Below are 57,671 nucleotides of genomic sequence, written 5' to 3'. Positions count from 1 at the left end.
TTAACTTTGGAGTAAATGAGGTCAAAGATTTACAAAAAAGTTTAACAGCGATCGGTCGTTTGAATCCGCCATTAGTAGCTGATGGAGACTTTGGCCCCAACAGTACAAAAGGACTAGCCGAAACTTATAAAATCAGAGACATCAATTTCCGAGCCGAGTTAGCTAAACAGCTTTCTAATACAACAAAAACCAAGCTTGGTATTGATTTTGAGTTGGCTTTAGATAACATAACTGAATACGCCAAAAAATTAAGACAACGATTGAGTGGAAAAGCGTGGGTTAATTTTTTCCCAGACAGCGACTTAATTGATGATTTAGCTTCTCCCTTCCGTCAAAAAGTACAAGCTTTTGAGCAAGCCTTAAAAAATGCCGGAGCTAATATTAGTATATCTTCAGTATTTCGCCCTTCAGAACGAGCTTATTTAATGCACTATGCTTTCCGTATTAGCAATAATGAAATTGCTGCCAAAGATGTTCCACCGATGCCTAATGTAGATATTAATTGGCTACATTACACCAATGCTGGTTCTGTCCAAGCTGCTAAAGAAATGGTGTCTGCTTATAATATTGCTTTTCGCCCTGTTCTTACCTCTCGTCATACCCAAAGATTAGCAATTGATTGGGAAATTACTTGGTCAGGAACCTTAAATATTAAAAACGCTAATGGAACTACAGTTAGTATTAATCAGCCACGAACGAGTTATGAAAATTCTACTTTATGGCAAGTTGGGCGTTCTTACGGTGTGATTAAATTATCTAGCGATCGCCCCCACTGGTCTAATGATGGACATTAATGGCTAGCAGAACTGCATATATAGAGAATGCAGTTCCAAAATTCAAAGTGAAATTCTTGAAAAAGAATTCAGGAGTGTGAAGCAAGGAAAACTCCGTCAAGGCTTCAGAATAACTCTTTGTGGGGGATTTCTATTTGCGCCTTCCAATCTCTGCATATTTTTTGAGTACGGTAAACCGTATTTGCTCGTTAGTTCACAAAGATTAATTAAATTGTTAAGTTTAGTTACATAAATAAGTAAAAAAAATGCTGCAAACATTGCTAAATGGGAGAAATTATGAGAAACAGTAGTATACTTGAAGATCGAGACAAGCTAAACAACTTTGCCTTACCTTAGCGAGTCTTCTCCCAAAGAGAGATGCAAGGGCTAACGAGCATCATGAGCCTTATAGCCCGTCGTAGACATTGCTCAGATTGGGCGAATATATCAGCATTCTTGACCAGTCTTTAATCAAGTTTCTCAAAACGTTAAGGGAAATAAGGAACAGGAGGAAGCAAAGGAGCAAAGACCAGAGGGGAAGTTGTAGTAAGTCTTTCCCCTCCGCCCCTTTGCCTCTTGTCCCTATGCCCAATTTTCAAGTTAGTTTTCATTATTTAAGGATTGGTAACATTTATGGGAATTAAAGAACAGCCCAAGTCACCTCGGTTTCGGATCGTTGCTAATATTTTACTGGCAGTATCAGGGCTATTCCTGCTATTAAATTTATTTTTGCCTGGTTTATTTGCTTCTGGCCCTGCTGGTGTTCCGTATAGTCTATTTATTCATCAAGTACAGGAAGGGGAAGTCAGCCGTGTTTCCGTTGGTCAGAACCAGATTATTTACCAACTAAAAACAGAAAATTCCGAACCGGGCCAGGTGTTTGCAACTACACCAATCTTTGATTTAGAGTTACCCAAACTGCTAGAAGCAAAGGGAGTTGAGTTCGCTGCTACACCGCCACCCAAAAATACTTGGTTTACAACCCTGTTAAGTTGGGTGATTCCACCACTGATTTTTATTGGGATTTGGCAGTTCTTTCTTGCACGTAGTGCTGGTGGCGGTGGCCCCCAAGGTGCGCTTTCCATTGGTAAGAGCAAAGCTAAGGTTTACGTTGAAGGCGAATCTGCTAAAATCACCTTTGCAGATGTGGCTGGGGTAGAAGAAGCAAAAACCGAGTTAGTAGAAATTGTAGATTTCCTCAAAACTCCGGCACGGTTTACGCAAATTGGCGCTAGGATTCCCAAAGGTGTGTTGTTGGTTGGGCCTCCAGGTACTGGTAAAACACTTTTAGCGAAAGCCGTAGCAGGAGAAGCAGGAGTTCCATTTTTCAGCATCTCTGGTTCCGAGTTTGTAGAATTGTTTGTCGGTGTAGGTTCTTCCAGAGTCCGGGATTTGTTTGAACAGGCTAAAAAACAAGCTCCCTGTATTGTATTCATTGATGAATTGGATGCAATTGGTAAGTCTCGTAGCAGTAACGGCTTCTACGGTGGTAACGACGAGCGAGAACAAACCCTCAACCAATTACTAACTGAGATGGATGGGTTTGCAGCTGGGGATGCAACGGTGATTGTACTAGCAGCGACTAACCGTCCGGAAACCCTAGACCCGGCATTGCTGCGTCCAGGTCGCTTTGACCGCCAAGTGTTGGTAGACCGTCCCGATTTATCTGGTCGTGAGGCAATTCTCAAGATTCACGCTCAAAAGGTAAAATTAGGAGATGATGTAGATTTAAAAGCGATCGCTACTCGTACCCCCGGTTTTGCTGGCGCAGATTTGGCAAACTTGGTAAACGAAGCGGCATTATTGGCAGCGCGCAATCTGCGTGAAAGGGTTGCTCAAGAAGACTTTGCCGAAGCAATTGAGCGGGTAGTCGCCGGTTTAGAGAAGAAGAGTCGCGTGATGAACGAGACTGAGAAAAAGATTGTTGCATACCATGAAGTTGGTCACGCAATGGTCGGGGCGCTGACAACCGGAAACGGTCGTGTAGAAAAGATTTCGATTATTCCTCGTGGGATGGCAGCTTTGGGCTACACTCTGCAATTACCAACTGAAGACCGCTTTTTGATGAACGAAGATGAACTGCGGGGTCAGATTGCGACTCTATTAGGTGGACGTTCCGCCGAAGAGGTTGTATTTAACAGTATTACCACAGGTGCTTCCAATGATTTGCAACGAGCAACTGACTTGGCAGAACGGATGGTAACAACTTATGGTATGAGCAAAGTCTTAGGGCCATTAGCTTATCAACAAGGACAACAAGCAGCATTTTTGGGTAATGGTGCGCCGAATCCTCGCAGATTGGTGAGCGAAGACACAGCAAAAGCGATTGATATCGAAGTCAAGGAAATCGTGGAAACAGCCCACGAACAAGCCCTAGAAATTCTCAGGCAGAATCGAGACTTGCTAGAAGCGATCGCTACTCAACTCTTAGAAACAGAGGTCATTGAGGGCGAAAAACTGCACGATTTGTTGAGTCAAGTTAAACCTGTAACTCATTCGTAATTAAGAAAGTCAGATTTCATCCACAGAGGTACGCAGAGAATAACTTTGCGTACCTACCCTGCGGGAAGGCGAAACGCCTATGCGTTAAACCTCTGCGTTCCTTTGCGTTTCAGAGGGGAATTTGAATGTCTAGCTCCCCTCTCACGGATGCTACGGTGTACACACAAGTCCTAAAAACCTAGCTTGATAAGACTTTCCTGTTTTTCCTCGTTCCCAGTCGGAGACTGGGAATGCATTCATTGAGTCAGAGACTCAATATCTGACTGGAGGCAGAGCCTCTAAATCAGGCATTCCCATGCTCTTCATGGGAACGAGATCAACGAGAAAACAATGGAAAATCAAGCTTTTTTCGACTTGTGTGTACACCGTAGAATATTGGGAGAAGGGGAGCGAATTTCAAAGTCCCTCTCCCAAGCTTGGGAGAGGGATTTAGGGTGAGGGCTTTTGATTCATGCAAAAAGTCTATTACTTCAAAAACAGATTTAGTATCAACTTGGTTCAATCAAATCAGCGATCGCTTTTACCAATACATCTGGATCTACTGGTTTAGAGATATGCATTTGAAATCCTGCGGCTAATGCTTGCTGCTGATTCATTTCCCCTGCATAAGCTGTCAGAGCGATCGCTGGTACGTTTCCTCCTTGTTCAGGGGATCGCGATCGCACTTCACGCATCAGCATATAACCGTCTGTTTTTGGCATTCCAATATCGCTAATTAAAACATCGGGTATCGACTCAGACAGTGCTTGTAGTGCTTCTTGTGCTGATGATACGGCGGTTACTTCTACACCGTAGTCTTGCAATATAAAGGTAACTAAATCGCGGATATCTGGTTCATCATCAACTACCAAAACTTGAGTGTCCGCAAGCAGCGGGGATTCAGGCTCAGAATATGAAAACTCATTCTCTTCACCCCGAACCTGTTCGCTTCTAAGCAAAAGCGGTAACTCGACAGTGAAGCTTGCACCCAATCCTTCTCCAAGACTCTCGGCTTGAACATTTCCCCCATGCATTTCTACAACCTTACGCACGATCGCTAGTCCTAAACCTAGTCCACCAAATGTCCGTGTAGTTGTGCCATCAGCTTGGCGAAAGTAATCAAACACATAAGGCAAAAAGTCTAGGCTAATTCCCTTACCTGTATCACTGACCTGAATTTGAGCCTGATTACCAACTTCCATGAGTCGAATTTCTACCCGTCCGCCTGTTGGTGTAAATTTTACCGCATTAGAAAGCAAGTTCCATACAACTTGTTGCAGCCGATTAGGGTCGCCCATCACTTGTCCCAAATTGGCATCAAATACCGTCTGAATTTGAATTGACTTGGCTTGTGCTGCTAATTTTACTGTTTCTATTGCTGCTTCAACTACCATTACCAAACTGACAGGACAGATATTCAAGTTTAATTTTCCTTGGAGAATGCGCGACACATCCAACAAATCTTCAATTAGCTGGGTTTGTAACTTGGCGTTGCGTTCAATGGTTTCTAAGGCATGATGAGTAGTTTTTTCATCAAACTTGCGAGTCCGCAGCATTTTCGACCATCCCAGAATGGAGTTGAGTGGGGTTCGCAATTCATGAGAGAGAACCGCCAGAAATTCATCTTTAATTTTGTTGGCGATTTCTGCTTGTTGTCGTGCTGTCCTTTCGCAGCCGAGTAGGCGATCGCATTCTTTTTCAGCCAATTTGCGCTCGGTTATGTCCAGTACAAAAGCAACACCGTTGTCTTGGGAGTCATTTAGCAAAGCTATCCCCAAAACAATTGGTACTCGCTTGCCGTTGCGGTGAATATATTCTTTCTCGTAAATTCTGGAAATTCCAGCGGTTTGCACCTCCAAAAGGGCGCGATCGTCTAAATCCTGGTACTCAACAGGAGTAAGTTCTCTCCAATTAATTCTGCCTAAAGTAGCAAATTCATCACAAGTGTAGCCAGCTAGTTGAAGAAAGGCATCATTGGCATCAATGATGAAACCATTTACAGTCCAAAAAGCGACTCCAATCAGGTTAGATTCAAACAAACGCCGAAATCGTGCTTCACTTTCACGTAATGATTTCTCTGCCCGTTTGTGTTCGGTAATATCGCGAGAAACAGTAATTACGCCTTCAATACTTTGGTCAACATTCCGTAATGGTGTGAGAATATATTCATAATAATGTACGCCATCACGAGTAACATATTTACACTCATCTTTTAGCGGCTGCCCAGTTTTCATCACAGCTTGTCGTTGATTATCTACCTGCGTTATTAAGTCTGTGGGTAAATCCAGTTCTGGCAAAGTTTTGCCGATAATATCTTGGGGATTTAAACCTAGTACAGTCGCTGCATCATGACTAACATACTGATAGCAACCTTGGCGATTAAAGATATAAATATGATCGACTGAAGCGGTGAGGATGGCATTTAAAATATTTGCCTGTTCTTGGACTTGTGTTGTGAGTTCGCGAGTACTTTCTTTTGCCTGCTTACACACAGTAGTTTCCATACAAACGCCGATCATTCGCACCGCTTGCCCTTGACTATTATAGATAAATTTCCCCTTGGCAGAAATCCAATGTGTACTTTGGTCTAAGCGAACTATGCGAAATTCATCATTGTAGTCAGTCTTGTGTGTGAAAGCGTGGGCGATCCCTTGCATTACAGATTGGCTATCTTCAGGATGAACGCACTTTTTAAACGTCTCATAAGGACTATCAGAACTACTTGGAAGTACACCAAAAAGTAGTTCATAATTTCCTGACCAGATGACTTTATTGGTAATAATATTCCAATCCCACAAGCCCATCTGGGATACATCTAGAGCTAGCCTCAGCCGTTCTTCACTCTCTCTCAGGACTACTTCTAACTGCTGTCGCTCTGCAATTTCTTGTTGGAGTTGCTCTATAATTTTTGCTACATCTGTTGGCATGAGATGTACACATGTTTCCTTAACTTTAATATGGGGACTTTCTAGTTTTAGCGACAGTTTTATTTTTAGCTCTGTTAATTGTTCCTCAAGAACTGTTTGCCTTTGTTGATAAAATATCTCTGATTGCTCTAACTCAGCTACACGCTGCCGCAAAACAGCTAATTCATCATTAAGTTGAAAGTTAATTTTCTCAACATTTTGCATATCGTACACCGCTAATATTTAACAATATCGACTTTCAGAGTAGGTATTCCCTAGTACCGCAAGGCGGAATTACAAATTAAAAATTAAAAATTATTATAAATAAATACATCGTAAGCGTTACATTAATGTGAATGGGTGGTTTATTTACACCGTATTCTACTATTTTAATCTATGAACTTTTTTGCTATCAAATGTAATCTATCAAAAGGTATATAAAAAATTAAAAATCATTGAGCTAATCAATCTGCCTATTGACTATATGCTTTACTAAACAAAAGCAGATTAATTATTTCAGCCAAAAGGTATATATGAGTTTTAAGGACTGTAAGGTAATCACTGACAAAAATCTCAAAATCGATCTTTCTTTTTGACACAAGTCAGTTAATAGTGCCCACCCTACAAAATAGCTAGATAGCTAAATAAAATTTATCTTTTCAATCGTATAAAAGCTGCACCAATTAATAATCCCACAAATTGCCCTAAGAAGACAACACCCGATTGATTTACGCCAACAGGAGGAATATTTAAACTCCCAATACCATAAAAAAATTGTTGCACAAACCACCAAAATATATAGAAAAAGGCTGGCAATTGGATAGGGATATACAAGATTATAAGCGGCAAAACGGTGTCAATTTTAGCTTTAGGAAACTTCATAATATATGCTCCTAAAATAGCTGCGATCGCACCATTTGCCCCAATCAATGGAACTGTCAAACTCGGTTCAACCAGAATTTGTATTACCCCTGCGATCGCACCAGCAGCCAGATAAAATCCTAGATAGCGTCCGTGTCCTAGAAGATTTTCTACAGTTTTCCCAAAAACCCATAAAAATAGTAAATTTCCTAATATTTGACTAAAACTGCCGTGCAGAAATATGCCAAAAAATAGGGTAAATACCCGCCAGATGACAACTATCCAAGCAGCAGAGTTGAAAAAGAGAGCATTATTAACTGCTCCACTAATCTGCGCTGGGATCACACCCCAAGTATTGACAAAATGGCCTAATTGACCGCTAAACTCTAGTTTAAGTTCCCATAAAAATACAGCCAGGTTAATGCCAATCAACCAGTAATTAATAATTGGTTTGTTTCGACACCGAATATTATCACTAATAGGAATCATATAGATTTGTCAGTAGTCATTAGTCATTGGTCATTAGTTTTCTTCCCCTGCCTCCTCTGCCTCCTCTGTCTCCCTTACCCCTCACTCCTGCTTAACGTGTGGCAAGATTGAAATCAGATCGCATCGCACTTAACTAGGCAAACAAGATGCTAGGAAACACACTTGTAGGAAGATACCAAATTATTAGTAACTTGGGAGGTGGGGGTTTTGGTGAAACTTTTGTGGCTTGTGATACACAATTACCCGGTTCACCTCTATGTGTTGTTAAGAAACTCAAACCCCAGGCAAGCGATCCAGTAACTTTGGAAACAGCTAGGCGTTTATTTGATACGGAAGCACAAGTTCTGTATAAATTAGGAACTCACGATCGCATTCCCCAACTTTTAGCTTATTTTGAGGAAAATGCTGAATTCTATCTTGTACAGGAATTGATCGAAGGTCATGACCTGAGTCAAGAATTAACATCAGGTAAAACCCTAAGTCAAGAAGAAGTCATTTCACTTTTACAAGAACTTTTAGCAATCTTAGAATTTGTCCATCAACAGAATGTAATTCATCGTGATGTCAATCCCCACAATATCCTCAGACGCCAACCAGATGGCAAATTAATTTTAATTGATTTTGGTGCAGTGAAACAAATTACAACTCAAGTTATTACTCCCCAAGGTCAAACTTTAGCAACAGTAGCTATCGGTACGCCTGGATATATTCCTGGCGAACAAGCTCATGGTACGCCAAAATTAAGCAGTGATATCTATGCTACGGGAATAATTGCTATTCAAGCTTTGACTGGATTATCACCAGAGGAAATAGTAAAAGATGCTGATACTAATGAAATTATCTGGCACGATAAAGCTACAGTAACACCAGAATTTGCTCAATTCTTAGATAAAATGGTGTGCTACGACTTTCGGCAACGCTATCCTTCGGCAACGGTGGCATTACAAGCGCTGAAAGAGTTAAGACAACCACCTGTTCAGACAATCGCGCTAACTCCTCCTTCTCCACCAAAAAATATCAACAAACCTGAACCAAAAAAAGGTATTTTAGGTAAAATTTTACTAACAATATTTTTCTTTACTGTTGGCACAGTAGCATCAATATTTATTTGGAATTACATTAATTCAAATAATGCTATAGAATTATCTAAACAAGGAAATACATTTTTTGATTTACAACGCTATCAAGACGCGCTAGAAGTATATGAAAAAGCCGTTAATCTCAGACCAGATTATGCTCAAGCTTGGAATGGTCAAGGCAAAACACTAAATAAATTAAGAAAATATAAAGACGCATTAGTGGCGTATGACAAAGCAATTCAAATTCAGCCAGATTATTTAGATGCTTGGATTGGACGTGGTACTGTATTGGGAAATTTACAGCGATATCAAGAAGCGATCGCCTCTTTTGATAAAGCCTTAGAATTAAAGAATGACAACTCAGAAGTCTGGAATGCTAGGGGTGAAGCTTTCAGCAATTTAAACCAATATGACCAGGCAATTAAGTCTTATGAAAAGGCAATTGAACTCAAACCAGACAATTACGAAGCTTGGTATAAAAAAGGATTAGCTTTGCAGAATTCTAGGCAATATGAAGAAGCGATCGCAGCCTATCAAAAAGTCGTTGATTTAAAACCAGATTACGAGCAAGCCTGGTATAATTTGGGCAATGCATTAGTCAATTTAAAACGCTATCAAGATGCATTTGCAGCTTATGATAAATCGGTACAATATCAGCCAGATTATTACCAAGCTTGGTTATCTAGAGGTAATATACTGCTGAATTTACAGCGTTATCCAGAAGCGATTGAATCTTTTAATCAAGTAATTAAATACAACCCCAGAAGCTATCAAGCATGGTATAATTTGGGATGGTCGCTGCATCAAAACCAACGCTATGAAGAAGCAATAAAAGCTTATAGTAAAGCGGCGACAATTAAGCAAAATAACTATCAACTCTGGTATAATTTAGGAAATTCACAATACATATTGCAGAAATACGAAGATGCGATCGCGTCTTATAATAAGGCAGTTCGTTCTAAACCAGACCATTCCGAAAGCTGGTATAGTAGAGGCAATGCTCTATTAAATTTAAAACGGTTTCAAGATGCGATCGCTTCTTATGATAGAGCAATAAAATACAAGCCTAATTACCAACAAGCAATAGACGGCCGCAATCAAGCCAAAATTCAACTGCAAGGCGAAAAAGCACAACCTGTACCTGTAATTGTACCAACTCTTCCATTTCCTAATTCCACCAATCCACCGCAGACGACACCCTAAACTGAACCTGGGTTTTCATCAAGGGAGATATCTTATAGGAGTTAAAAAGAATGGAGAGACGTAGCAGTGCTACATCTCTCCAAGGATGATGGATAACGCATATTTAATTTCACCAGATGTTTAATCAATCCTGCGACTAGGTAACTTAGTCCCGCATCTCTGACAAAACCCAGCATTTACATCATGGAAAGCTAAACCACAACCCGAACAAACTATTTCTACCTGATTAGCAGTTTTCACTACTTGCTTAATTAAATCCCCCACTTGCCAAGGAATCAATGCAATTCCGGTAAAAATCATCAATACTGTTAGCAAGCGTCCTAATTCCGAAATTGGAATAACATCGCCAAATCCTACAGTTGTCATTGTGACAACAGAGAAGTAGAATGCATCCAAAAATGTACCGTAATTTTCAGGATTAACCGGATGCTCGACTTGATAAATTAAGCCAGAATAAATAAAAACAATTGCAAATAATGTAAATAATATTCGCGCAAAAATCATCCCATCTTCATTGCTGATACTAGTGAATAAAAACTTTTTATCTATAAATCTAATTAATCGTAAAATCCGAAACCATCGTAATAGACGGATAAAGCTAATATCCACCATACCTAGAAAAAATGGCAGAATCGCCATTAAGTCAATAATCGAATAAAAGCTAAAAATATACTTAATTTTATTTTCCGCACTCCACAGGCGAAGCAAATATTCCACAGCAAAGATGATAACGATCGCAGTATCAGCTACATTTAACTGAAACCGCATATAATCAGGAATATTATATGTCTCTGCCACAAAAATTCCTGATGATATTAGCACCAAAGAGGCAAGGGTTAAATTAATTGCTTTACCTATTGGTGTTTCTAGGTCTTCTAAGTAAAATTCTGTTTCTTGTCTGCTCAGTAACATATTCGACCATTAAAACATCTTAATTCCCAGTTATAACATTAGAAATACGATATTATTAACCATTATCCTTATGTTAACCTCAGCTTATATGAACTCAGAATCTTTTATGCGTTTAGCATTGGCAGAAGCAAAAAAAGGCGATGCACCCTATGGTGCAGTGATTGTTAAAGATAACGAAGTCGTTGCCGTAGCTCATAATACTGTAAAGAGAGACAACGATCCATCAGCCCATGCAGAAATCAATGCTATTCGTAGTTTAACAGCTAAACTGAAAAACCCCTCTTTAGAAGGTTATAGCATATATACAACTGGCGAACCTTGTCCGATGTGTGCAACTACTTGTGTTTGGAGTGGTTTATCAGAGATTGTATATGGTGCTTCAATTCAAGATTTAATTACTGTAAATCAATCACAAATTAGTATATCTTGCGAAGAGGTAATCGCTAAATCATTTCGGAAAATAAAAGTCACAAAAGACGTTTTAAAAAATGAATGTTTGGAATTATTTAAATAAACTATAAAAAACTTATTTTTAGGTATAATCTTTTCAAAGTAACTCGAAGAATCTTGTTCTTTATCTTTAGTCTACGGACACTTTACTCCATTTGAAAAATATTCTTAAGCAAGTGTCATACTCTGTATTTTTGCGGTTTAAAACTAGTTTGCCTAGTCAATATTTTTTGACTTTTGTCAAGGCGTAACTCCTAAAATATTTGTATATATTCCATAGTTTTCTGGGTCATAGCAGCAAAAAATTATTCTTTGTGGATGACCATTCTTTTGTAGCTGTTCATCGCATATTTTCACTGCCACCTCAGCCGCTAAAGCTTTAGGATATTTATAAATGCCAGTACTAATACAAGGAAATGCCAAACTATTAAACTCTTTATCTGCGGCAATTTGCATACATTTATAATAACACTGAGCCAGAAGTTCGGATTCTCCGTGATTACCTCCTCGCCATACTGGGCCTACCGTATGAATAATGAAGCTTGCAGGTAAGCGATATCCTTTGGTTAGTTTAGCATCGCCAATCTCACATCCCCCAAGCGATCTACACTCATCAATTAAACCCGACCCAGATGCCTTGTGTATCGCTCCATCTACGCCACTACCCCCAAGCAAACTAGTATTTGCAGCATTGACAATGGCATCAACTTTTAACTTTGTGATATCACCCAAAATCACTTCCATAAAACAATTAAGCCCAATTAAGACTAATCTATACACTACAAGTTTAGTATATAGTTGTCTACTATACAGTTTTAGCTTTAAGCTTAATGATCGCTCATCACATTAAGCAGAGCGGTCGCCTGCTTTTTTGTAATTTATTCAATTATTTATTGTCTACTTTATTAATATGTAAATTATGATTTTTTCATTTATACAAGTAGTTGAGCAAAGAATTACGAATTATTTAACTTGGCTCATTCAAATACGATAAATATGTATTTGCCCAAATCGCCGCTTGAGTGCGATCGCGCAAATTTAATCTGTTTAAAATATTTGTAACATGATTTTTCACCGTTCCCTCAGAAATGTAGAGTCCGTGAGCAATTTCTCGGTTACTAGCGCCTGTAGCAATTAATCGCAAAACCTCTTTTTCTCTAGGAGTAAGTTCAGCTAAACTAGATGGTACAGGCGATGAATGAGTTGGTGCAACAGGAGAAAATTGAGTCAACAGCTTTTTAACTATACCTGGGCCTAATTGCGTATATCCTTTATGAACGGCGCGAATAGCAACAGCTAATTCTTCTGATGGTGTATCTTTCAATAAATAACCCATAGCCCCATTCTTTAAAGCTGCTGATACATATTCATCATCATCAAAAGTCGTTAATACTAAAATTTTAGTTTTGGCAAAACGTTTCTGAATCTCCTTCGTGGCTGCAACTCCATCCATAATCGGCATTCTGATATCTAGCAATATTACATCTGGCTGAAATTCTGCAACAAAATTAATTGCTTGTTCACCGTTTTCTGCTTCTCCAACTATTTCTAAATCTGGTTCTAGTTCCAATAACGCTCTTAATCCTTGACGAATTAAACTTTGGTCATCTACCAGCAATACTTTAATCATTATATTAACCATGTTAATGGAATATTAACTGTAATTTTGCAACCCGAGCCAAGAGCGCTATTAATATTAAACTGACCTCCAAGTGCTAAAGTGCGATCGCGCATACTATGAAGTCCAAAACCAGTAGTATTTTGCCCTACGTCAAAACCTTTACCATTATCCTGAATTATCAATTGTAAATTGCCTTTAGTCGTAGTAAGTTCCAATTTTACCTCTGTGGCATAGGCATATTTAGATATATTAGTTAAAGATTCTTGAGTAATCCGGTAAATAGCAGTATTTATTTCAGGTGGCAGAGAATATTCCAGATTGATTTGATAAGTTGGTAATATCCCATTAAAACGATAAAAGTTTTCTGAAAGACTAGCGATCGCATCTTCTAAAGATTGTTCTTGTAGGGGATTAGAACGCATAGTAGAAACAGATTGACGAACATCTTTTAGCGCCTTTGAACCTAATTCTTTTGCAGTTGCGAGAAATGTTTCAGCCTTACCTGGATTAGATTGCCATAGTTTTAAAGCAGTTTCTAATTGCAAATTTAAAGCAGTCAGAGAGTGTCCTAATGAATCATGAATTTCACGAGCAATGCGGTTACGTTCTTCTAAGGTAGCTTGATTTTCGATTTGCATCGCATATTGACGGAGTTTGTCGTTAGCAAGAGCTAGCTTTTCTCGGCTTTGCCGTTCAGACAAAACTGCATTCATCATCAACAACACAAAAACCAAACTTAAGCCAAATACTAGCGACGAATTCAAAATCAAAAATCGATATCGCTCTTGTGCCTGCGGCGATGCTTGAAAATTGAATAACTGATATTTTAGTTGTGTAGTAACTAAAAACAAAGCAAATGACAAACTTGTAACGAATAAGCGCCCATTTAACTGAAAAATCAGACAACTACGAGTTACTAAAATTATATAGAGAAAAGGAAAAAGCCGAGAAAATCTTTCCCCAAAAAGTCCAACAATTAAAATCAATAAAAATTCAATAACTGTATATATTATCTTATTTGTCTGGTTCTTTCTGGGTAATTTTAAGCCCATTGCCGCAAAAATAATCAGACTATAAATTGATAGCTCTGGCAATATGCTACAAACTGACAAGTCTGGAAATGCACCACAAATTGATAGCTCTAGAGGCTTGGGACGAAATCGCCGTAACGGAGGTGGTATAACAGCTGTCAATGCGGTGATTGCTAGTAATGTCCACTCTAGATAAAGCAAAGATGGAAAAGGATGTTTTTTAATTTCAATTGGACGACTCATTAGCCGCATTGCTCCAGTTATAAGTTATAAGTTAGGAATTAGAAGTTAATAATTCCGAAGATGTAAGCAGATGCTTGAAACGCTTCATTTTTTTGCTAAGTGAAAAATCAAAAGTAAATTCCCAGAGCAAAAGCGTTAGATAATAAACTAAATAATGACTTATAAAATCATCATAATCAAAATTTTCACAACTTCTAACTCCTAACTTCTAACTCTTAACTATCTATTGTCAATCATGACTAAAGTCATGGGTATAACCATGACTTTCTCCTCATGTAACTGCTGAAGATAAGTTCTTATGATGGTGGCATCCAACCAGGAAAAACCCACCAGACCATGAAACTCAAAGCATTATCGCTAGTTGCTGGAGCGATCGCCTTAACTTTAACTGCAACCTCCTTTGCTGTTCACGCTCAAACAGCCTCTCCTTCACCCCTGTTACTTGCACAAACTCCACAAAAAGAAAAAGGCCCTTGGAAAGAGTTGGGTCTAACAGATGCCCAAAAAGCCCAAATTCAGACGATTCGCCGCGATAGCCGCACCAAATTTGAAGCAGTTTTGACCCCAGAACAAAAAGCAAAATTAGAGGCAGCGAAACAAGCACGTCGGGCTGAGTGGCAAGCGCGTAAGGCTCAGGGGCAAACAGGTCAAGGTCAACGGCAACCTGGTCAACGTCGAGGAAAAGGTGGTTTTGCTGACTTAAATCTGACTGAAGCACAAAAAACCCAAATGCGACAAATCCGTGAGTCTGAGAAACAACAGATTCAAGCAGTCTTAACCCCGGAACAGCGTCAAAAATTAGAGCAATTCCGTCAAAATGCTCCTTCACGCCGTCAACAAAGCAATCCTCAATAATAATTAATCATCTTTCAAAAAATAATAACTAACTTGATGCTGGGACTAGGACTGTTGCGAGTTATCCATAAAAACCTAAATTCTCGACAACAATTTACCTGGGACAGACTTTGGCAAGCATACCAACGCGGTTGTCACTCTCGCTTTGACCCAGATACTTGGCAACCAGAGTTACTTTGGCACTTACCCTTGACTGATGTCCAGGTATTGTTTTCCATAGTCAAAAATTAACAGACTTCTTGCAGAAGATGCGGAAAGGGGAAAAACTTTATCCCCTTTCCCTTTCCCTATTTTGAGTGCTGAGTTTTGAGTGCTGAGTTTTGAGTGATGAGTGCTGAGTTTTGAGTGGAGAATCTCATTTCTTTACTCAGCACGGGCTAAACCCTAGCTATCCACTAACGAAAGTATTTTGCCCGATGCCCAATTTAGTAGACTTTCAAGCTAGTTTTGAGTTATGAGTTAATTCAAAACTCCTAGCTTGATTAAGATGTCCAAAGAATTCGCAATTGGTAGTAAAGTCCGTGTTGTGGCGCTACCAGCCTACGTCAAAACTGCTGAACCTATGCCCATGTTACGCCCTCCCAATGTAATTCATATTGGTGAAGAAGGTATAGTCATTGACCGCAGACCCGGTGGATATTGGGGGATTCGCTTTGCTAGGGGGGTCTTTCTCCTAGATAGTCAATATATCGAAAGTACAGATACCCCTGCTGAATCTCACTTAGAATAAGATTTCTCGCAACCAAGAATTGTAAACTTGTGTAAAGTTGTGATTCTGGTTTACACCATGATTTCCCGCCGCACTTTTTTAAGCATATTATTTGCCAGCTGTATTTCTATCATCAGCTGGCTGAATTTTACCCCTGCTGCTGATGCTATGGGTGGTAAACTTCCGGCAATTAATCAACCCGCGCCTGAGTTTACTTTACCAACCAATACAGGTGATGGCAAAATTTCCCTCTCTGACTTGCGCGGTAAATGGCTAGTCCTATACTTTTATCCTAAAGACTTCACCTCTGGTTGTACTATAGAGGCTCGTCGTTTTCAGCAAGACTTACCCCAATACCTTGAAAAAAACGCTCAGATTATTGGCGTTAGTGCTGATGACATTGATTCTCACGCCAAGTTTTGTGATTCAGAGGGACTAAAATTCCCCCTGTTGGCTGACACTGATGGTTCAGTAAGTAAAGCTTATGGTTCGTGGCTTGGCTATTTATCTATGCGCCACAGTTTTATCATCGACCCTCAAGGCGTCTTGCGCGAGACTTTTGTCAAAGTCAACCCAACTATTCACAGTTCAGAAGTGCTGGCACGACTAGAAAAATTACAGTCCACAGCTTCTTAAACTTGAATTAATCAACAAGGGGCTTAAGCCCCTTATTTTAACTCACAATAAACCCATATTTTTTGAGTACAGTTTTGGCTTCACTGCCAGATAGAAACTGGACAAATTCTTTGGCAGCATAAGTATTTTTACTGCTTTTAATTATTGCTACCGGATAGACAATCGGCGAGTGAAATTTATCATCAGCAGCAACTGCGACTTTTACTTTATTGGAAATTTTGGCATCAGTGGCATAAACTAAACCTGCTTCGGCGTTACCACTTTCTACTGCTGCTAAAACTTGACGCACATTGTTAGCAAAAACCAATTTCGACTTGAGGCGATCGTAAAGTTTCAATTTCTTCAAGACTTGCTCGCCATATTGACCGGCGGGTACGCTTCTGGGTTCACCGATCGCAATTTTTTTAATCTTATTATCTGTTAAATTGTGGAAGCTATTGATGCCGACAACATCCTGAGCCACTATCAAGACTAGACGGTTATTTGCTAGGTTAGTACGGCTACCTGGTAGCAATAGTCCTTTTTGTTCCAAAGCATCGACTTGCTTTTTGCCAGCAGAAATAAAGATATCCGCTGGCGCACCTTGCTCAATCTGTTGCTGCAATGCACCAGAAGCTCCAAAGTTATAATTAATATTGATATTTGATTTACTTTGTTGGTACAAAGGCTTAATTTCTTCTAGTGCCTCTTTTAAGCTGGCGGCTGCGGACACAAGTATGCTGGTGTTCGATGCTATTACAGGAGAAGGAACTAACGGTAAACCAATTGCTAGCAGCAAGCCAGCGATCGCTATACCCAAAAAGCCAAAAATTTGTCTTCTTTTCATAGAAAAGGGGTTTGAAGGGTTTTTTACATAAAATTGACGCTAGGTAAAATAGTATCAAAATACCAACTTATAACCAACTATATCGGTAAAACTATGCTAGAAAAACTTTAGTAGGTAAACTGAGCTACGAACAGCGCAGCCCTTGTTTACCACTCTGTAGTTTATGAAAGTGCTGATACTGCTTCTAACTTCTCAGCTTTGTTCTTCAATACGGTCGGTAGTTCGCTGTTGAACGCCTCACCTTCAACTACTTGCGATCGGAAACCATCAGGCCCAACTGGAACATCGCCCGTGATGGTAGTGCGATACAGGACGCGCTCGACTTCCAGATGATCCAAGTCTTGAGGAGCCAAATGGGAAGTGGCACGGTTGTCCCAGAACGCAATGTCACCGTTATTCCAGCGGAAGCGGGTGGTGTAGGCGGGCTTGGTAATCTGGTTGAAGAACAACTCAAGCAGCAGGTCGCTCTCTTGTCGTGATACGTCGATTATGTGCGAGGTGAAGCCAGGGTTGACGTACAATGCGCGTTCACCAGTCTCAGGATGAACCCTTACCACTGGATGGATTGAAACCAGGGGATTAGCTGCGATGCGCTGGGCAATCTTGCTATTGCTGGGCAAATTCAAACGCGCATTGAAGCGATGTTCGGCCTTTAATGTGTCTGCCAACGCCCGTAAGGGTGCTGACAGGCCCTCGTAGGCTGCAACTAAATTTGTCCATTGTGTGTCACCACCGAAGCTAGGGACATTAACCGCACGCAAAATTGATGCCGCAGGTGGGTTGACAACTGCTGTGACATCGGTGTGCCAACGGCTCTCGTAGCTGGAACGACGCAGACCATTGCGCCGCTCGTAACGGCTACGGTCAATGGGCAGGATTTCTGAGAAGCCTTCAATCGGCTCATCTTCGTGGGGATGTGCGTAAGTGACTTCGCCGAAACGAGCCGTGAATGCAATCTGTGCCGCATGATCGATGTTTTGACCGCGAAAGAATACGACTTTCCACTTCAATAGCGCTTGACGAATTTCTTTGACTGCATCATCGTGCAAAGGACGCGACAAGTCTACGCCGCTGATTTCGGCACCGATGAAACCTGCTACCTGTTTGACTTCAATGTGTTTGTTGCTCATGTCAATTCTCCATAGTTTGATCGATAAGACGGTAGGGTGTTTGCACTCGTCCGTTTACTTGAGATATGTTGCTTGCGTTTAATTGCTACATACCAAAATATCATACTATAAGTCGATAGATTTACAGTAGTATACGAACACTGTATTTTAGGCTGCTGGAACAATGGTCGATTTAGCCCAGGCAAAGGCAAATGAAGAGTACTGAGTTGAAAGACCACCTACAAGGGGCGGGGCAAATATTCAAATATATAAGTACTGAGTAATTTAGAGGTACTCAGCACTGAGTTTTGTAAAAACTCGGAACACAGATATTAAGAAGCTTCCCACCTCCAGTGACAAGCAAGTTACGTAATTAAATGGGTACAGAGCAAGCAATAAATTTTCGCTGCGAATGCTTTTTTTGGAACTTATGCCGACTTACTTAGCATCTTTGTACTGTTTGCTACTCATAAATATATTTATAGTACTTTAATATAAACTTTATGAGAACTTTTTATTTTTAACACAAGTATTTTATTTATTGATGAACTTATACTGTAGGATTACTAAGAAACAATTGTGTTTCCTACAACTATAGTGTTGCAAAATCTGCAAAATAATATTTAATATTTGTTTGTTCTTTAGACAGAGAAAATTTTTAAGTAAAATATAGAAAATTTCATTTTAGTGAAGAAGGAAATAATATCTTATATTTAATTTGTAAGTTGGATAAATTCTAATTTTAGCCAACTTTTTTGTTCAGAAATACTAAACTGATTTTTTTTATTATCAACAAGTTAATAAAAAATGATAATTTGCCTTTTAACCAAGATTGATTAAGGCTTTGAGGAAAATGAAAACTACATGAAAAAGCAATTCTCACAGAAATGGACTATTTCTAAATATTGGTTACGTTCTTTAATCACCATCCTGCTAGTAATAGGTGTATTTTTTCGCTTTGTCAACATTGACAAAAAACTTTATTGGGGTGATGAAGTTTTTTCATCATTACGCATATCTGGCTATACCCAGTCAGAGATGAGGAAGCAATTAAGTAACGGCCGTTTGCTCGGCATAGAAGATTTACATAAATACCAGTATCCTAATCCTGAAAAAAATGCAATTGCTACAATTAAAGGGGTTATTGTAGAAGACTCGCAGATTTTGCCACTATACATTTTAATTACCCAGTTTTGGGTAAAGTGCTTTGGTGATTCTGTAGCAGCGATTAGAAGTTTTTCAGCATTTATTAGTCTGCTCGCCTTTCCTTGTCTTTATTGGCTATGTCAAGAATTATTTGAGTCTTCATTAGTAGGGTGGATAGCTATTGGGTTGATAGCCGTTTCACCTATTCATATCGTGTACGCACAAGAAGCGCGAGCGTACAGTTTATCGATAGTCGCCATCTTAATATCGAGCGTAGCACTGCTGCGAGCCATGCGCCTGAAAACAAATGTTAGTTGGTGTATTTATGCAGCAACATTATCAATAGGGTTTTATACTCATCTATTTTTTACCTTGGTTGCTTTTGCACAAGGAATTTATGTACTTGCGATCGAACGCTTCCGATTGAGTAAAACATCAATTTATTACCTGCTATCATCGCTTGTGGGTTTTATAAGTTTTGTACCTTGGATTTGGATTATTATTACCAACCCTCAGCCAGAAGCAGTAACTTGGACGAATATTAAACAAACAGTATTTATGTCATTTGCAAGGTGGGCTGGTATCTTTAGTCGTGCGTTTATTGATTTAGGTATTAGTCCTAACGAACCCGGAAAATTTAAGTTTGTCTTGATTCCTTTTATTTTAATTCTTTTAGCTTTAATCAGTTACTCAATTTATGTTGTGTGTCGAAGAACCTCTAAAAAAGTTTGGTTATTTGTCTTAACCTTGATTGGATCTGTAGGGCTTCCCCTACTGATAACAGATTTCGTTTTTTTCAAGCGATATGCTACTAGTCGATATACACTTCCTTCCGTTTTAGGGATACAGTTAGCTGTTGCTTACCTATTTACTACTAAAATTACGTCGATTTCTATTAAAGCTTGGCAAAAAAAGTTTTGGTCAATTGTAGCGTTTATGGTAATTATGGGCGAAGTTGTATCTTGTCTAGTTCACTCTCAATCGCAGATTTGGTGGAACCAATTCCCTGAAAAATACCAAGAATATCCTAAAATGGCTCACATTATTAATCAAGGTAAGCAACCGCTTTTAATTAGTGATGAGGATAACATCATTCCACCACTACAAGTACTTAGTAACTTAATCGATCCAAAAGTGCAATTTCAAATTGTAGGAAAAAATCAGTTACCAGAAATTACTAATGGCTTTAGTGACATATTTTTATTCTTGTTCGAGCCGTCTGATTTCTTAAAAGCTGGAATTGAAAAAGTTTATAATTCAAAGTTACAGCAGGTAAGCACTTTTCTGTGGAAAATAACAAAAGCTAATTAAACCAAGGATAGGGGCATATCTAGCAGTTGGGAGACTGCAAGGTGAAAACTAAAAGCAGACGGTTGGCATTTGAATACTGCTCATAGGTTAAAAATTAATATCAATTAGCCTTATAAGTGGCACAGTTAGAGCAAAAATATACTTTAATTAAACAAATAATTTAAGTATATACTTGTACTGCTGCCGCTTATGTCATCACCCCTTGAGCGCCCGCTAAACCTTGAAATCAGACTGCCATCTTCCCATCCTCAGTTATTAGAAGGACTGGATATATGGCTGCGTTTAGGTCTGATATCTGATGCCCAGGTTAGGCAGTTATGTCGAGAGTTTCTGGTGTGTGCGGTGGTGTTGCAACCCCAAGCTGAAGCTAAAACAAAGGTAATATTTGCAACTTCCGACCCATTGGAGCAGTTACCCATAGCCGCTTTACAATCTAGTAGTCGTAAACAACCACAACAAAAACCAGCTAAACCCAACTTCATCGGCACAATGTTGCAGTCCTTGGGGGCAGAACTGAGTGTGCGTTGGTTACTTTTTCTAGGGGTTTTCTTGGTAGTTGTATCTTCTGGGGTACTGGCTGCTAGTCAATGGGCGAGGTTTCCCGCTGCTGGACAGTACGGGGTTTTATTTGCTTATACTTTGAGTTTTTGGGGATTAAGCTTTTGGGCGACTAGGCAAAATAACCTCAGATTGACGGCTCAGACATTGCTGATTGCCACTCTTTTGTTAGTGCCAGTAAATTTTTGGGCAATGGATAGCTTCAAATTGTGGCAAAATCCTGTGGATTGGATTGTAGTTGCGATCGCCTGTCCTACCCTGACTGCTATAACTGTTTTACTCTCCAAAAATCGGACTATTTTTGCCAATTTATATCCTGGCAAATTACCTCTGATAAATATTCTAGGGCTGAGTTATCTGCATTGGGGTTGGCAGTTAAGAGGATTTCCTTTAATTGCTGTTTATCTGGCAACCATTGGCACAACTATCATTACCGTTTATCACAATCTTTTCCAACAACCTCCTACTGTCAACGACGATCGTCAGAAGGTAAGTATTAGCTTACCTGCTGCTGTAATTATTTATTCTTTAATAGTATTGTTAGTACGGGCAATTTTTGTTACTAAGGTAGATGTCACACTGTTGGGGTTAGCTATTGGCATTTGCGGCTGGTTGATGACTTGGCTAGCACAGCAGGGAAGGAGGAGGGCAGGGGGCAGAGGAGCAGAGGAGCAGGGGAGCAGAGGGGCAGGGGAAGTAACATTAATATCTCCTCCATCTCCCTTGTCTCCCCCATCTCCCGCATCCCTGTTACTCTGGGAAAGACTTGGGGGCGTTTTACTCTTTTTGGGTTGGGTGGTATCGGTTGTAAATTATCCTTGGCAAGCAATAGCTGTCAGTGGTTTGGGTTTGTGGTTTGTGGGGAGTCGCTTGTGGCGGTACAGTTTAAAGCGAGACTTTGCAGGGGTTTTTGTCATCGGCTTAGAGACGATTTGGCTAGGTTGGCGATTAGTACCTGATAACTTACAAAAATTAGCGATCGCAACTAGTACCCAACTCACCAATTCTCAAAATGAACCTTGGGTGCTACTGGGTATAGCTTTATTTCCCTACGTAATTTTGATGGTGGCGCTTACAGATAATTTGTATCGCCGCCAAAAGCGAGAATTAGCTAAATTTGGCGAACTGCTCACTCTGTTATTTGGAGCTTTTTTAACAACGATCGCTCTAGTAAATCCTGCATTGCGATCGCTAAATCTGCTATTTTCTACCGCCACTCTTGCATTCGTTACTCAACGCCGCTCCCCCTCATCCCTTCCCCTGGTATACCTAACTCACATTATGGGGGTGCTGACGTTTTGCTTTACCATTAATTGGTTATTCCCAAGCCTGACTCAACAAGGCTGGGCAACTATTTTATTGACTCTGATGGTTGCAGAATGGCGATTCAGCTTGCAGGAAGGACTGTGGCAACGTAGTGCATGGGATATCGGTTTAGGATTAGCCGCAGCTAGTTTTTTCCTCTTGTGGATAAATTCAGAATCATCTTGGTACGGCATCACTGATAACCGATCTGATTGGGGAGTTGTATGGCTAGTTACGCCTTTAGCTCTCACAGGTGTTGCCAATGCCGCAATTATAGAGCGGCGGCTTACTAGCCGTTACTTGAGTGTCTTGGCTGTAATAGTTGCCCAGTTACTGACTTTACAACTACCAGGAATCAGATTAATCGGTTTGGCTATAGGTGCTGGATTAATGTTTGTAAATACGCACTATTTGCGAAACCAAGTATCTGCGGTAATTACAGAAGGGTTTGTTTTAAGTTTCATTGGGGCGCTGCTGTGGACGGGTGTAACTGGTTTACCTCGCCTAGCGGTAGCTGGTTGGTTTGTTGTCGGAGCGATCGCAACTCTCAGTCTATGGTTAGCGCGGACACTTCGGCGCCGCAGTTCGACTGCGCTCACCGTAAACTCAGTGACCACTGTTTTAAACCAAAGCAGTAACGAATTAGCAGTTATCTATGCAGCCGCTAGCGATAAATGGGCGATCGCCTTATGTAGTGTTGAATTATTAAGTTTGACGCTGCACTCAGTGCTGATTTACCAAGGGTTTACGACATCGGGATTTTTGTTCTTAATTGCCACTGTAATTACCTTGGCAGCCATTGTTTATCGCAGTTGGCGAGAACCGACAAATTGGGCATTTTATGGTATTGGCTGGTGTTTGGAATTGTTAATTGCTCAGGTGCTAGGGTTGGGGGAACCCTCAATTGTGAGTATCGCAATTGCAAACATCGCCTTGGGTTTAATTACTCAACTTGTCGGCGAGTGGTGGCGGCGACGACATCAATTAGAAAGGTTTCCTAGCAGCCTTCACATTTTGCCATTAATTTATAGTGCATTTAGTGTATTGCTGCGTTTGAACACCTTCACCGAGTGGACAGGTTTGTATTCCTTGGGTGTCGCTTTAATTATTATTGGCGTAGGGCGACGGCGCGAGAGCTTTAAACCCTTGCTTTACTTAGGAATTATTGGCGTATCAATTTCTGCTTATGAACTTTTGTTCTATCAAATGTCACAAGCTTCAGGAGGAGCATTAGGTGATGGATTAATTGCCATGTCTGCCCTTGGCGCAAGTATCATGTATGCTTACCGCATTCTGTCGCCAAGGCTTGTCAGCTACTTACACCTAACTCCCCAAGAATTGAAAAGAATTGCCCATATTCACTGGGTTTGGAGTAGCTGTTTATTAATGGCTGCCATTCCTCTTCCCATTGCAGTTAACCGTTTGGTGGGATTGGGAACTGGAGTATTTTTGATTCGCTATGCTGTCTTTCAGGGACGAAATTCGCATACTTCCCCCAGTATCTTGGGAAGAATTACAATCGCCGAGATGTGGGTTTACCTTGGCTTATTAGAGGTAGCCGGGATGAGAATTTATTGGCGAGAGACAGCAGTAGGGCGATTTTGGGCTGGGCCATTAGTTCCTTGGAATGGTGCGATCGCTTGTGTGGTAGCCTACTTTCTGTACATCCTACCTTGGGAAAGTTGGGGTTGGTCTAAAAGACCTTGGCAACAAGCTGCATACATCACACCATTGATAATTTTATGGGAAACCAGACTGCAAACTTACCCCATTACCTTAGTACTCGCAGCTGGATTTTACATCTTTTTAGCAAAAGTAGGTGAAAACATCCGTTTCACCTATATTAGTGTGGCGTTGATTGATTGGGCACTTTACCGTTGGTTTGATTCTTTACGCCTAACTGATGCTTTGTGGTATGTAATACCAATTGGGTTATCACTGCTTTATATTGCTCAAGTGGATACCCAACTGAAGCTACCAGAGTACAAAACATCTCGTCATTTGTTGAGAGTGCTAGGGAGTGGTTTAATTTGTGGGTGGGCAATTTTATTTAATCAAAATACAGCTTGGATACCGGGTGTTTTTAGTCTCATCGCGATTTTTGCTGGATTAGCTTTACGAGTACGGGCTTTTCTCTACATTGGTACAGCCACTTTTTTAATTACTACAATCTATCAATCAGTAATTTTCAGCTTGCAGTACTCCTTTTTAAAATGGGTTGTTGGCTTGCTAGTTGGCATTTTACTGATTTATATTGCCGCCAACTTTGAAAACCGTCGCGCTCAAATAACTTCCTTGATTCGTAGCGCCATTGATGAATTTCAATCATGGGAATAGGTCAGTTAAGGATTAAACTAATTAGACAGGCGATCGCACTATCTGACTACTTCTATCAATTCTGTATGAAGATGCACCAAACCCAGATTTCTCACCACATCTCTCAAAATCTTGTGCAGGGGAGCAGAGGAGAACTCTTGTACCAAATAAAGAAAATTTGGCGCTGCTTCATAAAGAAATGGTATTAGGTATTAAGCTGATCGCCAACATCTCTAAGTTCCCTAACTATATTGCCAATTGCAGCTACACCGCCGCTTACAATGGCATTTGAAACAGCTTCCCCTAATCTGATTATGGGACTTAAAATATCAAAAAAATTCTGAAATTCTTGAATTTTTGCAGCCGCTAGATCGAGAGAATTAGTAGCTTCACTTATTTTTTTGACTGGTTCATTTATATCAGTTAAAACTTTATTTAATTCTATGCTATTAATCTTGGCGGCAAAATCCAAAATTTTTTGGCATTCATTAGTAATTGATTCCAATTGATTCGGAGTAATTGTTTTAGCCCTGGAAAGCTCTGTTGCTCTTTTTTCAAGAGTGGTCTTTAATTCTATCATCTTATCTCTCAAGGACATAAATAATAACTCTCCTTTTTTTTAAACAATGAATTGACAATGAGAAAAAATTAGATAAAATCTAATTAAAAAGCACGCTCGACTTCCTTGACTAGAGGTTTGACTGAGATGACGTATTCATTGAGTATTCTTTGAATACGCTTCATTTTTTTATCATCAATTTTTTTGAATGAAACTTTAGCATTAAACTGACATAGTTGATTAATATCTTTGGGTTTTAGCCCTTCTGCAAATTCTTTGCTTATTCGATTATGAGCTTTAACTGTAATAACAAGAAGTTGATTATAAGCCCTACCTGCTTGTTCTTTATCAGCCACTATTTTCATAGCTTTATTATAATCTTCTGTTAATTGTTCACCTACTGTAATTCTGTCAACAAATTCTTTATAATTGCTTGGAGTTATTTGATCTTTGCCTAACTCATTTAAAATAAGAAAGTAAGATTTATAGTAAGTATTAATTGCGTTTGTTTCTATGCCTAAAGTTCCTGCCTTACTAAGGTAGTTGTTGTTTACAAGAAATATTAAGCCTCCTTTAGAAGGTTTATAAAGATCGACCCCATTCTCATCGGTTGCTGGAACCGAATTGCCAGTAATATATTTATGAATAGGTTCATTAGTACAAACAATCGCTTTTTGGAGAGCATCCTCTCGAATTTTTTTAGTCGCTAAATCAAATAAAAATTTAAGAATTTGACTGCCTCCATCCACTGCATCCGAATCTAGTTTATTGCTATTAATAGATAAACTTTTGAGACTTTCATTTAAGTCATCTATTGATTTATCTAAAGATAAATTTTTTCCGCTTGCTATAGCACCTAGAGCATCCATATAGTTAATTAAAACACTGACTCCTGTTTTAAAATTATCATAATCAACTCGTTCAGTTGTCTCACAACTTTCTCGCCGCTCGTTGCGATAAGGGATTCCATTATCGGGAACTAATTTGATATATCTAGTACGTCGTAAACAAGATTGGTAAATATCTTCAGCAAAATCATTAGAAGCTCGTTCAACTATTTCTTTGCTCTTGCTAAAGCTTTCTACAGACTTAAAATTATCTCCGCAACTTCCTAACAAAACAGCAATCGGAATAACAATACCGATTAAAGATTTCCTTTTGAACATTTTTGCTTAACCTTATTGTAAAATCAAAATATTGCCAAGTTTTCCTTGTTGCTCTTTGAGGGAGTAACAACTTAGTCTCAAATCCTTATGAAATAATGATTTGGAATATAATCAAAAACCCATAAAATGATTCATATTTACTTACCCTCGCGCTATTAGTAAAATCACTGTTGTTTCCTTCTCCACTCCCCAATTAGTCAATTTCGGAATTTTGCGATCGCGTTAGAAGTTTTTTCTAAACTCGATACCTTCGATGAAACCAATCTCAAACATGAGAATTCTTTCACCGTCTCTTATACCTCCCTTTCAAGGACTGCTAAGTAGGCAGGCGAGAATCAATACCTCTGCCAGATATTCGTATTGAAGGTGCGCGTTACCTTGTTCAAGAAATAGGTGAATCAGCCAGTGGTGGATTCTACCGTGCCTATGGTGATATTTAAAAATTAGTTTAACTAGATAGAGCGTCAGCTCCAGCACTACAATGCTCGGCATTTGAGATGATCTTGACATCTCTCGAAAAGTGCCGACAGTAAAGTATTCAGTCCCAGGTTAAACCGTCAAGACTGCGATCGCCCTTGAGCAAAATGTTGCGTACTGACTCTCTTGAATCACGGTTGCCATAGATATTTAGGACTTATGCACTTAGCTTAGATATTGAAACTAAGAATGAAAAATAGGACAACGCCCCATGCTGAATTACAAAATTCCCAAAAAATGGTTAATTTTGCTGACAGTGGCTTTGATATCTGCCTTGTTGGTGGCGATCGCTTCTTCTGCCTCAAGTATTTATTTATATGGCAGCACTACTAATAATATCAAGGCAGATGCAGCAATTGTTTTAGGAGCGGCAGTTTGGAAAGATGAACCATCTCCTGTTTTCAGGGAGCGAATCAACCACGCCATTAACTTATATAAAAATGGATATGTTAAGACAATCATTTTTACTGGCGGAGTTGGCGAGAGTAATGAACCAGCTGAAGCTATAGTTGGGAAAAATTATGCGATCGCACAACGGGTAAAAGCTACTGATATTCTTATTGAGACTCAATCTCGCACAACTCACCAGAACCTCAAAAATGCTTTGGAAGTAGCGAATGCTCACCAATTAACTAAGTTTCTTATTGTCAGCGATCCATTGCACATGAAGCGAGCCGTATTGATGGCACGAGGCTTAGGAATGGATGCACATTCGTCTCCCACACCGACTACCCGCTATCGCAGTTTTCAGAGTCAGATGGAGTTTTTGAGCCGAGAAACTTATTTTTACTTGGTCTACTTAGTGTTTAAAATATAGCCGTAGCGAACTGCAACTAAAAATGTCCAAACCTGCACTTACTGACACTTTCAAAACTTCGAATCCTAGTAATCGGAGCATCTGTGTAACCAATATTTTCGGTTTTTTCACAAAAATATCGCTATTAAATATTACTTTAAATAATTTCTTTTTGCTTGATGATCTGTTCGCATTTCCATGTTTCAAAATCTGTCAAATCGCAGCAAGAGGCTTATTATACCTTTGCTGCGATTTGAACCTTAATTGCGTGTAGCTTCCAGCAGGCGAGAAAAATAGAAGCGAGTCTTCGTCATTGCCCGTCGTTGCAAAGAAAAGCCATTACTTTCCAAGATTTTCACCACATCAGTCTCACGATGCAAATATGCACGAGTGGCTTTACTTGGCCCAGGAAAGAAACTGCCAATTTTCTTGAGTATACTCAAGGCGCAGGTTTTCGGCGCAAAACTGAGAATTATCCGCGACTGTGCCAAAGAACAGAGGTGAGATATCATCTCATCGGCTTTTTCTTGAGGGTAATGGATGAGAACATCTAGGCAAATAACGGTATGGTAGCTACCACTCAACGATTCCAAATCCTGCACGGCAAAAGTAGGATTTTCGGTATTTCCCAAAGTTTGCTTTGCTCTATCTCTGCCTTCTTCTACCATTTTTTCCGAAATATCGGTGGCATAGACTTTGGCACCATCTACCGCCAGGGGAATGCTGAGACTACCGACACCACACCCAGCATCACAGATTGATAGCTCTGGTAAATTGTTATCAGCCTTCAGCCAACTGAGAACTGTATCCACAGTTTGCTGGTGTCCATTGCGGATGTCTAATTGGACTTTGTTGACTTCGCCATCGCCGTAGATTCGCTTCCAACGGTCAAACCCTGTGGAATTGAAATACTCGCGAACAATCGTTTTGTCGTCGGCTGCGTTCATAAACTTCGATTTTTAGGGGTTCCCAATGCTTAAAATTATCATTGATAGGAACCCATAAGAGCGGTCTTCCAGATTTTTCCAGATGATAGTTCGCCAATAAGCAAGGATACTTACGTACATAGAGGAACTCAAGGTGTCGAATTCTAATCCAGACGCGCAAAATTGAAGTTGTACTGGCTTAACAAGCAAAATACTGAATTAGCTTGGGTTTTATAGCTTTTAGATATACTTTTTGCTTATAACAGCGATTTATTTTGAAATAAATCACTAAATTGAGATATTTATACAATTACTTTGGATTGGTCTATATTACCAAATGTGATGTTGTAATTTCATAAGCTGTTGGCATTATTTTTCCGTTTAAATAAATGTTCAGCTAATATTTGTTTATTTTAAATAAAAACTGCTATTTTTTATGGGTTCACGATTCACGATCGCTAAATACTATTTATAACTATTTAAATACCCATAATTTTTGCAACCTCAAATCTCATCGATATTTATATCTATGGGTATAAAAAATACCTCCCTAAGATAGAGTTGAATTGCGATCGCAACAATTATGCTGTTAAAAATTTAATTATATTTAACCAATAAAACTGAACTATACAAAAAAAATTAAGTAAAGTTTCGTATGCTTATTGTACATCTACTATCTAGGCTGATTTATTACACATGACACTGAACTCGCTCACAGACAGTCCTATTGTTGCATTTACAATTCTCCTAACAGTAATCTTTACTGTCCCTCCGATATTTGAGCGACTGCGACTACCTGGATTAGTGGGGTTGTTGTTTGCAGGTATATTACTAGGACAAAATGGACTAAAGTTGTTAAATCCTGAGTCTGAAACTATCAACCTGCTCTCTGAAATCGGCAAACTTTATTTGATGTTTGTGGCAGGTTTAGAAATTGACTTAGAGCAGTTTCGTAAAACTAGAAATCGCTCAATCGGGTTTGGCACTTTAACATTTTTAGTTCCAATGATTGCTGGCATTGCTACAGGACAATTATTCAATTTTGGTTGGAATGCCTCCTTCCTCATTGGTTCTTTACTAGCCTCTCATACCCTCTTGGCATATCCAATTGTGAGTCGTCTAGGAGTGGTAACGAATGAAGCTGTAACCGTCACGATTGGGGCAACAATTTTTACTGACACAGGTGCTTTGTTAGTGTTGGCAATTTGTGTTGGAATTCATGGAGGAGAATTCTCCGCCATGAGTTTAGGAATTTTATTGGGTGGATTAGCAATTTACACTGCTGTTGTCCTGTTTGGCTTTGACTGGGCAGGAAAAGAGTTTTTTCGCCGCTCTGGGGATGAACAAAGTAACCAGTTTTTGTTTATATTATTAGCATTATTTTTGGCATCTGTCGGAGCGCAGGTAATTGGAGTTGAAAAAATTGTTGGTGCTTTTTTAGCAGGTTTAGCTGTCAACGATGTTCTAGGACGTAGCCCAGTTAGAGAAAAAATCGAGTTTATTGGTAGTGTTTTATTTATCCCTTGTTTCTTTGTGGACATGGGATTATTGATTAATATTCCTGCATTTATCAAAACCCTCAGTTCAATTTGGCTGACTCTGGTAATTGTGGTAGCTTTGATTGGCAGCAAATTTATAGCAGCATTCTTAGCCAAATTATTGTATCGCTACAACACGGCGGAATTGCTAACGATGTGGTCATTGTCGCTACCACAGGTAGCAGCCACACTAGCAGCAACCTTGGTTGCTTATCAAACGGTAAATCCTGCTGGTGAGCGCTTAATCAGTGAAGCTGTCTTAAACAGTGTGATTGTGCTTATGCTGGTAACTGCAATTATGGGGCCCATAATAACAGCACGATTTGCTCCTTCACTACAGCTTTCTCAGACAGATTTTGAAACAGATAGTTTGACAACTTGGTGGCAAGGTAATGAAGATGAACAAGTAGAGAAAAATCAATATCCATTTACTGTACTAGTACCAATATACAACCCCCAAACCCAGCGCTATTTAATCGAAATGGCAGCACTACTGGCTAGTCATGAATCTGGGAAAATTGTGCCATTAGCTATTACTAGAGCACATATTCAGATGGATGATCCGCAATTAGTGACAGCGCTCAATCAAAGCCGGGAAAGATTGAATTTAGCTAAAGAAATCAGCCAAGAATTTCAGGTGGAAGTATCACCAGCAATTCGGATTGATGATGATGCAGCTTTGGGGATTAGCCGCACTAGTCGAGAACAAAACGCTAGTTTAGTAGTCATGGGTTGGTCGCAGACAACAGGTTTGCGTGCCCGCTTATTTGGTAATGTAATTGATAGCGTTTTCTGGTCTTCTCATTGTCCAGTAGCAGTAACACGCCTCTTAAGTAGTCCTAAGACAATTCAAAGAATTCTTGTACCAGTTGGAGACTTAACGCGGGAAACTATAGGCGCTTTGAGATTTGCCCAGATTTTGGCTGATGTTAATCAGGCAGAAGTAGTGCTGTTACACGTATCCGATCGCAAAACACCACCGACTCGGGTGGAAAACTTTGTCTCTCAATTGTCTGATATTACTTCTAAAGGTCAGTTACAGGTAAATACGAATATCCAAACAATCAGGGGTGATGATATTGCTAGAACCATAATTCGGGAAGCTCAGGCATTTGATTTAGCGGTGTTACGTTCCGTTCGTTATCGCACAGCCGGGGGATTAGCCGTCAGCGAAGTGACAACGCAGTTACTTCGAGAATTGAAGTGTTCAATTGTGTTGCTTGGAGAACCTCACTCGTGATGTGGGGAAGTCAATAGCATTAAAAAGAGAAAACACTTGCGATCGCTTTTGTCTCAGTGATGGGAATCGAGAAGAGCGATCGCCTAGTTTGATAACTATTCTCCAAATTGCTCTTGAGATAATAATGGCTCAAATGACTGGTAAGCCTCATAGTTACGAAAATGTCGAGCATATAAATCAACAATATCCTCAGATGAATCAAAGTCATCATACAAAACTGAATTCACGTCTACTACTTGCTGCAAAAACCAAGTAATAGTTTCTTCATTTTCATTTGTATAGCTGACACTTTCATTTTTACCATAATTCAAAGCTTTTGCTTTTGCTTCCTCCAAAGAAGCGGCTTTAATTAAGACAAAGCTTTCTTGGTACAAAGGTTGATAATCAGGTTTATCTGAAGATGATTTGTAGAGAATTATAGCAATATAGAAAGATTCTGCTTTATTTACACTTTTAGTTTCCATTTCATGTTCTCTCCAGCTATTTTTTGAATCTATTATCATTCAATAACTTCCAAGCTTTTTTACCACTAGCCGATCTGTTTTTCTTGATGTCTTCTAAATAAGAGTTCAGAAACTCGCTCGGAAACTCCCGCCTAATCGATGCTTTTCGGCACACACTCATAAAAGTATCAGCAAACAAACTTAAGTTATCGTTGGCTTCACAACTAGCCCCTGGTCTAAATTGGCTTATTAGTAAGGATTGCTCAGATACATTTGCATTGTTGTAATTATAGGTTAAAGCCTGGGAGTGAGTAGCAATAGGTTGTACAAGCAATCCCATAGTTAACAGACTGACTAGTGGTTTTTGCAGCATATAGTTGAAAAATAGCCCACTATTTCTCTTTTCATAAGATAGTAAATTAATATTACCGCCGAACCTAAGAGCATACCCAACGCCACAACCGATGCAACCACACCCAAAACCCACGACGGGAGACTACAGGCGTTTTTGGTTGAGAAAGACGCTCAATCACATTGTTGCAATCTTGCACATTAGCATCAAGTCCCATTACTTGATATAGTTCACGGGCATTGTGATAAGCACCCAGCGCGTCTGATTCTCGGTTGAGGTTTTCTAATGACAGACCTAAATTAAACCATGCGATCGCTTTGCCATTGAGATGCTTTTTCTACAGCTTTACTGCCCACATTTAACAGAAATGGCAGACAGGGAGCGAGAAATTTAACAAGTAGACCTATATTTATTGATTTATGATGTCTATCTCACAAATGTACATTTTTACTGAGTATAATTAACGCTTCTTCCCGTGTCACTTTGAAGCGAAATTTAGCCCAATAATCGCTGCCAAGTTAGTTCTTTTGTCGTTTCATCCCAATGCCAGCGTAATAAATTAGCAGGTTGACTCTTGGAAATTCCAGGCAAACCAATCGCTTGTCTAGGTGCATCTGTAGCTAGCAAAATAGCAGTTTCCACGTCACAAATCCCCCACTTTACCAAATTCTGCACTCCCACTAATAAGGGTAAAGTCGTCCCCGATAAGGTGCCATCCGCTAATCGTGCTGTACCGTTTTTAACTTCAATTTCCCGACTGTCCCAAGGATACACGCCATCGGGTAGCCCCAGAGGTGAAAGGGCATCACTCACAAGAAATAGCCCTTTTTCTTGATAGCTAGCACGGAGTAAAATTTGCAGTATCGTGGGCGAAACGTGTTCACCATCAGCAATAAAACCACACATCACATCAGGATGAGTAATTGCTGCCCCTAATAATCCTGGTTCGCGGTGATGTAATGGTGGCATGGCATTGAAAGCATGAGTTACCATCGTTGCACCGAGTTCAAAAGCAAGTTGCGCTTGGGCAGATGTTGCCTGAGAATGTCCTAAACTAACGGTAATTCCCAAAGAACGCAAATATGGAATTACTTCGCCAGTGGGATCTAACTCCGGCGCTAAAGTTATGACTTTTACGACGTGGGCATAATTTCCCAAAACCCGCTTTACCTCGTCAATTGTTAAGGGTAATAAGTACTCTGTTGGGTGTGCGCCGCGCTTTTGGTAATTCAAAAATGGGCCTTCTAAATGGACTCCGAAAATCTTGGCAGATGACCTCACCCCCAACCCCTCTCCCTTGACGGAGAGGGGAGTACAATTAGCAATGACTGCAAGCGATCGCTGAATCTTTTCTACTGAAGTTGTCACAAGTGTCGGTAAAAATCCATCTACCCCGACATCCCACAAAAATTTCGTTATTTTCTGAAGTACATGAGCATTTTCAGTCGTCAAATCAGGAAATGCCAATCCCAAAGCACCGTTAATTTGCAAATCAACGCCACCCAATGAAATCCAGTCACCTGCAACATCTATCACGGATGTACAGATGTCCTTCCCGACTGTACCCATTGGCAAGATTTGCTCAATTATACCCTCTTGATTAACCAAGAGCATCTGCAAATCTTTGTAACCAGTCACTCTAGCATTGATAATATGTACAGGATTTTGTATTGCTTGGGTCATCACACTGACGAGAAGAGAGCTAAATCTGATTTTAGATGCAACCAATATCAATGAATCAATTCAAACAACGCCAATAGATGAGATGATGATCCGCATCATGTAGCTTCCATAAGCTAGCTCAAATAATTTTAAATACTTCGGCTACGCTCAGTACAAGTTTTGAATTTTGAATTATTATGACTCCCTTAGTTGGTATTATCATGGGCAGCGATTCCGATTTGCCCACTATGAAAGATGCGATCGCAGTTTGTGAAGAATTTGAAGTTGAGAGCGAAGTGGCGATCGTTTCGGCTCACCGCACCCCAGAACGTATGGTGCAATATGCTCAACTTGCACACCAACGCGGTATTAAGGTAATTATTGCTGGCGCCGGTGGTGCTGCCCATTTACCTGGAATGGTAGCGTCTTTAACTCCCCTTCCTGTCATCGGTGTTCCTGTACCCACTCGTAACTTACAAGGTGTAGATTCTTTGTATTCTATTTTACAGATGCCTGGTGGTATTCCTGTGGCAACAGTAGCGATCGGTAATGCCAAAAATGCCGGTCTTTTAGCAATACAAATCCTCGCAACTCATCAACCAGAATTGTTAGAAAAAGTGCAACAATATCGCCAAACCTTATGTGAATCAGTAATTGCAAAGCAAGCAAAACTAGAACAACTAGGTTATGAACAATATTTACAGCAGATGTTTTAATAAGTTTTAATACCAGAGCCACAGGGAAGCAGAGGGGTAGAGGCAGAGGAGCAGCACTTCTCTACGAGAGGCTGCGCTCAGTGACCGAGGAGCAGCGAAAGAATTCCTAACTCTTGACTTTGACCAATGACAAATGACCAATGACAAATGACAAACCAAACTATTCAGATTGTTGCTCGTATTATTGCTTTGCCTAACAAAGTAGAAGAACTAAAAGCTGTACTGTTGGAACTTATTGAGCCAACTCGTCAGGAAGCAGGTGCGATTAAATATGAACTTTTGCAAAACCAGTACGACCCAACCGACTTTACTTTTGTAGAAGAGTGGGCTTCTCATGAAGCCCTGAATACTCATCTAGATTCACCCCATTTCCAAGCGGCAGCAGCTAAACTCGAAGGTTTAGTGATTGCTGCACCAGATATCCGCCGCTACCATCTTTTGGCATAGTGCGATCATGCTAACTAGAAGCAGACTCTTTATTTTTGAGGATTATTTGGCATATCTCAGCCTTAAATTCTAAGATTGAAGCGATCGCTCCAGAATCAATGCAGCATTCTGAAGTATCTTGATCCTGAGACCTTAGTCAAAAATTGAGAGCTAATGTGCCAATTGCTCGGAATGAATTGCAATGTTCCAACGGATATTTGCTTTTCTTTTGAAGGGTTTTCTGCACGGGGAGGAAAAACGGATGACCATAGCGATGGTTGGGGCATTGCTTTCTTTGAAGGAAAGGGATGTCGAATGTTTTTAGACGCTCAACCTTCTGTTGCTTCTCCGGTAGCTGAGTTTGTGCGGAGTTATCCCATCCACTCAACCCATGTCATAGCCCATATCCGCAAAGCTACTCAGGGTGAAATTGCCCTACACAATTGCCATCCTTTCCGCAGAGAATTGTGGGGTCAGTATTGGGTGTTTGCCCACAACGGTAATTTGCCAGATTTTGATCCAGAAAATTTGGGCTTTTATCAAGCTGTAGGTGATACCGATAGTGAAAAAGCATTCTGTATGATGCTAGAAACATTGCGATCGCGTTTTCCTAAAAGTAAGCCCGATATCAAGGAACTATACCCTGTACTGCAAGAAATTACTGGTGCAATTGCAAAACTGGGTATATTTAATTACTTATTATCAGATGGAGAACACTTTTTTGCTTATTGCTCAACTAAACTCAGCTACATTGTTCGCCAAGCGCCCTTTGCTGCTGCCCATTTAATTGACCAAGACATGACCGTAGATTTTCGGGAGGTGACTACTGAACGCGATCGCGTCGCTGTCATTGCTACCACACCCCTGACTGACAACGAAGTTTGGACACAAATTCAGCCTGGAGAATTACTAGTTTTTCAGGACGGTTTGCCCCTGAAATATGCATTCACTTAATAATAAGTAGTTATTCAATTTTGCCCATTTAGATAATTTCTAGATGGGTTTTATTCTTCATGGTGTTTGTATTAAGTAATTTTCTTCATAAATTAAATAGAAACTTTATATAGCAATCCTATTTAATTTCCTTTTTACTGAGAGGCTCAGATCCCCGATTTATTGAAGAAGTTGGGGATCTTTTTATTACAGATGTACATTACTTTTGTAACTTACCAATTTATATAATTTTTGCCCAACTTAGTTGTTAAAAACTTATATAAAACACCGATTTTGTTGGTATAAATTTTATGTCTTTACACTGAAGTATATCTATATTAATATAGTCAAGAAAATGCTGTAACTCATTTTAAACAAGAGTCACGGATATTTCTACTTACTGTAAACATCATTGTAGAAAATGTATTCCTAACAACATAAAATAAAATTCTCTGATGAATACTATCCAATTGCTCCTCCTCATTGCAATTTTCTTTCTCACAAGTGTCATAAGTGTCATTACAGGAAGCACTTCTTTAATTACCGTCCCTGTAATGTTGCAATTGAGTATTGAACCGCGTATTGCTCTTGCCACTAATATGTTGGCATTAACCTTTATGAGTGTTGGTGGTACATTGCCTTTTATTGGTAAAAAAGCAATTGACCGCAGTCGCTTGCCAATCATGATTGCCCTAACGCTTTTAGGCTCAATTATCGGTGCATTACTTGTTTTAGTTGTACCTTCAAAATCGATGCCTCTAATTATCTCGATTTTGATGATTGTGGTTGCCGTGTTTTCAATCACCAATCGGAAAGCTGGAATAGTTTCAAGAATAGGGAAACCATCACCAATAGGAGAAATTGGTGGATATGTGGCAACTTTTGTGCTTGGTGTTTATGGTGGTTTCTTTAGCGGTGGCTATGTCACTATGCTCACAGCAGTTTATGTCAGCCTATTTCGGATGACATTTGTACAGGCGATCGCAAACACAAAATTTATCAATATTTTTTCTTCGCTGATTGCCACCATTATTTTCTTTATGCATGGAATAGTTGATTACAAACTAGGTATTATTCTGAGTATTACTATGTTTATTGGTGGAGTTGTTGGATCCCGGGTTGCTCTCAGACTCAGTAACCTCTGGTTGCGCCGTATATTTCTCACTACAGTAATTTCTCTTGCACTCAAGACGTTATTTGATTTTGTTTCACTGCATTGAGCGAAGTCGATATCTACGATGGTCACTGAGCTTGTCGAAGTGCGGGCTACGCCTACGCTAGATTAGCTATTCCCTAGCAAGTTGCTTGATGCACCAGATAGTTGATTGCGATGCCTACGACGGGCTGCGCCTACACAATTTGATAGTTGAAAGTAAAAGCATTTTTAATTTTTCACAGAACTGGTAAAATCACCATTACCTTGATGAAGAATGTGAGATTTTTTGGTATTTGCAACTAGATAGATGGAATCATCCAGTATTATAAACACTATATAACTGTATTCCCATCAGTTATCTGTAGATTTAGTGGAGGAAATGGAATGAGTTTGTGGCAACGCCCACTGAAAAGATTACAAGCGATAGTTGAACATAGAACGTATCGGTTCAGACTAAGTTCGCTCAAGGGCTTTGTATCACTCTTTTTGGTAGGGACTGTATTGAGTGTGGCGCTTGCCGCCTGCTCTGGTGGAACTGGGAGTAATTCTGCCTCTGAAACCCCTGGTGCTAGTGCTACCCCTGTGGCTGCCAGTAAAGATAATGTTGAATTAACTTTAGTTTCCTTTGCTGTCACCAAAGCGGCTCACGAAGCTATTATTCCTAAGTTTGTAGAACAGTGGAAGAAAGATCGTAATCAAACTGTCGTCTTCAAGCAAAGCTATGGCGGATCTGGTTCCCAGACACGCGCCGTTATTGATGGTTTGGAAGCAGATGTTGTTCACTTGGCACTAGCTGGAGACACCTCAAAGATTGAGAAGGCTGGATTGATTCAGCCAGGATGGGAAAAAGAAGTTCCCAACAATGGTATTGTCTCCAAATCAGTTGCAGCAATAGTCACTCGTCAAGGCAATCCTAAAGGCATCAAGAACTGGGCAGATTTAGCCAAAGATGGTGTCAAATTAATTACTGCTAATCCCAAAACATCAGGCGTTGCTAAGTGGAATTTCTTGGCACTATGGGATTCTGTGATTAAAACAGGTGGCGATGAGGCGAAAGCTACTGAATTTGTGACTAAAGTTTACAAAAATGTGCCAATCTTACCTAAAGATGCACGGGAAGCTACTGATACATTCGCCAAGCAAGGACAGGGTGATGTCTTAATCAACTACGAAAACGAAGTTATTTTGGCACAGCAAAAGGGCGAAAAGGTTGAGTATGTTGTTCCTGACGTGAATATATCTATTGACAATCCAATCGCTGTCGTCGATAAAAACGTCGATAAGCACGGAACCCGCGAAGTTGCTGAAGCTTTTGTCAAATATCTCTATACCCCAGAAGCACAGCAAGAGTTTGTCAAATTGGGATTCCGTCCTGTGGATGAAACTATAGCTCAAACTAAAGAAGTTACAGACAAATTTCCCAAGGTTAAAACTTTAGGTACTGTTGCAGACTTAGGCGGTTGGGAAGCAATTGATAAGAAGTTCTTCGCAGATGGGGGCGTATTTGACAAGATTCAAGCCCAAAAATAAACGGTAATTAGTCTTTAGTCAATGGTCGGTGGTCAGTAGAAAAAACAACCGACCAGTGGCAAAAAACTTCTTGTAGTTTTTAAATTTTGAATTTTTCACTATGACAACTGTATCTCCGTCTGTGGAAGTTGAACGCAAAACGCTATTCTGGAAGAGATTGGGGCGAGTTCCTTGGACTTGGCGAATCACGATTGCATACCTGACGGTGATGTTGTTTATCCCTATAGTTGCTATGTTCCTGAAAGCAGCTACAGAACCTCCATCTAGGTTTTGGGCGATCGCAACCAGTGATATCGCACTTGCAACATACAACGTAACTTTTGTGACGGCAATATTTGCTGCCTTACTCAATGGCGTATTTGGAACTCTGATTGCTTGGGTTCTGGTTCGCTACGACTTTCCCTTCAAGCGCTTGATTGATGCCACAGTGGATTTACCCTTTGCACTACCAACTGCCGTAGCAGGGCTAACCTTGGCAACAGTTTACAGTGATAACGGCTGGCTAGGTTCGCTACTAGCACCACTGGGAATTAAAGTCTCTTTTACCCGCACCGGAGTAGCGGTAGCAATGATATTTATCTCACTACCTTTTATTGTGAGAACTGTGCAACCCGTGCTTCAGGAAATGGAACATGAAATTGAAGAAGCTGCTTGGTGTCTGGGTGCTTCTCAATGGCAGACCTTCTGGAAAGTGATTTTGCCACCTTTATTTCCCACAATTTTGACTGGTGTTGCCTTGGGTTTCTCTCGTGCAGTTGGAGAGTATGGTTCGACTGTGATTATCTCTTCCAATACGCCCTATCAAGATTTGATCGCACCTGTGCTGATTTTCCAACGCTTAGAGCAGTATGACTATTCTGGTGCAACAGTAATTGGCATAGTTTTACTATCAATTTCGTTGGTATTGTTATTGGCAATTAATTTCTTACAAGCATGGGCAAGGCGGTATGACAGTAGATAAGCCAAGTTTTCACTCATCTGCATCTGATACACATACGGCCAAGCCTAAAGAGCAGAAGAGTTGGGTGCCAATAGTTTTAATTGGGATAGCGATCGCCTATTTAGCCCTAGTTCAATATATCCCGGCAATTAACGTTTTTGTCCAAGCCTTCAGCAAAGGTGTTGGGCCATTTCTGTCCAACCTGACGCGACCAGCTTTTATCCATGCAGCTTGGCTGACATTATTATTAGCTGTAATTTCTCTACCTTTAAATACGGTATTCGGTTTATGTGCAGCTTGGGCGATCGCTCGTCATAAATTTCCTGGACGCGCCGTAGTTTTGAGCATTATTGACCTGCCTTTTTCGATTTCGCCCGTAGTTGCAGGATTAATGATTGTGCTACTTTACGGTCGGAATGGCTGGTTTGGCCCTTGGCTCCAAGCCCATGATATCAAGATAATCTTTGCCTTTCCAGGTATGGTATTGGCTACAGCCTTCGTGAGTATGCCCTTTGTGGCGCGGGAAGTAATTCCTGTTTTAGAAGAATTTGGTAAGGATCAAGAAGAAGCTGCTAGAACACTAGGTGCAAAAGATTGGCAGATATTTTGGCGCGTCACCCTACCCAGTATCCGTTGGGGCTTACTCTATGGTTTAATTTTGACCAATGCCAGAGCGATGGGTGAATTCGGAGCGGTTTCCGTCGTCTCTGGTAACATTGCTGACCAAACCCAGAGCCTACCATTGTTTGTAGAAGACGCTTACAAACAATACGAAACTGAAGCGGCTTTCTCTGCGGCTGTACTATTAGCTTTGCTAGCAGTAGTAACCTTAGTGCTGAAGGAGATCCTAGAACGGAAAACCCGTATTAAAGATGTTGAATAGAAAAATCAAGCAATTGTAGTTATCTTTTGAATAGGATACCAACAAATCATGGGACATGGTACGATCTACTTAGTACCTATTAGAAAATTACTGTTAGGGTTAAGAGTAGTTCTGTACCAATCCCGATTAGGGATTGAAATAATTCAGATATGACTACTGACAATACACTTACCAATAAACGGATTCGACTCAGAATTCCTAAAGATTATCACCAGGAACCTGTTATTTCTCGCCTGGTGTCTGACTATGGACTGATTGTGAATATCACGGCAGCGATCTTGGGAGCCAATGCTGTCGGGGATGGTTGGTTTGACCTTGAGCTACAAGGAACAGATGCACAAATTCAAAGTGGGTTAACTTATCTCCGCGACTTGAAATTGGAAGTCTGGGATGATACTAAAGCAAGCGATTGGTAAGGGTTATAGCAACACAAACAGTTTATTTATCTAGTTTTAAGAGTATTGAAACCCTTAGATCCCCGACTTCATAAAAGTTGTCGGGGATCTTGTTTATCATGAATGATTCAGAATTGCGATAGTGGTTTTATTACAAAAGCGCATACCAAATACCGTTATCATTTTGACGTAAAATACGGTATCTTCCCTCAAGAAATTCTAGCATTTTTGGAAAATTTTTGTTGATAGTAGGCTGCTGAATATAATCAATAAAGATATAAGGAGGTTTAGATGAATCTAACTCTTCTAGAAGTTTTGTCCATTGCTCAGGCAGAAAATATTCAAGTGCCCAACCACGTAGTGATGTTGCCTGAGTCCGATTAGAAAAGTAGTAAATAGATGGATCGCCAGCTACATAAATCTTGCCAGGAAGACTTCCTGGTTGGGAGATAAATTCAGCCTCTGAACGAAGAGACGGATATTTTTCTCTAAAAACTGTCTGATATTTAAATCGTGTATCTTCAGCTAAAGCAAAATTGTTATTAACCAGAATAACACTCTTTTTTAGAAGAGTGTGCGACAAAGGGAAGAAGAACAAAAATATAAGCAGAATTGTCGTAAATGGGGAACTCAATTTTTTTAAAGACTCCCATAAAACATCTAATCCTTTAGTAGCTAAAATACCTAAAGGTACAAACAATAGTAAATAATGATATTCCCAAAATGCGCCACGTTGTAGAGCAATCACACCCCAAGCAAAAATACACCAAATAACAAGTAGCAAAGTCAATATACTCTTAGACTTACGCAATGATACATCTACTGCAACAGTAGCGGCTAAAATTAGAGGGTAAAAATTATTTAAAAACCATTTGATTCCTGCAAAAAGCCCACTTGGGTTAAATTGGGAATTAGCAACAATCCGAGGTGGATATAAAAAAAATGTTTGATACAAAATTGGTAAACTATTAAACCAGGCAAAATAGTTAACAATAAATAAAATAGGAAATATAATCCCCATAAAAATGGGAATAAAGATTTCTACAAATACTTTTGGAATTGGCTGCCGTTTGATAAGCAAAGAATATATCAAAATAGTTAGCCAAAAGGAAACTAATATTAGCAAAAGTATTAATTTAAACGTGATGACAATTCCACCAATAAAGCCTGATAGGAAAAGTATAAAAAATCTTTTTCTACCTTCATATTTAAAAGATTGAGAAGTCAACCAAACACAAATAAATAAAGGCAAACTAACCAGTGCCTCTACTTGAGTAAGATGCCAAGGCTGTGAAACAGTATAGTAAACGCCAACCGTTAACAATGGTACTAGACTTGCGATTATCGGATGCTGAAAATAGCTTTTTAGACTCAGCAACAATATTATAGACAGAAACACCATGTAAATAAGTTCAAAGAGATGGATGCCAATCTCATTAAAACCAAATAAAGTTCCTGCCAAAAAGTAAAAGCAAAAAATCCCCGGTTGCTTCACATCCCAGAAATCACGATAAAGTAACTTTCCTTGTTGCATCTCCAAAGCACCAAGCCTAAAAAACGCTTGATCTCCGTCAAATGGAAAAGGCAAATGTATAAGACCAATAATCACAATCCCAATCAAAACGAGAAAGTCAATTTTATTGAATTTAGTAATATTAATCATCAAAGTTTATAATCAAAACTTAAGCGACTATCTTATGCTGATTAATATCCTAACAGGGGAAAGAAGAAGGTAATTTTAGGATATGAACTTAAAGTTTAAAGTTTTCGCGATCGCGCCAGCACTGACCTGTTAGTTTATTAATAATTAGCTCAACTACCAACCAAGTGGCATGTTGAGCGTGGATTGCTCATGTCGTTCGAGAGGTTTGCCTCCATCCTTCTTGATGTCTTTAATTTAACTAAGTATTGATAGGCTTTAATCTTTGTGACGGTAGTGGTGTCCATCCGTAAAGCTGCGGTTATTGGCAATGAAGAGCTATTTCTCTCCTTTCCCCCTACTAACCGTTTGTAAGGCAATATGCATTAGAACTCTTGCAAAAATATATTTTTGCACTCTTAGGGAAAAGGGAAAAGGTTAAAGGGAAAGGATTTTGAGTTTTTTTACCCTTTTCCCCTTCCCCTTTACCCCGACTTTTGCAAGAAGTCTATTTCTTTTGTTCCCCCGCTCTTTGCTACCGTGTATACAATACGGTTCGGATAAGCATTTTGAACTCAGAATTACCTTTGGGGAAAAGGTTAAAGGTTAAGGGTTAAAAGTTTTTTCCCCCTTTCCCTTTCCCCTTTAACCGAACCGTATTGACCGTGTATACACAAGTCGTATGTAAAGAGGTGCATAGGATTTCCAAGAGGCAAAAACTTTGGATAATCCCATCTTAATTCACACTAAAACTATCCCAGAAAAGCCATTGGCAGACCTCCGGTTGATAAAAAAGAGGCGGTATTATATGAGGCGATTCCCCAACATCAATTAGTAAATATCTGGCAAATAAGCCGAGTAAATTGCTTAATGAAGGTGGTCTGATTAAATGGGAGCTAAAAATTACAAATGAAAGTAATACAGTTTATTAAATTTAGCAACGTGACAGTTTACCAGAAAGTATTACTATTTTGGGGATGTCTATAGAACTTCCTAGTGATGATTGTGCAATTATATTAATACCTAATAGTCCTTGTCCACCACATGAAGTAGATAGAACAGTAATACCATCTTGCTCTGCAAATCCATTAGAACCGTTAGATGTAAAGTTGGTAGTTTTAATGGGAGATATGGTTTGACCAAGAGCACCACCACTAAAGCTATAGGTTCTGCTTAAGCTAGCACCTTCACTCATTGGACTAACTGTAGCGCTTCCTTGGTAAAGTATCTGTATATCTTCGACGAAGAAACCACTAGGAATAAAAGTCTGGGCACGTAAAATACACCTTTGACGCTGACCCTCGCTTGCACTAATTTGATCCAAGGCGATGGGTAAGGTACTAGGGACAGATCCAGGAAGCGTATTTGTAACATTACATCCAACCGTTGTTATTGCTCCAAAAGAAATACTAGGTAAATCGTGAGCCAGAGTCTTGGTCGTAATAACGTTCATTCCAAAAATTGTAGATATAGACAGTAATACACCAAATTTTTTAAAGTTCATATAGATTGTACTCATGTTGTTAAAGTTGTTTAAAGTGGTGAATTCTCAAGATAATTAATGCAATACTTGAGCGCCTCGATTTTGATGCTTGATATGAGAAAATGAATGTGAGGAACTTGTGAAGAAATACAGTGCTTATTACAACTTGAATCTTACGGCTTACTTAAGTACAAGGTTGAATACAACGTAGTCTTGTTCATAAGGCTAGAGTTTACAATTTAAGCTATAGGGCTTTCGGCTGTTATGAAGTACAGTCTTTTCCCCTGCACATTCCCTCCTTTTGCACCCTTTCAGCACTAAATATCTACCTCACAATAGCGGAAAGTGCTGTAAGGCTGAAACCTTTGATATTGCTTGAAAATTTTTAATTCACAATAAGGCGTATCTTGTAACCGACATTCCACGGTTGGAGGGTTAGGTAATGATATTTTAGGGTTTAAGAACTTATCCCACTAATAATATTTGTGTCACAAAGCTTAAGCTTATCAAGAACTGACAACGAAAAACTAAGGTTTTTAAGCACATTTACGAAAAGAAGTAAGGATTTTTAGAATAGTGGGATAGGTTTAAGGAACTAGTAGTCTGCCAACCCAAAATTGTTAGGTGAAGGCTGGGAAAAGGGGAAAGGTTAAAGGTTAAAGGAGTAAACATCTTTTCCCTTTCCCCCTTGCCCAATAAATAGCCAAGTTTCCTTGGCGAACTACTAGTACCGCAAGGCGGAATTAAAAATTAAAAATGAATACATTATTCTGCCACAAGACCATCGAACAGGAGCAACGCGATTTGGTGAGGTCAGGTAACAAGGATGCATTCAATTTTGATTCCAAGATAAAGATGATATCACCGAAGAGACAGATGGAATAAATTTTCAATTCGTTTAACGTCAAGTACTCTACATAAATTGCTCCTAATTTACGTTAATTTCCTGATTGCTTTTTTGTAGACTTCATGATAGGTTCTTTGCATGGCAAAATAGCTCTTTAAGTCGATAAAGTTACCGTAGTTTATAGACCGTAGGCATCGCTATTGGGAATTAATCTGATGTCTCAGAGCAAATCTGTAGAACCTGCTTCAGTCCACAGTCGAATTCTTGTGCCTCAACGGTATAACAGACAACCTGTAATTTCTCGACTAGTGTCTCGTTATGGTTTAACCGTCAATATCAAAGCTGCATCCCTGACATCCGACAATGACAGCGATGGCTGGTTTGATTTGGAACTTTCAGGAAATCCCCAAAAACTGACAAATAGCCTATCTTACTTGCAAGGATTGGGAGTGAATTTGTTGCAATTAGCGATCGCTAACCAAATTCAACCCAACCAGCACACTCTACCTTTCCCAAATCCACCTATCAAACTGAGTCCCAAAGAATCTGCATGGCTGACAAATAAATGGCAAGAACAATTCCAGCAATGGATTTCTCAGGGTCAAACCAATCGATTACGCTTGCAACTGTGTATCTTAAAATCTTATTACCAAGAACCAGTGATTTCCGAGTTAGTTTCTCGTTATGGACTAACAGTCAATATCACCACTGCTATACTTCAACCCGATACGGAAGATGACGGCTGGTTTGACTTGGATTTGTGGGGGAGAACAAAGCAACTCTACTCTAGCCTGAATTATTTAGAAAAACTGGGACTACCGATTTGGTTGGATTTGTCTAGCGTTTATAGCGATGTCTACGACGGGCTACGCCTACGCTAATTAATAAAATCATCACTATCCAATGGCAGCACTAAATAACCAAAAAACCAATTTCCAAAACAGATTATCACTAGTTTCTTCAGTTTATGAAAAAAGCCAAGTCACTCAAATTCGTTTGCGAATACATATTCCCAAATGCTATCTGCAAGCGCCCGTGATTTCGCAGTTAATTTCTACTTGTGGCTTGGTAGTTAATATTACCAAGGCTATGCTACAACCAAATACGGATGCAGAAGGATGTTTTGACATTGAACTGCGGGGAACAGTGCCACAAATTTCTAGCGGTTTAGCTTACCTAGAATCCTTGAATCTTAGAATTGTGGGCAAGCCGAATGCTGACGGCGATAGCTGGTTTTATTGAAATAATTTAAATTTCATAGTACCAAATTTCTTCTTCTCGCAACACAATTCGATGTAGGGAGAGACGATCGATCAAGCCTTCTTGCTCAAACTGCCCAAGAACACGAGTGATAGTCACACGAGTTGAACCAAGCATTTCCGCCAGGTCTTCATGAGTCAGACGCATATCTATTAAACGTCCCTTCTCAACTTCCGAACCAAACTTTTTGGATAACCATGCTAATAGCTTGATAAGCATAGTATCCACTTTTTTATGGCTACGAATGATCATCAATTCTTGAGCCTGTTGGATATGGGCAAGTAGAGTTTCTGTTAGTTCAGTCCACTCCTCTAGAGGTAAAACTGTTGCCTCCACTTTAGTTAGGCATTCCATCTGATAAGGTTCTAATTTTGACAACCTTTTACCAACGACATCTCCAGGGCCCCACAATCCTAAAGCAACAGTTGTACCATCTTCCAGATAGCTAAAAGTTCTGACGAAACCCGTTTCAATCTTCCAAAGGTCGTTATGATGCTCTGGCAGAAATGACCTACGGGCAAAAAGTTGCTTAGTATTGTTACTGCTTGAACTAGATAAGCTTGTGTACAAAGACACCATATTATATAAAACTATTCTCCGATAAATTAACCGTAGTATTACATTTATATCAGGTTATAAGAACCTATGGGTATTTTGATGAGGGAGCAGGGGAGCAGGGGGAGTAGGGGAAAAGGTTAAAGGTTAAAGGGAAAAGGAATAAATTTAATCTTTCCCCTTTTCCCCTTACCCTTTTCCCCTTACCCCTTTCCCTTTGCCCATGCCCAATGCCCAATGCCCAATTCCCTAAATTAAATTCCTGCACCATCAAGAAAATCTTCAATCATCCCATCAGAGTTTTTGCTTTTAGGGTTGTCGGTTAATTCGTCGCCAAGCTCAGTTGGGGACAAACTTGATTGTTCCAACTGCTCAAACTGTTTCTCTAGAGACTTGACGCGTTCAAATAAAGCGCGGATTACTTCAGCTTCTACGTCGCGTACTTTATCATGATCCAGAACATTGCTATTTAAATTGTTCTGACGAGTTACGCGCCCTGGAATCCCAACTACAGTCGTGTTACTGGGGACATCTCGTAGTACCACAGAACCGGCTCCTATACGGACGCGATCGCCAATTTGAATATTTCCCAATACTTTCGCACCCGCTCCCACAACCACATGAGAGCCTAAAGTTGGATGGCGTTTGCCGCTTTCTTTCCCAGTCCCGCCAAGGGTGACACCTTGATAAATCAAAGCATAATCCCCCACGATCGCAGTCTCACCAATCACAACTCCCATGCCGTGGTCAATAAACACTCCCTGGCCAATTAATGCCCCAGGATGAATTTCAATTCCAGTTAAAAACCTACTAATATGAGAGATGAATCTTGGTATGAAGGGAATTCCAATTTTATACAGCCAGTGCGCCAATCGATGAAACACTAGAGCTTGCAGTCCAGGGTAACAGAACAATACTTCTAGCCAGTTACGGGCTGCTGGGTCACGCTCAAAAATGGTTCGCAAATCAGTTATTAGCATACTCTGTTGAGATTTTTGTTGGTAGGTGAGGCTCTGAAAACAGGAACTCAGGATAATTCCCAGAAAAAGATCGAGTCCTTATATGAGAATTGTGTAATATCAAATCTACGGTAAGTCGATAGAGTATAGTGTTTTTGTGGGTAATAAGTGGGATGTTATCACATTCCCCAGTTGAAAAAAATTAATTTCGCATAAACTGCGATAAGTCCCCCAATTCACCGTAGTATGTTGAGTACAGTGTTGAATAGCCAAAACTACGCTCTCTTGGATCTGTCTTCCAAAGTGGAATACGCGCTGCTAGCACTATTAGAACTGGCAAGCCACCACGGAAAAAAACTTCCTTTAACTATGAGTGAGATCGTTGCCAAGCAACCCATACCTGAGCGCTATCTGGAACAAATTTTGACCAACCTCCGGCGTGCTGGTGTGGTGCAGAGTCAACGCGGCTCTAAAGGAGGTTTCGTTTTAGTTCGGGAACCTTGGCAGATTACAATACTTGAAATTGTCACTTTGGTTGAAGGCGAGCGGAAAGAGAAAGATACCTCTAACTCTTCGACTCTAGAAAAGACTCTGGTTTATGAAGTTTGGGAGCAAGCTAACGCTGCCTCAATAGAAGTTTTGGGTCGTTATACACTCCAAGATTTGTGCGAGGAAAGAGAAACTCGCGCCCAGCAGAGTCCAATGTATTATATTTAGACACAACGGAGTACCCACATGCGGATAGCGAAAGATATCACAGAGTTAATCGGCCGAACTCCTTTAGTTCAATTAAACAAGATTCCCCAAGCATCAGGAGCGGTTGCTCGGATTGTGGTGAAGCTAGAAAGCATGAATCCAGCATCTTCTGTGAAAGACCGGATTGGCGCGAGTATGGTGGAAGTGGCAGAAGAAGCAGGCTTGATTCACCCCGGAAAAACTGTTTTAGTAGAGCCGACTTCTGGAAATACAGGAATTGCGCTAGCGATGGTGGCAGCTGCCAAGGGCTACCATCTTATTCTAACGATGCCTGACACAATGAGCCACGAAAGACGATCGATGCTCAAAGCTTATGGCGCTCAACTAGAGTTAACGCCAGGGGTAGAAGGGATGCGAGGAGCGATCGCTCATGCAGAACAGCTTGTAGCTAAAACGCCCAATGCTTATATGTTGCAGCAGTTCCGCAACCCTGCTAACCCGAAAGTTCATGCCGAAACCACAGCCGAAGAAATTTGGAATGATACCGATGGAGAAGTAGATATTCTCGTGGCGGGAGTGGGTACTGGTGGGACGATTACGGGAGTTTCAGAAGTTATTAAAAAACGGAAGCCGAGTTTTCAAGCGATCGCAGTTGAACCAACCAACAGTCCGGTATTAGCAGGCGGTAAATCAGGCCCTCACAAAATTCAAGGTATCGGCGCGGGATTTGTCCCAGCAATTTACCGTTCAGAACTGGTAGATGAAGTGATTCAGGTAGCAGATGAGCAAGCGATCGCTTACAGCCGTCGCCTAGCAAAAGAAGAAGGACTACTATCGGGAATTTCGACTGGTGCTGCTTTATACGCAACTATTCAAGTGGCACAACGCCCAGAAAACGCAGGTCGCCTAATTGTGATGATCCAGCCTAGCTTCGGCGAACGCTACCTCAGCACCTCGCTATTCAAAGACCCAGAGGAGAATGAGTGGTTGAGCAAAGTTTAATATTCGATGTAGCGTGTGTTAGACCTATTAGATAGTTGATTAATCACAATATATACAGTGCAAACCACCATTTGACAAAAGTTAAGCATACGCAATGGTGATAAGCGATCGCTTCACTAATTGACCTTAGCAATAGCGATCGCTTTGATTTTGAAAATTTTTCAACAGTTATTAATCTTGACCTTTTGATACATGACTCTAACCTATCATTCGATAGATTAGTAGGTTTTTAACAAGACATATAATTTTTTAATAGGTAAATATTTTATTGTGGCGATCGCTCCTTGATAGAGGTTAGTTAAAAAAATCAGTTTGTATTGAAATAATTTCAATAAGATTGCAATAGCAAGGATTCACATTATGCATAAAGTTTCCCAGCAGACTATACAAACTGCACAGAAACATGCTCAGGAATTAATTGAGCAAAGCAAAGCAGTAAAAGAGTTAGGTGAGAGTTTACAAACAGATGACCAAAGTAGCCATCAAAAAGGCAAACGCATCAAAGATTGCGGAGAAAGCATGGAGAAGCAGGCGCACAAAGTCAAAGACTTGACGGCAAGATTAGCAGAAGATGCCTCAACAGAAGTGTTTACAGAGGCAGTACAGGAGCATATAAATCTAACTCAGACTCATATTGAGGCAATTAAGGAATTTCAAAAGACATTGCCCCTTCCTAAGAGAAATCGCTCTTCTAAGGAATGCGAATAAAAGTGATGGCTTTTTTACCATGCCCCTTCGGGGCGGGAACAGAGAACAGAGGAAGAATCAGCCCTGTTGCCTGTTCCCTATTCCCTGTTCCCTTTCATCGGTATTGTTTTGAATCCTGTCAATAGCTGAATTCTAAGAGGATGTCTGAGAAGTATCTAAATATTTATTAGACTTATTGGCATTTGTCGGGGTAAAGGGGAAGGTGGGGCCCCCTCTGGGGATAAGGGGCGGGGGAAAAGGGTAAAGAAACTCAAAATCCTTTCCCTTTAACCTTTTTCCTTTTCCCTAAGAGTGCAAAAATATATTTTTGCAAGAGGTCTATTGATCCCCCCCTAACCCCCTTAAAAAAGGGGAAATAAGAGTGTCAAAGTCCCCCTTTTTTAAGGGGAATTTTGCAGGATGGTTTCATACAACGAGATGAAAAACTAAAACTAGGTTTCAAAGCCTCTCTCCGGTTCGGGGAGAGGTTTGGAGAGGGTCAAAATCTATGGTTATACATGAGAAATCAAGACTTATGGATTTTTCTTTTTTCGTCTGAAACCACCCTGCTTTTTAAGGGTGATTTAGGGGGATATCTAAGCATTCGGTGTATACAAAAAACTTTTCAGAGATCCTCTAACTGTTAACCGGAAACAGAGTATCTCCAATTCTGCTCTTAAATTATTTGTTGTTAATGCCTAGCAATATCATTTTTCACTAATACTGTTAGACAGCAACAACTAGCAGCTAACTTTATTGGACTCAAAGCTTCACTTTTTAATACAATAAAAGCACCTAATCCTATAAGAATAAAAGGCACAACATTATTAACGTAGCGAGTCAATAGATCAGCTATGGCTCTGTTGTTAATTAATTTGTATGCAACGTAGCACCAAACTCCTAACAAGAGAAAAAATAATCCAATAATTACTAAAAAACTCTCTAATTTGGAGCTAGCAAATAAAGGCACATACACACTAATATTATCGCCACCATTGGCAATGGTAACAGCAGCCACACTATAAGCTTGGGGAGAAAAAAATCTAGTAATTGTTGATGCTTCAGCTTCTTCTGTAGCAGCTACAACTTTTTCTGGCGATGATGAATCTTCTTCCGAATTCACTAAGCTACTGATACCTATGGACATTGGTAGTAAACCAAGTAATCCAATCCAGCTTTTTGATAAAACTAATCCTCCAAATAAACCCGAAAGACTAAGGATTAACAAAACTGTAAAACCTAGAAACTGACCAGTAACTATATGCCGGGGACGAAAGTTAGCGTTTATTTGAGAAAAAAACAATAATAAAATGACAATATCATCAATGTTAGTGGCAATGAACGCAATTGCCCCTGTAGTAATTTCAGTAACTAACTCGCTCATATTTGACAGCAGTTTTTAGGTATTTAGACTACGACTGAGATAGGGAATAAAAAGTAGGGACTGGGAAGTGGTGTAGTTGAATTACTTGAAAGATTAATTTGGTATGGTGGTAAATCGTAGATTCTAAAAATCCAGCATGAGTCAGCTAGGGACAGCCTTCAGTGAAGGGATAATTGCCTTCATCGCCACTAACATTGATGACATCATTATTTTGTTAATATTTTTTTCACAGGTAGATGTTAATTTTCGGCGGCGGTATATCTTACTCGGTCAATATCTGGGTTTTACAGCCATTATCATCGCTAGCTTACCAGGATTTTTTGGTGGATTGGTTGTACAGCGAGAATGGATAGGATTGTTAGGGCTACTACCAATAGCAATTGGTATTCAACAATTAATATTTAGAAAAGAAGAAACTATAACAGTTCAGACAGTCAGTAGTGATTTTAGGCAGTCCACACCTACCAACCCGGTATTGTCTTTTCTTTTGAGTATTTTGCATCCCCAAACCTATAAAGTGGCAGCAGTAACGATCGCTAATGGTGGTGACAATATCAGTATATATATCCCTTTGTTCGCTGGTCATGACCTTGCCAGTTTGGGAGTAATTTTAAGTATATTTTTTATCATGGTAGGGGTTTGGTGTGCGATCGCTTATTGTTTTAGCCGCCAACCTAGCATTGCTAATATTTTAAGTCGCTACGGTAAAGCTGCTGTACCTTTTGTGTTAATTGGCTTGGGTATGTTCATTATGTATGAACGAGGTACATTCAGTTTACTATCTTGGGTGAGAAGTTAATCAATATTGAATTTTGAATGCTGGATTTGGGATTAAACGCTGAAAACCCCAATCTGAAATTAAATCGTTAGTGTTCGATATTCAAAGAAAAATTTTTTGTTTACCAATTCTTAACCAAAATATGTTTTTAACATCAATATTATTTCCTGAATAATGCTGGCAAAAATAATCGGGAAATTCCCATAAACCCTGCACTCACTATTCCAGCAAACCAAGTTTTAGGAGGTCTTCTGATTCGTACCGATGAACTCGTGTCATACGGAAAAAAAGTCTACGGCTACTCGTTGTTTGCCCCTGATGTTACCTGCACTCCAAAAACACTGCTGAATGTCGCTAATTCTTGTTTTCCTACAAATACTGGAACGAACGGAGGGATAGATTTAGCCGCACCTAATCTCGGTGCCGTCTTTTTGGAGAGTGAGTGAGCAGCAAAAAACTTTTACAACCAAACTCTATTACTAAGTCCTGTTATACCTGATGAACTAATTTCCAACTTACCATCATCAAAATGGTATAAATGATAAACCGTAGTGGGCGTTGCGGAGCTACCTGGCAGATTTTAGCGCCAAGTAAAACCCCTGGCACAGAGCCTAGCCATATAGGCATTACCAAACTCCAATCAACTGTTCCGAGGCTGAGATGACCAAGGGCTGTAAACAGCAGTAAAATCGCTGCGTGTGAAATATCTGTACCCACTAACTTTCGTGCATCAAGGCGGAAAAACCCAATCAGCACTAGGGCAAACATTGAACCTGATGAGACGCTAGTTAGACCAACCAAACAGCCTAAAATTGCTCCCAAAGTAATTGTCATAAATCGACCAAAGTTAGTTTCTAAGTCTAACTTTGGCAGTTCGGGTAAATTAAATTTGGGTAAAAAAGTCAATAACAACAATTGCACTAGTGCTAACACTGTGACTAGCAAAATCATCCCGCCCAGCAAACGGAGCAAGATGTTATCCAGGTTATACCCACCTGTACGTTTAATGAAGTGCAAAATTCCCACCCCGAAGAGTGAGCCTGGAACACTCCCGAATACCAGCCATTTGACAACTTCTGTGTCAAGGGTTTTCTGTTCCCAATGCTTGACACTACCAACAATTTTCATCAATGTGGCAGCCACAACATCAGAACTCACAGCGATAGAAGGCGGAACTTGAAAGACAAAAATTAACATTGGGGTGATGAGAGAGGCTCCGCCAATTCCCGTCAAACCAACGATGATGCCAACGAAAAAGCTTAAGAATGGTAGTAACAAATAGTGCATACTCTTTGGGGGTTTGAGAAAGTCAGCTAGAACTTCACTACTAGAGAGCAATAACTCAGCCGAATGACAGCCCAGTGGTAGATAGAGCTAGTCATGGCAAGTTATTGTGTTTCTCAAAAGATGAGTGACACAAAGAAAGGTTATCCAGCTAAAAGTTAGGGCAGAGAATTACTGGACAACTTAAAACAAACCTGTCTGGAAGTTTTTGGAAGTATAACAACTGGCATTTAGCTGAAACAGACTTTGATAACTGCTTATGGGTCAGTTGTTTTACTAAAATCAACTTCTTACTGGTTTTTCTGCGGTTTTCCGTGCAAAAGCCGGTAAAGCGATGTGCTTACCGTATTTTACTTGTAAACACGATCAAACGTCTAGCGTATTCGCTTTGTATATCGCTATATTCTCTGGATAATAGACCGCAAGTCTAATGACTCATGGAAAATTTTGTTTTTTACAACCCAGTCAAAATCCTGTTTAGCAAAGCTAAAATCGCCAATATTGGGGAGTTTTACGTCAAGTGTTTCTTGAAAGAGTGTTAAGTAGGCAATGTAAGCAAAAATATTGTGTAAAACCTAAAAAACTGTCGCTGGGAGTAGATTGAGATATTGGAACCTTTATGAAAGTCAGGTTAAAATCGCAAGCAAAGTGTAAATCTAAAGTGAAATTATGAAAACTGCTGAAAAATTAGCTGCTGGTTGGCTACTGACACTCGGATTCATGTTTGTAACTCTATCAGCAACAGCGGCATTAGAAAAATTTGCTACACGTAAAGCCATCGTAATACCCACGGGTGAGTATGAATTTAATGCACCGAATGCTACTTATGAAGATAAGAATGCTGCTGTCGGTGGTCTAATTTTTGGTGTCCCTACCCTAACACTGGGTACGTGGTTAGCATTGGGATTGTACCGTCAAAGTCGGCAGGAGAAAAAGGCGATTAATCAACAAGTCAGCGATCGCCTGCAATCAATTTTTTATGAGATGCTACAAGAAAATCACGGGCGCGTAACCGTTTTAGGCTTTGCCATACAGTCACAACTACCCGCAGCCCACGCCAGACAATATTTAGATGAAAAAGCTAAAGAATTCAATGCAAACTTTAAGGTGAACGAAGAAGGGGCTGTATCATATCATTTTGATGTCTAATTGTCATTAGTCATTTGTCGTTTGTCCTTCGTCCTTTGTCATTTGTTATTTGTTATTCACTAATGACCAATGACTAATGACTAATGACTACAATACCCAACTTACGGCTAGTTCTAATGACGCAGATTTTTTTGAGCGTAGCTGCCATTTTAGGCGGTTTGTCAGTTGCTGCTGGTGCTTTTGCTTCCCATGCGTTACGGGAAAAAATTAGTGAGCGATCGCTAGAAATTTTTGAAACTGGCGCTCGTTACCAAATGTATCATGCTCTAGCACTTTTCTTAGTAGCAATCCTAATGAGTCGCACTGAGTCGCCTCAACCCTCACTCGTAGCCAGTGGATGGCTGTTTATCATTGGCATTGCTATTTTCTCAGGTAGCTTGTACGCCCTTAGCTTAACCGGTATTAAATCCTTGGGAGCGATCGCACCGCTAGGCGGCACAGCCTTTCTTGCAGCTTGGGGGACTTTAGCTTTTGCTGCTTGGAATTTGAAGTTGTAAAAAAGTTAGGAGTTAGGAGTGAAAAATTTTTCACTCCTAACTCCATTTGTTGGAGGCTCAATTTCCTCTTTTTTAACGTGAATTCAACGGCTCATACAGTGTCCGCCTAATTAGCCCAATCAAAAGACCTCTAAGAGCTTTTACTAGGCAAAACCCTCCTTCTCCGACTCCCACAGGGACAGACTTGAACTAAAGTTCAAGCAGGGAGAGGTTCGTCGATCTCGCGTTTTTTTACAGTGAATTTTAGATGAATAGACCGTTATTTCTAATCATCAGGTATTTTTCTCAAGTGGGACGCACCCTATATTTTCTAACAAATAGAATTGCCAAATTCATCAAGCTTATTTCCGTAAAATTACAGAAGCTATGAATACAAAAAAGCAATAAACTGCATAAGTATATTTATAAATAACAGCTAAAAAATTTTACATTTGTAATATTATTCAGACCTATGAAACGGCGCAACTTTCTTTGGTATTCGCTACTGTTTACTGCTGGTTGCACAACAGGAGTAAATTCTACTACTAATAGCTCAGATAAGATAGCAATAATTGCACCCAAAAATCTCAAATTTGCAGTTACAGATGTTGCTGGAATTAAAGACTTACAACGAGATTATGGAGTTTTTCGCACCACATTAGAAGAGATATTAGGCATAAAAATTGAGTTTTTTCCTGTAGAAAATCGTACAGCAGCAGCACCAGCACTGTTATCAAGAGAAGTGGATATTGTATTTGCAGGGCCTTCAGAATACTTGATTTTGAATGCTAGAGCAAAGGCTATTCCTATAATTGCCATTGAGCGCCCGAACTACCATTCGATTATTGTAGTTCGTGCAGATAGCAAAATTAATTTATTAGCTCAATTGAAAGGCAAAACAATTGCCATGCGAAAAATTGGCTCAACTTCTGGTCATCTTGCTCCCACAAAGCTACTAATAGATGCTGGATTAGATCCAAAAACTGACTTCAAAACTGTCATGTTGGGTGATAAAGGAGTACAAGCCTTAAAAAAAGGTGAGGTAGATGCTTGGGCGATTGCATCTGACAGATATAAAAACATTCTGGAATCTGAGGGTTTACTTGAGAAGGATTTTTCTGTAATTTTTAAAGGACCATTACTTCCTAGAGACGTATTTGTTGCTAGTAACCAATTGGCATCTAGCTTTATAGGAGATATGCGATCGCGCATGATGAAACATCAGGATAAACTAATTCAAAGTTTGGTGACCGCTAAAGCAAACCAAAATTATAAAGGAAGCAAATTAGTTTTAGCAAATGATGCTGATTATAATATGATTCGTGAGGTTTATCAAAAAATCGGACAAGGAAATTTTTTATAATAAGTTAATAAATAAATGATCGCTGCTACGAAACATTCTGTTAAAAGGATTTTTATATTACTTAGTAACTTTAGCGATAACTGGAATATCGCTAAAAAGATTAGTTATGGGTATACTCTAGCAGTTGGTATCGCCTTCATCGGTACAACAAGTGGTTTGTTACTTGCATACCGCTATGAAACACTTGCTCAACAGCAGTTAGATTCATCTTATCAACAACAATCTCTATTAAAAGATTTAGAAAATTCAATAATTAGAGTGCGACTGCATCCACAAAGATTAGTAACTGTATTAGAAAATTCTATTTGGTTAGAATTTGAAAAAAATAGATTTCTTGATGAAATGAGTCAGGTTAATCAACAGTTATCAAAAATAGAAACTTTTTCCAATACTTATGCTTATAATTCAACAAAAAATAATATAGATTTGTTGAAATTATTGAATAACTACAAAGAAAATACAAAGACATATACTCAAATAGTCAAAGATTTTTGGAAACAGATTGAACAAAATAAATTTTTAGCAAAAAAAATAAAATCTGAACAAGAAGAGTTACTAGTTTTTTTCAAAAAAAAAGCTAATGTTTCTGTTAAATTTGAAAAACTTTCAGATGAGTTAATTCGGATTATAGGACATGCTGAAATTAACAGAAAGCAAGCAAAAGCTAGTTTTGATAGTGCCCAAAAATTGCGAATTAAAGTTATTCTTGGAAGTATGCTGCTATCGTCTACGATCGCAGCTATACTAGCAGTATATACCAGTAGGTTAATTGCACGCCCCCTACAAATAGTTACTAACGTTGCCAGGAAAATCACGGAAGAGTCAAATTTTGAACTCAGAGCTAATGTTACAAGCAACGATGAGGTAGGGACATTAGCTACTTCCCTGAATCAACTGGTGGAATGGGTGGGAGATTACACCCAGGAACTAAAGCTAGCTCACCAAAGTTTAGAGCAACGCGTAGAAGAACGAACCCAAGAATTAGAACTAGCTCGTCAAAGTTTAGAGCAACGCGTAGAAGAACGAACCCAAAAACTTCAAAAAACCCTGCAAGATTTAAAAGAAGCTCAAGGGCAATTAATTCAAACAGAAAAAATGTCTTCTCTTGGGCAAATGGTAGCAGGTATAGCTCATGAAATTAATAATCCTGT

Annotated in this window: 51 protein-coding genes (1 of these 51 running past the window's edge); 31 read left to right on the top strand and 20 right to left on the bottom strand. The window is 39.7% G+C overall.

What is annotated here, in order from left to right; all coding sequences use genetic code 11:
* A protein-coding gene (locus RMY16_RS18730; protein ID WP_322737675.1) for a peptidoglycan-binding protein crosses the window boundary here: on the top strand, window positions 1–794 show its 3' portion. Its footprint begins 289 nt before the window's first position; 794 of the gene's 1,083 nt are visible here — the last part of the coding sequence; the start codon falls outside the window, past its left edge; its stop codon occupies window positions 792–794.
* 612 nt (window positions 795–1,406) lie between these two features.
* Window positions 1,407–3,275: an ATP-dependent zinc metalloprotease FtsH4 gene (ftsH4, locus tag RMY16_RS18725; protein ID WP_322737674.1), complete on the top strand. Its 1,869-nt coding sequence runs from the start codon at window positions 1,407–1,409 to the stop codon at window positions 3,273–3,275.
* A 488-nt stretch (window positions 3,276–3,763) separates the two neighbouring features.
* On the opposite strand, the gene RMY16_RS18720 is transcribed toward ftsH4, so the two are convergent.
* Both RMY16_RS18720 and RMY16_RS18715 read right to left on the bottom strand, forming a co-directional pair.
* Complete coding sequence (locus tag RMY16_RS18720; protein ID WP_322737673.1) at window positions 3,764–6,385, bottom strand: PAS domain S-box protein; 2,622 nt, start codon at window positions 6,383–6,385, stop codon at window positions 3,764–3,766.
* A 426-nt stretch (window positions 6,386–6,811) separates the two neighbouring features.
* A complete protein-coding gene (locus tag RMY16_RS18715) occupies window positions 6,812–7,510 on the bottom strand; it encodes a rhomboid family intramembrane serine protease (protein WP_322737672.1) in 699 nt (232 codons plus the stop codon).
* A 146-nt stretch (window positions 7,511–7,656) separates the two neighbouring features.
* Here RMY16_RS18715 and RMY16_RS18710 point away from each other — a divergent pair, with 146 nt between their 5' ends.
* Window positions 7,657–9,792 carry a tetratricopeptide repeat protein gene (locus tag RMY16_RS18710; RefSeq protein WP_322737671.1) on the top strand — a complete coding sequence of 712 codons (2,136 nt, stop codon included), beginning with the start codon at window positions 7,657–7,659 and terminating at the stop codon, window positions 9,790–9,792.
* A 120-nt stretch (window positions 9,793–9,912) separates the two neighbouring features.
* Here the strand turns inward: RMY16_RS18710 and RMY16_RS18705 are convergent, their stop codons facing one another.
* Entirely contained in the window at window positions 9,913–10,704 is a 792-nt protein-coding gene (locus RMY16_RS18705; RefSeq protein WP_322737670.1) for an ion transporter, read from the bottom strand.
* 88 nt (window positions 10,705–10,792) lie between these two features.
* Here RMY16_RS18705 and RMY16_RS18700 point away from each other — a divergent pair, with 88 nt between their 5' ends.
* Entirely contained in the window at window positions 10,793–11,218 is a 426-nt protein-coding gene (locus RMY16_RS18700) for a nucleoside deaminase (protein WP_322737686.1), read from the top strand.
* A gap of 176 nt (window positions 11,219–11,394) precedes the next feature.
* On the opposite strand, the gene RMY16_RS18695 is transcribed toward RMY16_RS18700, so the two are convergent.
* From RMY16_RS18695 to RMY16_RS18685, 3 genes are all read right to left on the bottom strand, one after another.
* Window positions 11,395–11,898 carry an O-acetyl-ADP-ribose deacetylase gene (locus RMY16_RS18695; protein WP_322737669.1) on the bottom strand — a complete coding sequence of 168 codons (504 nt, stop codon included), beginning with the start codon at window positions 11,896–11,898 and terminating at the stop codon, window positions 11,395–11,397.
* A 223-nt stretch (window positions 11,899–12,121) separates the two neighbouring features.
* Window positions 12,122–12,784: a response regulator transcription factor gene (locus RMY16_RS18690; protein WP_322737668.1), complete on the bottom strand. Its 663-nt coding sequence runs from the start codon at window positions 12,782–12,784 to the stop codon at window positions 12,122–12,124.
* Window positions 12,784–14,049 (bottom strand): sensor histidine kinase, encoded by a 1,266-nt coding sequence (locus RMY16_RS18685; protein WP_322737667.1) that lies wholly within the window; start codon window positions 14,047–14,049, stop codon window positions 12,784–12,786. The genes RMY16_RS18690 and RMY16_RS18685 overlap by 1 nt, the downstream gene beginning before the upstream one ends.
* Window positions 14,050–14,385: 336 nt before the next feature.
* On the opposite strand from RMY16_RS18685, the gene RMY16_RS18680 reads away from it, so the two are divergent.
* From RMY16_RS18680 to RMY16_RS18665, 4 genes are all read left to right on the top strand, one after another.
* Window positions 14,386–14,904 (top strand): P pilus assembly/Cpx signaling pathway, periplasmic inhibitor/zinc-resistance associated protein, encoded by a 519-nt coding sequence (locus RMY16_RS18680; RefSeq protein WP_322737666.1) that lies wholly within the window; start codon window positions 14,386–14,388, stop codon window positions 14,902–14,904.
* 33 nt (window positions 14,905–14,937) lie between these two features.
* Window positions 14,938–15,135: a hypothetical protein gene (locus RMY16_RS18675; RefSeq protein ID WP_322737665.1), complete on the top strand. Its 198-nt coding sequence runs from the start codon at window positions 14,938–14,940 to the stop codon at window positions 15,133–15,135.
* 256 nt (window positions 15,136–15,391) lie between these two features.
* On the top strand, window positions 15,392–15,634 hold the full coding sequence (gene sipA, locus RMY16_RS18670) for a regulatory protein SipA (RefSeq protein ID WP_289797541.1): 243 nt from the start codon (window positions 15,392–15,394) through the stop codon (window positions 15,632–15,634).
* 57 nt (window positions 15,635–15,691) lie between these two features.
* A complete protein-coding gene (locus RMY16_RS18665) occupies window positions 15,692–16,249 on the top strand; it encodes a peroxiredoxin (protein ID WP_322665051.1) in 558 nt (185 codons plus the stop codon).
* A gap of 37 nt (window positions 16,250–16,286) precedes the next feature.
* Here the strand turns inward: RMY16_RS18665 and modA are convergent, their stop codons facing one another.
* Both modA and RMY16_RS18655 read right to left on the bottom strand, forming a co-directional pair.
* Window positions 16,287–17,075, bottom strand: coding sequence for a molybdate ABC transporter substrate-binding protein (modA, locus tag RMY16_RS18660; protein ID WP_322737664.1), 789 nt, complete (start codon window positions 17,073–17,075; stop codon window positions 16,287–16,289).
* A 161-nt stretch (window positions 17,076–17,236) separates the two neighbouring features.
* A complete protein-coding gene (locus RMY16_RS18655; protein ID WP_322737663.1) occupies window positions 17,237–18,205 on the bottom strand; it encodes a TauD/TfdA dioxygenase family protein in 969 nt (322 codons plus the stop codon).
* An 843-nt stretch (window positions 18,206–19,048) separates the two neighbouring features.
* Here RMY16_RS18655 and RMY16_RS18650 point away from each other — a divergent pair.
* Both RMY16_RS18650 and RMY16_RS18645 read left to right on the top strand, forming a co-directional pair.
* The gene (locus RMY16_RS18650) at window positions 19,049–20,641 is read left to right on the top strand and encodes a glycosyltransferase family 39 protein (RefSeq protein ID WP_322737662.1); all 1,593 of its coding nucleotides are present in this window, start codon (window positions 19,049–19,051) and stop codon (window positions 20,639–20,641) included.
* 189 nt (window positions 20,642–20,830) lie between these two features.
* Window positions 20,831–24,841 carry a DUF2157 domain-containing protein gene (locus tag RMY16_RS18645; protein ID WP_322737661.1) on the top strand — a complete coding sequence of 1,337 codons (4,011 nt, stop codon included), beginning with the start codon at window positions 20,831–20,833 and terminating at the stop codon, window positions 24,839–24,841.
* Window positions 24,842–25,025: 184 nt separating this feature from the next.
* On the opposite strand, the gene RMY16_RS18640 is transcribed toward RMY16_RS18645, so the two are convergent.
* Both RMY16_RS18640 and RMY16_RS18635 read right to left on the bottom strand, forming a co-directional pair.
* Window positions 25,026–25,418: a hypothetical protein gene (locus RMY16_RS18640; protein WP_322737660.1), complete on the bottom strand. Its 393-nt coding sequence runs from the start codon at window positions 25,416–25,418 to the stop codon at window positions 25,026–25,028.
* Window positions 25,419–25,483: 65 nt separating this feature from the next.
* Window positions 25,484–26,545: a hypothetical protein gene (locus RMY16_RS18635; protein WP_322737659.1), complete on the bottom strand. Its 1,062-nt coding sequence runs from the start codon at window positions 26,543–26,545 to the stop codon at window positions 25,484–25,486.
* Window positions 26,546–27,233: 688 nt separating this feature from the next.
* On the opposite strand from RMY16_RS18635, the gene RMY16_RS18630 reads away from it, so the two are divergent.
* Window positions 27,234–27,839 carry a YdcF family protein gene (locus tag RMY16_RS18630; protein ID WP_322737658.1) on the top strand — a complete coding sequence of 202 codons (606 nt, stop codon included), beginning with the start codon at window positions 27,234–27,236 and terminating at the stop codon, window positions 27,837–27,839.
* A gap of 239 nt (window positions 27,840–28,078) precedes the next feature.
* Here the strand turns inward: RMY16_RS18630 and bchM are convergent, their stop codons facing one another.
* Window positions 28,079–28,765, bottom strand: a complete 687-nt coding sequence (gene bchM / locus RMY16_RS18625; protein ID WP_322665067.1) for a magnesium protoporphyrin IX methyltransferase — start codon at window positions 28,763–28,765, stop codon at window positions 28,079–28,081.
* 675 nt (window positions 28,766–29,440) lie between these two features.
* Between bchM and RMY16_RS18620 the strand changes: the two genes are divergently transcribed.
* A complete protein-coding gene (locus tag RMY16_RS18620) occupies window positions 29,441–31,522 on the top strand; it encodes a cation:proton antiporter (protein ID WP_322737657.1) in 2,082 nt (693 codons plus the stop codon).
* Window positions 31,523–31,617: 95 nt separating this feature from the next.
* Here RMY16_RS18620 and RMY16_RS18615 read toward each other — a convergent pair whose 3' ends face one another.
* From RMY16_RS18615 to nagA, 3 genes are all read right to left on the bottom strand, one after another.
* Window positions 31,618–32,025, bottom strand: a complete 408-nt coding sequence (locus tag RMY16_RS18615; RefSeq protein WP_322737656.1) for a DUF4288 domain-containing protein — start codon at window positions 32,023–32,025, stop codon at window positions 31,618–31,620.
* Window positions 32,026–32,402: 377 nt separating this feature from the next.
* Complete coding sequence (locus tag RMY16_RS18610) at window positions 32,403–32,534, bottom strand: hypothetical protein (protein ID WP_322665075.1); 132 nt, start codon at window positions 32,532–32,534, stop codon at window positions 32,403–32,405.
* Between the two features lie 278 nt (window positions 32,535–32,812).
* Window positions 32,813–34,000, bottom strand: coding sequence for an N-acetylglucosamine-6-phosphate deacetylase (gene nagA, locus RMY16_RS18605; protein ID WP_322737655.1), 1,188 nt, complete (start codon window positions 33,998–34,000; stop codon window positions 32,813–32,815).
* A 176-nt stretch (window positions 34,001–34,176) separates the two neighbouring features.
* Here nagA and purE point away from each other — a divergent pair, with 176 nt between their 5' ends.
* The 8 genes from purE to RMY16_RS18565 all read left to right on the top strand — a co-directional run bounded on the left by purE (window position 34,177) and on the right by RMY16_RS18565 (window position 40,979).
* Window positions 34,177–34,695 (top strand): 5-(carboxyamino)imidazole ribonucleotide mutase, encoded by a 519-nt coding sequence (gene purE / locus RMY16_RS18600; protein ID WP_322737654.1) that lies wholly within the window; start codon window positions 34,177–34,179, stop codon window positions 34,693–34,695.
* Window positions 34,696–34,842: 147 nt separating this feature from the next.
* A complete protein-coding gene (locus tag RMY16_RS18595) occupies window positions 34,843–35,142 on the top strand; it encodes a putative quinol monooxygenase (RefSeq protein WP_322737653.1) in 300 nt (99 codons plus the stop codon).
* A gap of 153 nt (window positions 35,143–35,295) precedes the next feature.
* Window positions 35,296–36,075: a class II glutamine amidotransferase gene (locus tag RMY16_RS18590; protein ID WP_322737652.1), complete on the top strand. Its 780-nt coding sequence runs from the start codon at window positions 35,296–35,298 to the stop codon at window positions 36,073–36,075.
* A 434-nt stretch (window positions 36,076–36,509) separates the two neighbouring features.
* Complete coding sequence (locus tag RMY16_RS18585; RefSeq protein WP_322665084.1) at window positions 36,510–37,274, top strand: sulfite exporter TauE/SafE family protein; 765 nt, start codon at window positions 36,510–36,512, stop codon at window positions 37,272–37,274.
* Between the two features lie 320 nt (window positions 37,275–37,594).
* The gene (locus tag RMY16_RS18580) at window positions 37,595–38,740 is read left to right on the top strand and encodes a sulfate ABC transporter substrate-binding protein (RefSeq protein WP_322665087.1); all 1,146 of its coding nucleotides are present in this window, start codon (window positions 37,595–37,597) and stop codon (window positions 38,738–38,740) included.
* Window positions 38,741–38,840: 100 nt separating this feature from the next.
* Complete coding sequence (gene cysT / locus RMY16_RS18575; RefSeq protein WP_322737651.1) at window positions 38,841–39,701, top strand: sulfate ABC transporter permease subunit CysT; 861 nt, start codon at window positions 38,841–38,843, stop codon at window positions 39,699–39,701.
* Complete coding sequence (gene cysW / locus RMY16_RS18570) at window positions 39,688–40,563, top strand: sulfate ABC transporter permease subunit CysW (protein ID WP_322737650.1); 876 nt, start codon at window positions 39,688–39,690, stop codon at window positions 40,561–40,563. The genes cysT and cysW overlap by 14 nt, the downstream gene beginning before the upstream one ends.
* Before the next feature lie 149 nt (window positions 40,564–40,712).
* Window positions 40,713–40,979 (top strand): NIL domain-containing protein, encoded by a 267-nt coding sequence (locus RMY16_RS18565; RefSeq protein ID WP_322737649.1) that lies wholly within the window; start codon window positions 40,713–40,715, stop codon window positions 40,977–40,979.
* Window positions 40,980–41,109: 130 nt separating this feature from the next.
* Here the strand turns inward: RMY16_RS18565 and RMY16_RS18560 are convergent, their stop codons facing one another.
* Together RMY16_RS18560 and RMY16_RS18555 are read right to left on the bottom strand one after the other, a co-directional pair.
* The gene (locus RMY16_RS18560) at window positions 41,110–42,621 is read right to left on the bottom strand and encodes a hypothetical protein (protein ID WP_322737648.1); all 1,512 of its coding nucleotides are present in this window, start codon (window positions 42,619–42,621) and stop codon (window positions 41,110–41,112) included.
* Window positions 42,622–43,531: 910 nt separating this feature from the next.
* Entirely contained in the window at window positions 43,532–44,050 is a 519-nt protein-coding gene (locus RMY16_RS18555) for a hypothetical protein (protein WP_322737647.1), read from the bottom strand.
* 1,092 nt (window positions 44,051–45,142) lie between these two features.
* Here RMY16_RS18555 and RMY16_RS18550 point away from each other — a divergent pair.
* Together RMY16_RS18550 and RMY16_RS18545 are read left to right on the top strand one after the other, a co-directional pair.
* On the top strand, window positions 45,143–45,808 hold the full coding sequence (locus RMY16_RS18550; RefSeq protein ID WP_322737646.1) for an NIL domain-containing protein: 666 nt from the start codon (window positions 45,143–45,145) through the stop codon (window positions 45,806–45,808).
* A 22-nt stretch (window positions 45,809–45,830) separates the two neighbouring features.
* Window positions 45,831–46,169 (top strand): NIL domain-containing protein, encoded by a 339-nt coding sequence (locus RMY16_RS18545; protein WP_322737645.1) that lies wholly within the window; start codon window positions 45,831–45,833, stop codon window positions 46,167–46,169.
* A 6-nt stretch (window positions 46,170–46,175) separates the two neighbouring features.
* On the opposite strand, the gene RMY16_RS18540 is transcribed toward RMY16_RS18545, so the two are convergent.
* On the bottom strand, window positions 46,176–46,766 hold the full coding sequence (locus tag RMY16_RS18540) for a Crp/Fnr family transcriptional regulator (protein WP_322670855.1): 591 nt from the start codon (window positions 46,764–46,766) through the stop codon (window positions 46,176–46,178).
* A 230-nt stretch (window positions 46,767–46,996) separates the two neighbouring features.
* Window positions 46,997–47,722: a serine O-acetyltransferase gene (gene cysE / locus RMY16_RS18535; protein WP_409339895.1), complete on the bottom strand. Its 726-nt coding sequence runs from the start codon at window positions 47,720–47,722 to the stop codon at window positions 46,997–46,999.
* Between the two features lie 225 nt (window positions 47,723–47,947).
* Here cysE and RMY16_RS18530 point away from each other — a divergent pair, with 225 nt between their 5' ends.
* The 3 genes from RMY16_RS18530 (at window position 47,948) to RMY16_RS18520 (ending at window position 50,107) form a co-directional block, all read left to right on the top strand.
* A complete protein-coding gene (locus RMY16_RS18530) occupies window positions 47,948–48,418 on the top strand; it encodes an Rrf2 family transcriptional regulator (RefSeq protein ID WP_322665104.1) in 471 nt (156 codons plus the stop codon).
* Window positions 48,419–48,436: 18 nt separating this feature from the next.
* Window positions 48,437–49,399: a cysteine synthase A gene (gene cysK / locus RMY16_RS18525; RefSeq protein WP_322737644.1), complete on the top strand. Its 963-nt coding sequence runs from the start codon at window positions 48,437–48,439 to the stop codon at window positions 49,397–49,399.
* Window positions 49,400–49,759: 360 nt separating this feature from the next.
* Window positions 49,760–50,107 (top strand): hypothetical protein, encoded by a 348-nt coding sequence (locus RMY16_RS18520; RefSeq protein WP_322737643.1) that lies wholly within the window; start codon window positions 49,760–49,762, stop codon window positions 50,105–50,107.
* A gap of 670 nt (window positions 50,108–50,777) precedes the next feature.
* Here the strand turns inward: RMY16_RS18520 and RMY16_RS18515 are convergent.
* Entirely contained in the window at window positions 50,778–51,470 is a 693-nt protein-coding gene (locus RMY16_RS18515) for a cadmium resistance transporter (protein ID WP_322737642.1), read from the bottom strand.
* 136 nt (window positions 51,471–51,606) lie between these two features.
* On the opposite strand from RMY16_RS18515, the gene RMY16_RS18510 reads away from it, so the two are divergent.
* A complete protein-coding gene (locus RMY16_RS18510; protein ID WP_322737641.1) occupies window positions 51,607–52,269 on the top strand; it encodes a cadmium resistance transporter in 663 nt (220 codons plus the stop codon).
* 251 nt (window positions 52,270–52,520) lie between these two features.
* On the top strand, window positions 52,521–52,694 hold the full coding sequence (locus RMY16_RS18505) for a hypothetical protein (RefSeq protein WP_322737640.1): 174 nt from the start codon (window positions 52,521–52,523) through the stop codon (window positions 52,692–52,694).
* A gap of 43 nt (window positions 52,695–52,737) precedes the next feature.
* Here the strand turns inward: RMY16_RS18505 and RMY16_RS18500 are convergent, their stop codons facing one another.
* Complete coding sequence (locus RMY16_RS18500) at window positions 52,738–53,535, bottom strand: sulfite exporter TauE/SafE family protein (RefSeq protein WP_322737639.1); 798 nt, start codon at window positions 53,533–53,535, stop codon at window positions 52,738–52,740.
* Window positions 53,536–54,201: 666 nt separating this feature from the next.
* Between RMY16_RS18500 and RMY16_RS18495 the strand changes: the two genes are divergently transcribed.
* From RMY16_RS18495 to RMY16_RS18480, 4 genes are all read left to right on the top strand, one after another.
* Window positions 54,202–54,681 carry a hypothetical protein gene (locus RMY16_RS18495; protein ID WP_322665117.1) on the top strand — a complete coding sequence of 160 codons (480 nt, stop codon included), beginning with the start codon at window positions 54,202–54,204 and terminating at the stop codon, window positions 54,679–54,681.
* Between the two features lie 116 nt (window positions 54,682–54,797).
* Window positions 54,798–55,178, top strand: a complete 381-nt coding sequence (locus tag RMY16_RS18490) for a DUF423 domain-containing protein (RefSeq protein ID WP_322737684.1) — start codon at window positions 54,798–54,800, stop codon at window positions 55,176–55,178.
* Window positions 55,179–55,629: 451 nt separating this feature from the next.
* The gene (locus RMY16_RS18485) at window positions 55,630–56,520 is read left to right on the top strand and encodes a phosphate/phosphite/phosphonate ABC transporter substrate-binding protein (protein WP_322737638.1); all 891 of its coding nucleotides are present in this window, start codon (window positions 55,630–55,632) and stop codon (window positions 56,518–56,520) included.
* A gap of 15 nt (window positions 56,521–56,535) precedes the next feature.
* A partial coding sequence (locus RMY16_RS18480) for a HAMP domain-containing protein (protein WP_322737637.1) occupies window positions 56,536–57,671 on the top strand: 1,136 nt, incomplete at its 3' end.

It is taken from the genome of Nostoc sp. DedQUE12b (assembly GCF_034530835.1).
Lineage (GTDB): Bacteria > Cyanobacteriota > Cyanobacteriia > Cyanobacteriales > Nostocaceae > Nostoc.
This window is presented reverse-complemented; position numbering and strand designations above follow the sequence as displayed.

Coding starts and splice junctions, on each gene's coding strand:
- ftsH4 (WP_322737674.1), top strand. CDS start 1,407: ATGGGAATTAAAGAACAGCCCAAGTCACCTCGGTTTCGGATCGTTGCT.
- RMY16_RS18720 (WP_322737673.1), bottom strand. CDS start 6,385: ATGCAAAATGTTGAGAAAATTAACTTTCAACTTAATGATGAATTAGCT.
- RMY16_RS18715 (WP_322737672.1), bottom strand. CDS start 7,510: ATGATTCCTATTAGTGATAATATTCGGTGTCGAAACAAACCAATTATT.
- RMY16_RS18710 (WP_322737671.1), top strand. CDS start 7,657: ATGCTAGGAAACACACTTGTAGGAAGATACCAAATTATTAGTAACTTG.
- RMY16_RS18705 (WP_322737670.1), bottom strand. CDS start 10,704: ATGTTACTGAGCAGACAAGAAACAGAATTTTACTTAGAAGACCTAGAA.
- RMY16_RS18700 (WP_322737686.1), top strand. CDS start 10,793: ATGAACTCAGAATCTTTTATGCGTTTAGCATTGGCAGAAGCAAAAAAA.
- RMY16_RS18695 (WP_322737669.1), bottom strand. CDS start 11,898: ATGGAAGTGATTTTGGGTGATATCACAAAGTTAAAAGTTGATGCCATT.
- RMY16_RS18690 (WP_322737668.1), bottom strand. CDS start 12,784: ATGATTAAAGTATTGCTGGTAGATGACCAAAGTTTAATTCGTCAAGGA.
- RMY16_RS18685 (WP_322737667.1), bottom strand. CDS start 14,049: ATGAGTCGTCCAATTGAAATTAAAAAACATCCTTTTCCATCTTTGCTT.
- RMY16_RS18680 (WP_322737666.1), top strand. CDS start 14,386: ATGAAACTCAAAGCATTATCGCTAGTTGCTGGAGCGATCGCCTTAACT.
- sipA (WP_289797541.1), top strand. CDS start 15,392: ATGTCCAAAGAATTCGCAATTGGTAGTAAAGTCCGTGTTGTGGCGCTA.
- RMY16_RS18665 (WP_322665051.1), top strand. CDS start 15,692: ATGATTTCCCGCCGCACTTTTTTAAGCATATTATTTGCCAGCTGTATT.
- modA (WP_322737664.1), bottom strand. CDS start 17,075: ATGAAAAGAAGACAAATTTTTGGCTTTTTGGGTATAGCGATCGCTGGC.
- RMY16_RS18655 (WP_322737663.1), bottom strand. CDS start 18,205: ATGAGCAACAAACACATTGAAGTCAAACAGGTAGCAGGTTTCATCGGT.
- RMY16_RS18650 (WP_322737662.1), top strand. CDS start 19,049: ATGAAAAAGCAATTCTCACAGAAATGGACTATTTCTAAATATTGGTTA.
- RMY16_RS18645 (WP_322737661.1), top strand. CDS start 20,831: ATGTCATCACCCCTTGAGCGCCCGCTAAACCTTGAAATCAGACTGCCA.
- RMY16_RS18640 (WP_322737660.1), bottom strand. CDS start 25,418: ATGTCCTTGAGAGATAAGATGATAGAATTAAAGACCACTCTTGAAAAA.
- RMY16_RS18635 (WP_322737659.1), bottom strand. CDS start 26,545: ATGTTCAAAAGGAAATCTTTAATCGGTATTGTTATTCCGATTGCTGTT.
- RMY16_RS18630 (WP_322737658.1), top strand. CDS start 27,234: ATGCTGAATTACAAAATTCCCAAAAAATGGTTAATTTTGCTGACAGTG.
- bchM (WP_322665067.1), bottom strand. CDS start 28,765: ATGAACGCAGCCGACGACAAAACGATTGTTCGCGAGTATTTCAATTCC.
- RMY16_RS18620 (WP_322737657.1), top strand. CDS start 29,441: ATGACACTGAACTCGCTCACAGACAGTCCTATTGTTGCATTTACAATT.
- RMY16_RS18615 (WP_322737656.1), bottom strand. CDS start 32,025: ATGATAATAGATTCAAAAAATAGCTGGAGAGAACATGAAATGGAAACT.
- RMY16_RS18610 (WP_322665075.1), bottom strand. CDS start 32,534: ATGGGACTTGATGCTAATGTGCAAGATTGCAACAATGTGATTGAGCGT.
- nagA (WP_322737655.1), bottom strand. CDS start 34,000: ATGACCCAAGCAATACAAAATCCTGTACATATTATCAATGCTAGAGTG.
- purE (WP_322737654.1), top strand. CDS start 34,177: ATGACTCCCTTAGTTGGTATTATCATGGGCAGCGATTCCGATTTGCCC.
- RMY16_RS18595 (WP_322737653.1), top strand. CDS start 34,843: ATGACAAACCAAACTATTCAGATTGTTGCTCGTATTATTGCTTTGCCT.
- RMY16_RS18590 (WP_322737652.1), top strand. CDS start 35,296: ATGTGCCAATTGCTCGGAATGAATTGCAATGTTCCAACGGATATTTGC.
- RMY16_RS18585 (WP_322665084.1), top strand. CDS start 36,510: ATGAATACTATCCAATTGCTCCTCCTCATTGCAATTTTCTTTCTCACA.
- RMY16_RS18580 (WP_322665087.1), top strand. CDS start 37,595: ATGAGTTTGTGGCAACGCCCACTGAAAAGATTACAAGCGATAGTTGAA.
- cysT (WP_322737651.1), top strand. CDS start 38,841: ATGACAACTGTATCTCCGTCTGTGGAAGTTGAACGCAAAACGCTATTC.
- cysW (WP_322737650.1), top strand. CDS start 39,688: ATGACAGTAGATAAGCCAAGTTTTCACTCATCTGCATCTGATACACAT.
- RMY16_RS18565 (WP_322737649.1), top strand. CDS start 40,713: ATGACTACTGACAATACACTTACCAATAAACGGATTCGACTCAGAATT.
- RMY16_RS18560 (WP_322737648.1), bottom strand. CDS start 42,621: ATGATTAATATTACTAAATTCAATAAAATTGACTTTCTCGTTTTGATT.
- RMY16_RS18555 (WP_322737647.1), bottom strand. CDS start 44,050: ATGAACGTTATTACGACCAAGACTCTGGCTCACGATTTACCTAGTATT.
- RMY16_RS18550 (WP_322737646.1), top strand. CDS start 45,143: ATGTCTCAGAGCAAATCTGTAGAACCTGCTTCAGTCCACAGTCGAATT.
- RMY16_RS18545 (WP_322737645.1), top strand. CDS start 45,831: ATGGCAGCACTAAATAACCAAAAAACCAATTTCCAAAACAGATTATCA.
- RMY16_RS18540 (WP_322670855.1), bottom strand. CDS start 46,766: ATGGTGTCTTTGTACACAAGCTTATCTAGTTCAAGCAGTAACAATACT.
- cysE (WP_409339895.1), bottom strand. CDS start 47,722: ATGCTAATAACTGATTTGCGAACCATTTTTGAGCGTGACCCAGCAGCC.
- RMY16_RS18530 (WP_322665104.1), top strand. CDS start 47,948: ATGTTGAGTACAGTGTTGAATAGCCAAAACTACGCTCTCTTGGATCTG.
- cysK (WP_322737644.1), top strand. CDS start 48,437: ATGCGGATAGCGAAAGATATCACAGAGTTAATCGGCCGAACTCCTTTA.
- RMY16_RS18520 (WP_322737643.1), top strand. CDS start 49,760: ATGCATAAAGTTTCCCAGCAGACTATACAAACTGCACAGAAACATGCT.
- RMY16_RS18515 (WP_322737642.1), bottom strand. CDS start 51,470: ATGAGCGAGTTAGTTACTGAAATTACTACAGGGGCAATTGCGTTCATT.
- RMY16_RS18510 (WP_322737641.1), top strand. CDS start 51,607: ATGAGTCAGCTAGGGACAGCCTTCAGTGAAGGGATAATTGCCTTCATC.
- RMY16_RS18500 (WP_322737639.1), bottom strand. CDS start 53,535: ATGCACTATTTGTTACTACCATTCTTAAGCTTTTTCGTTGGCATCATC.
- RMY16_RS18495 (WP_322665117.1), top strand. CDS start 54,202: ATGAAAACTGCTGAAAAATTAGCTGCTGGTTGGCTACTGACACTCGGA.
- RMY16_RS18490 (WP_322737684.1), top strand. CDS start 54,798: ATGACGCAGATTTTTTTGAGCGTAGCTGCCATTTTAGGCGGTTTGTCA.
- RMY16_RS18485 (WP_322737638.1), top strand. CDS start 55,630: ATGAAACGGCGCAACTTTCTTTGGTATTCGCTACTGTTTACTGCTGGT.